We start from the raw sequence: 57,671 nt of genomic DNA on the forward strand, positions 1-57,671 counted from the left end.
TGCAATGTGATGCAGAAGATGGGGCCGGCGAATATGGACATTAAATCGAAATTACCACCTATTTGTTCTGGAGTTCAAGAAAACTCAACCAACGAACATGCTATTTTTGTGGAAAGATAATAATGAAAAATTTAATACCTGATAACCAAATTAGTCAAATAATTACTCAGCACCTAATGCAGTTTGGTAAATTACATTTACTCGTTGATCCCAAAATCAATGATGAATTCTTTTTAAAAAATTATTTTGATTTTGAGTCAATTGTTCCTGTTCGCGATAGGCAAGATACCGTATCGACAGATTATGAATGCTTACAGCTTTGCACAATATCTAAACAATCAATAGCCGAAAGTACGCAATCGAAGCCAACATCTGTTTTAGAAGATATTATTCAAAACTTAAATGATAAAAAATCTGCAGCGATTGCGATCTTATTTTCACTATATCCTATTAATTATATTCAAAAACAAATTAGTAATGCCATGTTTATGCGCTATGATGGAAGCTATTATCTTTTTCGTTTTTATGACCCCAAAGTTTTAAATCATTTAGTTAGAATTTTTGATCAACAACAATTAGATAACTTATTCGGTGTAATTGAGTATTGGTATTATTGGCATGATAACTATATCGAACTACATCATAAACCAGAAATAATCTTATCTGATATTAACTATCAAATAAGCTCTCGCCAATGGCAACAACTTAATATTGCACAGACATATAATTATTACGAATACATTACAACAAATCAACAAAATAACACATTAACCACAGAGCAGAAAAAAACATTAAATCAGCTGTTAGAATGGGTGTATATGGCAAGTTACACGCAACCTGATAAACACATACTCAATTATATGGTTAGCTATATCATGGCTCAACCACCATCGTTTTTTCAATCAATAGATAAAGATCTATGTGCTAACCTTATTAATAATAAGGATATTAACAAAATTAAACAATATTTTAATGAATGGCAAGAAGGAATAAAGCATGGCATCGCTTGATAATTTACTAGGGCTATTGAAGACAAATGAACAAAATCCAGGTAAACGTTGTCCTAGTTGTCAAGACAAAGAGGGTAATTTATTTGTGCTACCAACTCGTTTGTCTATAGCTGGTTACCTATCGCGCAATGATATACCACCATTACCCAATTTTGTGCAAAAAAAAGTTAAAGATATACCATTAACACATTCTAAGTATTGTTTACAAATGCTTAGACAAGGTTATTTATACGTTTTAGAACATCGTAACACGGGCAAAAAATGGCGTGTATTTACCTCTAGCCCAGAGGGGTGTTTGATTGAACATAAAAATGTTGAAAACGTAAGTAATATTCCCCCTACTTATACCTGCAATATTGCATTTGATGGAGCCGATGCGTCGTATATTAGTTTTAAAGAAAGCGAAAATATCATTAAGATCTATTTTATATTTGCACCTAATAAAATCAGTGCAAAGCTATTAGCGAAATATGAAGATCAGGATCTCTATTTACTTGACGGCATAACACCCGATGAAATTCGCAATGGAGTTAAATCAATATTACCAGATGAATTTTCGCCCAATATTTTAGAATTTTCGACAGCAGAAAAGCTAGCAACCCAAGAGGAATTTTTAAATAACACGCCTTTTTGGGGTAATCAATCAGCTGAGCGATGTCAAGCATATCAAAAAAAACAGAACGTAGAATTTGTCTACTCCAAGCGTACAAATTTTAATGATGCATCCATAGGTAAGAATTTTTATCGTTATTTGTCGATATACAAAAAGCTGAAAAAACGTCAAGGTGCAGCCATTGTTGTCAACGATGCTATCGGCATCACTCAAAGTTTAAATAATCGGCGCAATCAAGCATTACAACAAAATATGAAACCTTGGATGGAAACTAAAGATAATGAAGGCATTTCTAACGAACACCGCTTACTAATTTCTAGACAGCTTTATGGGCTTAAAGACTCATTCCGTCAAATGCGCATTAAACAAATGATAAACCAGCAAAATCGACATTATGACTACTTGAGAATATATGGATCAGATCCAGAACTATCCGATGAGATGAAAGAAATTTTTCTTAGATATCTTGATGAAGATCAAGAAAGGTATAAGAAAAACATTGATAATATCTATACCCAAGAAGCCTCGGAAGAAGAATTTAAAGAAAAATATTGGAACCGATTATCACAAGAAAAGCTCGATACCTTTCAAAAAAAATTTGATGAAAAAAGTCAATTTGCCGAACAAAAGGCAGAAAATCATAGCCAAGATTATATAAAGTGGTTAAAGTCTGCACACCTGCTGCTAGCGCTAGATTTTTATGACTCTAACGAAAAACTCGATGGCATTCAGTTTACTCTGCAAGTCAGTGCATGTATCTGTGGTGCAAGCGGCTCGCCTTCTGTAAGAAAACAATTTGATAAGTGGTGGAGTGCCTCCAAAATTACCCGTGAAAATTTATGTTGGCGTGCATATAGTTTTAATATTACAAGCATAATCGATACAATTAATGAGTATCTGGATTTGCAAAAAAAAATCATCATCAGCGATGGCCCTATTACAAATACTGACCATCTATCAACAATTGATACCGCCGTTGATTTACTTAGTAAAATCACAGACCATATTAATCAAACGGGTCCCATAATTGATGACTTGGCGACACGTGGCTTGCCTATTGCATTATTATCAATCTCATTTGCTGATTTAGTACGGCATTTTTTAAAGGTAACTTCAACACAGGCTGAACAGCGGGTTCTTAACTTTTTTGGTAATATGATTTTGTCTAGAATTAATAAAGAGGCGCGAAAACTGTATGGTTTACGCATTAATATTTGTGGAAAAAGTTTTACCGCTGACCCAGCAAAAGGCGCTGGACAAATAACCCGTAGAGCGAGGGAGCATTTTCAAAATGCCGATCTGGTTAATACCCGAATTGCCATGAGCGTTTTCGGGTTTAGCGCTTATGACACAATCCGAAAAATTACACAAGGCAAATGGAAAAATTGGCGAGAAGGTGCTGAACTTGTTGCATCAGGGATGACAACCATAGCTGCAATATTCCAAATAGGGACTAGTGTTGTTGAATGTTGTATCGGTAGAGATCCAACATCGATGACCACAATTACAACGCGTAATGCCTTTGGCCGAATATTTTTATGGGGTGCGACCTTATCGGCAATGGCAGGAGGAATGTCCGTATACTTTGATTTTATAGATGGTAAAAAAGCAAGTAAACGAAATAAAATAATAGAAATAGCTCATTATGCTAGAGCAATGGCAACCCTCGCGCTTAGTATATCACAATTTTTAGCGGCATTAGGTTCTTTAGTTCCATGGCTAGAAAGAATTGTGAATGAAAGTATTAAGCGAACTATTTGGGTAGCTATGGCTGAATGGGGGTTAGTTTTAGGACGAATAGCATTGCAACGAGGGGTAGCTATAGTAATTGGCGCGGTAGGATTTGTTGCAACCTTATTTACTATCGTAGTGTGTGTCGTTATTATGATTTTTGACGATAATGCATTACAAAAATGGTTAGATCGTTGTTGCTTTAGTAAAGATCCCAAACGTGATCAATTTGATGACTTAACTGAAGAGTTAACTGAGTTTAATCAAGCAGTTCAGGGGACATTTTAATGTATATTGGTGAATTTATATTGTGGTTAGGTAGTGCAATTAAACCTGAAACCCGTAAAAAATTGAAAAAAGATTATTCTGATAACTCAATGAAGTTAAGCGAAGTCGCCAAAGATTATACTAAAGAGTCGGTCAGTCATAATCCACGCCCGATAGGACCTTATTATGCCTATAACGATCGCTATTTAGAGATACGAGGAGGTATGTTTGAAAATTTTCGGGGGATTATTACTTGGATTAGTTTTGCTATATTTTTTATTCCTTATTCTAGTGGAGATCTAGGATTAAACACTTTACTTGAATTATATCATCACGAATATCATAATTTTGCTTTGAGTATATTTGCAATAATATTTTATTCAACTATATTTTTAGTTTCATTGTATTTATGCATCCGCTACTTCCGTTATGTCTGTCGCTTAGAGTTATTCACGCTTCGCCATATTCGGGTACGGTTTAATCGGGTAACACGGCAAGTGTATGTACAACGCCCTAAATATTGTGGCGGTACTGCAGTGTTTAAATGGGAACATATTATGCCCGCTAATTTTGGCGAGACTGGCTCGGATATGGGCGGTACTAATGTGGTTAACTTGTTTACTTTTCACCCTTATAAAACTGGCTTTCCAGTTGCACAGTCCGTGGGCGTAGGCAAAAACACTTATGATCCTCAAGATTATAAAGACGAGTGGGAATTTATTCGCCGTTATATGGAAGACGGTCCCCAAAACCTGCCAAAACCACGCATAAGCACTCACTTACCCATGCCTTTTCACGGTGTTGAGGGGCATATTCGCCCCATGATCCATCTGGCAAAAAATAATCCCAGTGTGATAATACTTTTAATGTTAATCCCCGTCTTTTTAATCTTATTGCCATTTTATACGGTGGGTTACTTTATTTCGGAATGCCTATGCTGGCAACCTCGTTGGTCAAAAGTGATCAGGCAAGCGGGTAAACCCGGTAAACCTTTACCAAAAGAAACCACCCTATCGGATTACCCACCCGAGGTACAAAAGGCAATTTTAGATAATAGCCAAGAGTGGGGCGTGATTGATGACGAAACGGGCGAACTTATCGACTATGGTCAATTTAAAAGACCCAAGAAAAAAGCCAGCCGAAAAACAAAAACAGCAAAACAAGCTGAAAAGCCCATAAAAGAGAATGCAGAGGATTAATTGGGAAGGTCAAAGCACTGCTGATTCAGTGCTTTGGAAACAAAATTTATTATAAAAATTCATTGCCGACGCAAGTTCGGCAAACAAAACAGTAGAAAAACTAAGATGCAGTCCAAAACCCGGTAACATTCACTTTGTCCTGCTGCAAAACAGCTCGAATAGGCATTTGATTAACATTATGATCTTTTTCGGCTTGTTCTAATACATGCATTTTGCTTTCACCAACTAAATGTAGATAGATATTTTTACTATTTAAAATAGTGGGTAACGTTAAGGTAATACGATCTAGTGGTGCTGTTAATGGTGTCATTCCGACAACTTTTCGACCTGATTTCATATCTAAACCAGCCGCTAAATTAGCTGCACCTGGGAATAGTGAAGCTGTATGTCCATCTTCACCCATACCTAAAACAATTACATCAAATGGCATCGGGATTTTATCTAACATCTTGTCAGTCATTTCTGCGCCATCAAATGGATTATCATAACTGTTTTTTAAACCGACAAAATTAGCCAATTTTGCATTGTTTTGTAATAAATGCGTCATTACTAACTTTTCGTTACTGGCATCATCATTATCATCAACCCATCGATCATCAACTAATGTAATAAAAACTCGGCTCCATTCTATATTTTGTTGACTTAGTGAAACAAATAATGGAATAGGTGTTTTACCTCCCGAAACCGCAATAGAAGCATGTCCTTTTTGTACAATTGCCTGTTTTAATTCATTGACAATATGTGAGGTTAAATCTTCGATCAATAATTGACTATTTTGATATTTATTTAACGTAAACATAGTTATTTTTCCTTTATTCAAATTCGTGCCATGAATGCCCATCTTTAGTGATTAAGGCAACCGATGCGACCGGGCCCCAAGTGCCCGCTTGATACGTTTTTGGCGGTTCATTTTCTGTATCCCATGCACTAATAATTGAATCGACCCATTTCCATGCAGCTTCAACTTCATCACGATGAACAAATAATGCTTGGCGCCCTCGCATAACTTCAAGTAATAAACGCTCATAGGCATCAGCGCTTTGTTGGTGAAAAGTTTCGCTGAAACTTAAATCAAGTTTTGTGGTTTGCAGATTGTGAGTGCTATCTAACCCCGGTACTTTGTTTAGAATTTCAATATCCATCCCTTCATCAGGTTGTAAACGAATCGTCAATTTATTTTGTGGTAATTGTGGATAAAATTCACTAAATAGATTAAGTGGTAATGGTTTAAAATAAACAACAACTTCAGAACATTTGCTCGGTAAACGCTTACCTGTACGTAAATAAAATGGGACGCCCGCCCAACGCCAGTTATCAATATCAACTCGAATGGCAACAAATGTTTCGGTATTGCTTTTTTGATTTGCACCGTCTTCTTCTAGATAGCCCGGTACATTAACACCATTAACAAATCCTGCTGTATATTGTCCACGAACCACTTTTTCGCGAATATTGGTTTTATCAATTGGTCTAAGGGCATTTAATACTGCTATTTTTTCACTACGTAAGCTATCATCGTCAAGATCAGCAGGTGGTGACATGGCAATCATAGTTAAGATTTGTAATAGATGATTTTGTACCATATCACGCATTTGACCAGCTTTATCAAAATATCCCCAGCGGCCTTCAATACCTACTTGTTCTGCTACCGTAATTTCGACATGATCAATAGAATTACGATCCCAAAATGACGCAAACACTGTATTAGCAAAACGTAAGGCTAAGAGATTTAGTACTGATTCTTTACCTAAGTAATGATCAATACGATAGACTTGCGATTCGCTAAAAAATTTAGCCACCGAATCATTGATTTCGCGAGATGATTGCAAATCAGTTCCAAGCGGCTTCTCCATCACAATACGGTTTTGCGATTGATTTAATCCAGCAGCAGCTAAACCTTGACAAATAGTACCGAAAGTACCTGGATGCATCGCAAAATAGAAAATAGCGGGATGACTTGAATTAAGTTTATTTTTCAATCGTTCAAAACCAGCACTATCATTAACATCTAGTTTATGAAAATCCAATCGTTGACTAAATCGTTGCCAAATACTATCATCTAACGGCTCCGGCATAAATGAGGTTAACGCATCTTTTGCTACCTCACAATAAGCAGCATGATCCCAATCAGCACGTCCTACGCCTAAAATTTTGGTTTGTTCAGGTAGTTTTCCATACTTTTCTAATTGATATAAAGACGGTAGTAATTTACGTCTTGTCAAATCCCCTTTAGCACCAAAAATAACTAAATCGCAAGCTGGGATATCAGACATGGTTTTCTCCTAGGATGGTATAATGTAATTATTCTATTATGTTGGATGGTTAGTGTACAGGCTAAATCATAACAATAGGTATTAGCCTTCAATTGGCTCTAAAACAAAAAGGTCACCGCTGTGGTGACCTTTTGCTTGAATTAAGTAATTGGATAGTATTCCAATAAATTTATGCGCGTACAAAATCCATATGAACTAATTTTGGTTTAAATGCATGACGTTGTACTGCTTGTACTTTGACTTTAACTGCTTTGCCGTCAACTTCAACAGTTAACACATCAGAATAAAACTCTGGTTTCTCTTGCATATTAAAGATTTGGTTGTGATCAAGCACAACAGAGATTGCAGGTTCAGTTCCACCATAAATGATGGCTGGGAATTTACCAGCGTGACGCAGGCGGCGGCTCGCACCCTTACCATGCTCTTTTCTAACTTCAGCTTTGAATGTAAACATATTTATTTCTCTTAATGATTTAAAATAAAAGCCAATTACAGGCGACCCAGTAGTTGACTATCAAACTAGCACTTTAAAAAGTGGTGTGGATTATAAAGTGTTATCCTTGTAAACGCAATCAATTAATCATATTACAAATTGAGTAAACATTGATTGCGTATATAGAATAAAATATGAACGCTTAGAGCAACTCTATACGAAAACCATAAGTTGATTTCTTATTGGAAGATGATTTCAATGGTTTTGTAATACAACCGGCTTCAACACAAACCATTGATTTATATTCATCATCACCAAAATCCGCCATTGCTTTAGCTTTATTTATCCATGGATTCCAAGTAACTACATCACTGACATTAGTGTTGGTTAATCGAATTGTTCGGATACCATCAGTTATCGTTAGTTGTTTACTCGCATCAGTATAAATACGATCGACTTCTTGATTAAAAGTCAATTGACCTACTGTCACCGGTTTGTTTTCAACAGCAAGTCGTTCTTGATACGTTTCACCCAAACCTTTGACAACAACATGGTCAATGTTATCAATACCAAAATAAGTATGTAGCGCACTAGTTATATCAAAGTCAGCAAAACAGCTTAAAGTAACTTCACAAGTTTTACCTAAATGAAGATTTAATGACACAGTAAAAGGTTGGCGACAATAAGGTTCTGTCTGTTGATTATTCGTGAGTGACAAAATGAGATCAACACCATTGTCATCCTCTTTACAAGAATCTAATTGCCATTCAACAATACGCGCAAAACCATGAGAAGGATTTCCTAACTGACCAAACCATGGCCAGCAAACGGGTATCCCACCTCGAATAGCCACCCCTTGTTTAAAATTTGTTTTGTCGCTTAGCCAAACAACGGGAGTTTGTTCAGTAGCAGGCTGCCAAAATAACAAATGAGCACCTTGTAATGTAACCGCTGCCTTGCAAGTTTTATGGTTAATAACCACAATAGGGAGTTCACCATAAGTCGATTGCTTAACCGATGAGCTTAGTGATACGCCTGATAAGCTACTATCTAAAATTGCTTTATACATACTCATACTTACTCCTAAATAATAAATTTAATCAACTATTAATATCAAAATTTATCGATGATTGTACGCTTTTTAACTTAATAATGAAAACACTATAGATGCCAAAAGCTTTTTTTAATAAATTGGAGTAAAATAGCGCGCTATAAAAAATAAGATAACACACTAGTTATTTTTGTTAAAAAGTTTCAGGAAAGACTACGTTTATGTATAAAATCCCAATGAGTTTGTATATTCATATGCCATGGTGCGTACAAAAATGTCCTTATTGTGATTTTAATTCACATACCGTAAAAAAAACGCCAGATTATGCAGCTTATATAGAGCATTTGATTAAAGATTTACAGCATGATGCTGTTTTTTGTTCAAACCGTTCAATTCATTCAATTTTTATTGGCGGAGGGACACCAAGCCTGTTTTCTGCTGAATTAATTGATAAATTATTATTAAATATAAATAAGATTATCCCCATAAATAAGAATGCAGAAATCACCATTGAAGCCAATCCTAATTCTGTAGATATAGAAAGATTCAATGGCTATCAGCAAGCAGGTATAAATCGAATATCAATCGGTGTGCAAAGTTTTCAAGCCGATAAGCTGGTTAAATTAGGGCGGATACATGATCCCAAAGAAGCAATCACAGCAGGAAAACTAACCCAAACATTAAATTTAAGAAGTTTTAATTTAGATTTAATGCATGGCTTGCCAAATCAAAGTATTGATGATGCCATATATGACTTAGAACAAGCCATTGCTATCGCACCACCTCATTTGTCTTGGTATCAATTGACTATTGAACCCAATACACTATTTGGATCAAAGCCTCCCGTTTTGCCAGATGATGATAAACTTTGGGAAATTTATCAACGAGGTCATCAATTATTAACAAAACATGGTTACCAGCAATATGAAACCTCGGCTTATGCTAAAGAGGATTTACAATGCCAACATAATTTAAATTATTGGCGATTTGGAGACTATTTAGGCATTGGATGCGGTGCTCATGGTAAATTAACACAACCTGATGGCAAAATTATTCGCACCATAAAAACACGTCATCCAAAGGGTTATTTAGAAGGGCGTTATTTGGATAAGTATTATACGGTGCCAAAAGAAGATCTACCCTTTGAATTTTTTATGAATCGTTTTAGGCTTTTTGAACCCACACCTAAACACGAATTTGAACAACGGACTTATTTACCTTTACAAACAGTAGAGAAACAAATAACAACCGCTATTGAAAGAAATTATTTAATTGAAAACAAACAAAACTGGCAAATAACTGCTCATGGAAAGCTATTTTTGAATTCGTTATTAGAATTATTTTTATAGAAATAATCTATCATATCTATATAAATTTATTGATAACAATATAGTTTTTTACAATTATTTAACGCTATAAATACAAACTATTTAGCTAATTATTGTCCTTTCTTTACATACATGTAGCGAAAAAAAGCGCATACTATGTTCCGACAATGCATTTATTTCATTGTTTTCCTATTCCTTATTTTTCCCAATAACAATAACTTTGTTATTGGGATTTTTTTTGCCTATAACTTGAATAACCTTATTGCGTTAAATTATTACTTGCTAGAAACATGCAAAAGAAATCGCTCAAGTTCAACTAAGGTAGATGTTCCTTCCATAGGCCCTTTTTTAGATACGGCAAGTGCACCACTGGCATTTGCATATTGCAATGCTTTTTTGACCGAATAACCCGCTAACATTAAACTGACAAATGTCGCACCAAAACAGTCACCCGCTCCGGTTGGATCCACCGATTTGACTGCACACCCATCAATATGCAACGTTTTTAACTTACCTTGTTCATCAAGTCCATAATAATTAGCACCTTTAGAGCCACCTTTTACCACAATATGCTTAATCCCTTTGTTAAGTAAAGTGGACATGGTTTGTTGCTCAGTTTTGCCATTATGATCAGCAAAATAACTGACTTCACTTTCACTGGGTAAAAATATATCGGTGTATTCCATAATATAATCAAAAGATTGTTCCATTTCAGGTATATCAAACATCTCTTTGCGTAAGTTAGGATCAAATGAAATTGTACCGCCTTTACTTTTGATAATATCTAATGCTTTACGCATGGCATCAATCACTCGAAATGAATAAAGCGATGATCCCATTACATGTAAATGAGTACAATCTTTTAATAAGTTTTCATTAATATGATTAAACGACAGTAAGCCACATGCACTATTTGGAATATTAAATATGAAATCTCTTTCATTAGAATCTTTATAACTGACAAACGCACTACCAGTATTAGCTTTATGATGAGAGGTAATACCATTGATAATCACACCGTCATTTTTTAGGCGACTTATGCACATCTTGCCAAAGGCATCTTTTCCAACACAACTAAAAAAGACAGCAGGAAAACCTAATTTTGCAACTTGATCTGCAAATATTGCGGGAGCACCACTAACAAAAGGACCGATAAACTCGCCTGTTTGATCGAAACGCTGATTTTGTTCTTTCGCCAAAAACTCAACCAACAGCTCACCTATCGTGCAGATTTTAAAATGCATATTATGTCTCCAATATGTTTTGATAAGTCACACAATATTTATTGGAAATAAGTTGTTCAAAATTGGCATCTAATAATTGTTGATGATATTCAGTCACTGTTGCTCGTGACAGAACTAACATATCAATATCAGCTAATATCCCGATGTTATTACTATCATTATGGGCAATCCTTTGTGGCAAAATGCCAATAGTATGAGCCGCTTTTTTCATTATTTGCTGATACGTTTTTACTTGTTCTAAATTATCAATAATCAATTTGTTATCAGCATTAATTACACTTAATTCAATGATAAAATGCGTTACAGAAAATTGATTCAAGACAAAATTAATCATTTTGTTATCTTGCAAAATATTGCCGTCAAGTAATACGCCACCAACAACAATCACCTCAGCATCGATAAATTCTTTTGCTAGTTGTGCATTACTAATATCATTCATAATAAGTATTAATGATTTTTTGCCATGTAAAAACGGAATCAATTTTCTTATTAAATTACCATGACCTAAAAACAATATATCACCATCATTAATGTAGCTTAAACATATTTTAACCAATTCAAGATCATGACTATCATTAGCATTTTGTATATAATTTTGTGTAATGACATTTACCTGATTTAATCCTCCTTCAGGATTAATATAAATCGCACCACCAAAAGAGCGCTTTAAATATCCTTGTTGCTCTAGGTAAGTTAAATCTTGACGAATAGTCACATTAGATACTTGAAGCAATTCTGATAATTCATCAACTTTAACTTCGCCTTGCTTGCGAACAATTTCTGCAATTTGCAATCGTCGCTTTAATAGGGCTGAAGATGCTCTAGCCAATTTTATTTCCTACGCCATAGGTAAAAATGAAGAGCTGTGATAATAGAATTAATCCTATGCCTGGTCAACATTAAACTAATGTTCAACGTTTGACTTTATCAATCATATTCATACTCATTAACATCTTTTTTATCCTTCAGCATTTTACATATACATGTTAACCATCAAAACGAAAATATATAAGTTATTTATATTTCGTTTCGAAAGTAAAGTTGAATTTTGTGATCTATCTCACGTGATTACCACTAGAACAACTTACGTTTTAAAAGTATATTTACAATAAATAACTTTCAAAAAGAAAGTTATAGACGCAATATCAATTAAAACTAAATTATTAAGGGAAAGTCATATGTCTATTATTTCAAGCCACAATATGTTAAAAAAAGCGCAAACAGAACACTATGCCGTACCTGCCTTTAACATCCATAATTTAGAAACCATGCAGGTTGTTGTCGAAACTGTCGCCGAATTGCAATCCCCTGTCATTTTAGCGGGCACACCTGGGACATATAGTTATGCCGGAACAGAAAATATTATTGCGATTGCTGATAAGTTATCGAAAAAACATAACATCCCTTTAGCAGTTCATTTAGATCATCATGAACAATTTGATGATATAGCTTATAAAATCAACGCAGGCGTTCGGTCGGTCATGATTGATGGTTCACATTGTCCATTTGAAGAAAATATTGCGATTGTTAAGCGAGTAGTGGATTATGCACATCGTTATGATGTCAGTGTAGAAGCTGAATTAGGGCGTCTTGGTGGCGTTGAGGATGATCTCGTTGTTGATACAAAAGATGCTTTATATACCAATCCCAAACAAGCAGTAGAATTTATTGAAAAAACAGGAATTGACTCTCTTGCTATCGCCATTGGTACCGCACATGGTCTTTATAAATCAGAACCAAAACTAGATTTTGAACGCTTATCAGAAATCCGTTCAATGGTTGATATCCCCCTTGTATTACATGGCGCATCTGGCGTGCCAGAAAAGGATGTCCGTGAGTGTATTCGACGTGGCATTTGTAAAGTCAATGTCGCAACCGAATTAAAAATTGCATTTTCAGATGCCCTAAAACAGTATCTTATTGAACATCCTGATGCTAATGATCCTCGCCACTATATGAAACCTGCAAAAGCAGCTATGAAAGATGTTGTCAAAAAAATTATTGCAACATGTGGATGTGCAGGCAAATTATAGAGGCCGAGATGATGATCTATACATTAACACTTAACACGGCAATCGATATGAATATTCATTGTCAGGGGCTTAACCCTAATAGCGTCAATCGCACATTACACACGAAATATAGTCCCAATGGTAAAGCAATCAATGTTTCAATTGTCTTACATAAATTTGCTAAACCAACTTGTGCACTAGGCTTTTTTGGTGGGTTTTCAGGTAAATATATTGCTGATGAACTAACTAAAATGCAGATTGAGACAAAACCCTGTTTTATTGATGATATTACACGTATTAATGTTTTTATTAATGATGGGCAAAATGAATATAAATTGGTAGGTAAAGGTCCATTTGTACCGAACGATAAAAAAATAGAGATGCTCACTATTATTGAATCATTAACCAACAATAGTTATTTAGTTATCAGTGGTAGTTTGCCAAATAATATTGAGCCTGAATATTATGACACTATCTTAAATTTATGTAACAAAAAAAATATTCAAGTTATTCTTGATATTAGCCATCCAAAATTAAGCGAGTTACTTACCTATAAACCACTATTAATTAAACCCAATGATGATGAAGTAAAAGAGATTTTTGGTTTTGAAACAAAAACCACATCACAAATCATCACCACACTAGAAACGCTACATGTGCAAGGTGCACAAAACATTTTATTAACCATGGGGGCTAAGGGACTCTACTTTTCTAATGGAGTGCATATTTGGTATTGCAATGCTATAGCAATCAAATTAATCAGCTCTGCTTGTGCTGGTGATGCTTCACTGGCGGCTTTTCTTAGTGAATGGTTACCTGAGCAACAAAACGTTGAAAAATCAATGAAAAAAGCGGCTGCAACTGGTGCTAACGTGGCCGAATCAGATGGATTAGGGTTATTAGATAAAATCAATATTTATATGGATCAGCTTGAAGTTACCCAACTAAAGTAAGGGGAATTATTATGAAAAAAATATTAGCTGTAACAGGCTGCCCAACGGGCATTGCCCATACCTATATGGCAGAAGAAGCCTTGAAAGCGGCTGCTGAAAAAGCAGGCGTTGCAATTAAAGTAGAAACCAATGGTGCAGGAGGGGTTGATAATGCCATTACCGATATGGATCTTGCAAATGCAATAGGTGTTATTATAGCAGCAGACAAAGATGTCAATCCAAACCGTTTTGATGGATTGCCGGTTATTGAAGTCCCTGTCAAAGAGGGTATTCATAAAGCAGCCGAACTAATTGAACAAATCACTTCAGGTAAGATTCCTATCCGCAAAGGCGATAAAAACGACACCAAAAATTCAGTTTCACCATCTAACCCAATAGATGTAAAAGAATCGATTGGTCGACAGATTTATAAACACCTTATGAGTGGTGTCTCTAACATGTTGCCTTTTGTTGTTGCTGGTGGAGTATTAATTGCACTCTCATTTTTATGGGGGATCTATTCAGCAGATGAAACCAATGCACAATACAATGAATTTGCTGCATTATTGATGAAAATAGGCGGGCAAGCATTTGGTATTATGGTGCCAATCTTTACCGGTTTTGTCGCTTACTCTATTGGAGGAAGACCTGGAATGGTTGCTGGTTTTGTTGGCGGATTGATTGCCAATATTACCGGAGCTGGTTTTTTAGGCGGCATTATTGCTGGTTTTGCTGCGGGTTACTTGATGCTTTATGTCAAAAAGTGGTTAGACTGTTTGCCCCGTTCATTTGAAGGACTAAAGTCTATTTTTATCATGCCATTAATCGGTGTATTTGTGATCGGTGCTGGCATGTATTTACTAGGCGGGCCGATTGCAACAATTAACAATGCCATGAAATCCTTCCTTGAGTCATTGCAATCCGCTAACCCTATTTTACTTGGTATAGTAATTGGCGCTATGTGCTCTTTTGACTTTGGAGGTCCTGTCAATAAAGCAGCCTATGTGACTGGCACCATGCTACTAGGTGAAGGTAATTTTTACTTTATGGCTGGAGTTTCTGCTGCGTGTATTGTGCCACCTTTTGTGATTGCCTTTTCAACGACCATTTTCCGCGACAAAGCATTTACTGAAGAAGAACGTGCAGCTGGAATGGTAAACTATGTCTTAGGTTCGACACATATTACCGAAGGCGCTATTCCTTTTGCCGCAAAAGATCCATTACACGTGATCCCAATCATGATGCTCTCATCGGCCATTGCCTCTGTATTGACTTTTTTAAGCCAAATTCAAGTCCCTGCGCCTCATGGTGGTTTTTTGGTACTGCCATTGGTAAATAAACCTTTTCTCTGGGTGGGTTGCATTTTCGCAGGAGCACTTATTGGTGCCATATTATTAGGTTTAGTTCGTATTCATCAAAATCGACAATTAACAATTAAAAACAAAATATAATTAACTAATTGATACATCGATAGCTTTTCGGTATATCAAAATTAATAAGGACGAAAAATGAGTCATTTAAAACTGACAACTAATGATATTTCAATCATAAGCGGATCTCACTCTAAGCAAGAAGCCATTCAGTCAATATCAGAAGCGATGATCAAAGCTGGTTTAGTTAAAGATGATTATACCCAAGCTATGTTTGACCGCGATACACAAATCTCAACCTTTTTAGGTAATGGCATCGCAATTCCGCATGGTACTACAGACAAACGTGATAGTGTCATCAAAACAGGGCTAAAAATAAATTATTATCCTGAAGGAATTTATTGGGATGAAGATAACAATATTGCTTATGTTATCATTGGTATAGCAGCAAAAAACAATGAACATCTAGATATTTTACGGCAATTAACTCGTGCTGTAATTGCGGAAGATACGCTTGAGCGTATTAAAGCAATTAATACCACTGAAGATTTATTAAAAATATTACAAGGTGGTTAATATCAATCATCCCATGATGAAATTGTATTCTCATTCATGGGATTGATTTTTTATGTTATTTAATACTAGTTGATATCAACTGTTAAGCTTAATCTTTGAATTAACTATAAAATTATTTTTAAAATTTGAAATATTTGAACCTATTATCGATAATGCTCTTATTATTATCTATTTCCAATAATACTAAATTCTTTTCAAAGCTAAGACTAAAGACAATAAATTGTTCATCGACGTCAGAATAATAACGTTTATCATCTTAATTTATATGATGTTTAAACATCTAGCTACGATTAAAGGTATCAGTTAAAAACAAACAGACATCTTAATTTAAAATCAAAACTCAGATTTCTAGTTTTATAATGAATCCCATTTTAGCTTTTGACTATATCGTTTAATAGGTAATTTTTTTGTTAATAGAATTATATCCGTTTTAAAATAACGCGCAGATCTTCGCCCACCATAACAACCGATTCAAATCGAAAATTTGGTGCCATTGACAGATTCTGTAAGTTAGGCAATATGCACATATCTTTTGCATTATGACCAAGTAATTTAGGTGCGTAATAGATAATCAATTCATCAACTAAGTTTTGTTCTATTAGAGCACCAGCTAGCTCAGCACCCGCTTCAACCCACACAGAATTAATATCTTTTTGAGCTAAAATTGTCATTAAATGCACTAAATCAATATTATCGTTTGGTGAGGATTCAACTATTAATTGGCTGTTAGGTTTATTGATAGAAATAGCTTGCTTCCGTACTACCCATATTTCGCCTAATTGCTTAAAAAGATTCTCATCACCGGTTAATTTATTTTGGCCATCAATAATGACACGAATGGGCTGCCGAATTTTTTCGGCGCAATAAACTTGTTTTATATCATCAGGTAACTCAGCATGTCTAACTGTTAAACTCGCATTATCGGTTTGTACCGTCATACGAGTACTTAAAATACAACTTGCCTGTGCCCTAAACTTTTGTACATCTTGCCTTGCCATTCTTGATGTGATCCACTTGCTTTCGCCCGATGCCATTGCCACTTTACCATCAAGAGAAGTGGCAAGTTTAAGTTGTACATATGGCAATCCTGTTCGCATTCGTTTTAAAAAGCCTTGATTGAGAGTTTCAGCCTGCCTATCTAATACCCCAATAACCACCTCAATTCCCGCATCACGCAATCGTTTTATACCATTGCCCGAAACATTTGGATTGGGATCTCGCATGGCAATAACAACACGTTTAATTTGCGATTTGATTAAAGCATCGGCACAAGGCGGCGTTCGACCAAAATGGCTACAGGGTTCTAGTGTTACGTATGCTGTTGCATCTTTAGCATTATTCCCCGCCATTTGTAGTGCATAAACTTCAGCATGTGGATGTCCTGCTTTTTGATGATAGCCTTTGCCAATAATTTGATTGTCTTTTACAATCACGCAACCAACATTAGGATTAGGCGATGTGGTAAAACGACCGAGCTTAGCTAGCTCAATCGCTTGTTGCATATAAAAATGATCGTTCTTGTTTATCATCGTCACCTGCGGATGTTATTTCTGTTGTAACTTGGCAATTTCATTACTAAATTGTTCGATATCATCAAAACTAAAATAGACCGAAGCAAAACGAATATAAGCAATTTTATCCAAATGTTTGAGTTCTTCAATCACATAGTTACCAATTAATTTTGCTGGAACTTCACGTTCACCGGTTGCTCTAATTTTAGATTTTATACGTGTAATGGCATCTTCAATAGCATCAAAACTCACTGGGCGTTTTTCAAGTGCCCTTTGGATGCCATTACGTAATTTATCCTCATTAAATGGTTCACGAACTTTATTGCTTTTAATGACATTAGGCATAATTAATTCTGCAATTTCAAATGTGGTAAAACGTTCATTGCACTCGACACACTGGCGACGGCGGCGAACTTGATATCCTTCACCGACAAGACGTGAATCAATCACCTTTGTATCATCTGCATTACAAAACGGACAGTACATAACAATATCCTTATAATGACATAATTAAGCTTACAATAGCTGAAAATTTTAATTTAAACAAGGTTGATTAGTATCTTCTATCTTTAGATCGGCTAGTATAAGTAAATTTAAGCGTTAAACATAAAGATGATGACAGTAAGGATAAAATTGGCTAGTCAATGAAGTAAACAAATAGGGAGCATTATCATTAAGTAAAAAATGCCGTCACCTATTTTGCGACGGCACAATATTTACCAATCTAAGTTAATTAAAAAATCACGTAATTTGGCAAAATTATCAGGCATATTATGGGAAAGTAATGTCATATCTGCTCGTTCCGCTAGCGCTTTTGGTAGTGGAATTGACTTGCCAAGAATATCTTCAACCACCTCTTTAAATTTAGCTGGATGGGCCGTACCTAAGAATAGACCATATTCGCCCTCTTGCAACTGATCACGCAGTGCGCGGTAAGCAATTGCACCATGGGGCTCTGACAAATAATTTTTTTGATTAAGTTCGCAAACGGTCTGTTTAGCAACTTCATCAGACACAGCTGCATGACCAAGTGATTTAAGTGCCCAACCTTCTCTTTTATAAATTTCCTCAATTCGAGGCCAATTATTAGGTTGGCTAACATCCATTGCATTAGATAGCGTTGCAACTGTTGGGTGGGGTTCCCATTTTCCGGTTTCTAAATATCTTGGTACGGTATCATTCGCATTTGTTGCAGCAATAAACCGTTTAATTGGTAAGCCCATTGTTTTTGCTAGTAAACCAGCAGTCAAATCACCAAAATTACCGCTTGGTACTGAAATCACAAGTTGTTCACGTTGCTTAGGCGTTAGTTGAGCATAAGCTTCAAAGTAATAACAAATTTGTGCTAGTAATCGACTAATATTGATAGAATTAGCAGAATTCAAACCAATGTTAGTTTTTAATTCTTCATCATCAAATGCCTTTTTAACTAATGCTTGGCAAGCGTCAAAGTCGCTTTGAATCGCAATCGTATGAATGTTATCACCAAGTGTACAAAAAAGTTTTTCTTGTAATGGGCTAATTTTTCCCTCAGGATATAAAATTACGACCCGAATATTAGGTAAATGATAAAATGCATGGGCGACAGCAGCTCCAGTATCACCAGATGTAGCGGTTAAAATAGTAATTTTTTTATCTGCAGCAACTTGCACTAATGCTTGCGCCATAAAACGTCCACCAAAATCTTTAAATGCGAGCGTTGGTCCATGATAGAGTTCTAGGGAGCCAATATCTGCTTCTACTGATTTGACAGGTGCAGGAAATTGGAACGCATTTTTAACTAGCCTATGCATATCATCAAAGCTGATCTCATCGCCAATAAAAGCAGATAAGATTTTGGCGCTACGAGTCACAAAATCGAGTTTTAATAGTGATTCAATGTCGTTTGCAGAAAATTTAGGTAGTGTTTCAGGGAAAAATAAACCTTGCCCCCTTCCCAATCCTTGCTGTACTGCTTGTGCAAAGTTAACTTGCTGTGAATGATCTTTTAAATTGTACAATTTCATAATATTTTCCGATTATCTTTATGCTTTCATTGTTGGCTCTTTCTGATATCAGCTTAATCAGTAAGAAATTGGAGTATTTTTTAATTTTTAAAAAATCAAATTAAATAACTTTTGCTCCTCGAGTATCTATTTTACAAATATGAGTAAAACCTTCATCATTTTGTAAATAGCAATGTTGAAGTAGTGATTCGATCTGCTTTGCAGTTTCAAGCTTATCTGCCACAACAAACATAGTTGGACCTGAACCTGAAATTCCCGATGCTAATGCTCCTAGCTGTTTGACTCGTTTTTGTGTTTCATCAAAGTTAGGTAATAACTGTTTACGATAAGGTTCGGCAATATTGTCACATAACATTGATGCTGCCAATTCTGATTGCTTGGTATAACAGGCGTGAATAAATCCACCAACATATCGACCATGTGCAACACAATCTGATTTTTGGTACAAGGCAGGTAAAATGGCACGAGCCTCAGCGGTTGATACTTTTATACCAGGATATGCCATAACCCAGTACCAATCTTCAAAATGAGGTATCGATTCACTAATTATACCCATTTCATTAAGGATAAGTTGCATACCGCCTAAATAGCAGGGCGCAACATTATCATAATGTACACTACCGGAAATCCGCCCTTCAAGCTCGCCCATCATCGAAAGTAATTCAAACTGATTAAAGGGTTTATCAAAAAACGCATTTAAGGCAACAAATGCTCCGACTACTGAACAGGCGCTTGAGCCTAATCCAGATCCAATTGGCATGTTTTTTTCAAGTGTCATACTAACCGGTAACGTTCTACCCATTGCTTGGCAAAAGCGTTGCCAACATTGAAATACAATATTATATTTGGGATCGCGTGGTAGTTTTTTAACAAATTGTCCTTTGCTAGTAAGAGAAAATTCCTTCGCAGATTCAACCGTTATACAATCACCAAGCATCACACCACTAATTGGACTAATTGCTGCACCTAATATATCAAAACCAACACTAATATTGGCCATCGAAGCAGGCGCGTAAACCGTTAATGATTTATGATTCATTTAACCTCCAATTTTGCCTGATGTTGTCCGTAAAATATCAGCAAAAACCCCTGCAGCTGTGACATCATTCCCTGCACCATAACCACGTAAAACTAGCGGAATTGGTTGGTAATAACGGGTATAAAATGCCAATGCATTTTCACCATTTTTTACTTTATATAGCGGATCATCACTATCAATAGTCTCGATTTTAACGCTACAGTGATTATTTTCAATGCTACCAACATAACGTAACGCTTTGCCTTCTTTGGCTGCTTGTTCATATTTTGTTTTAAACTCTGCATCTAATTGCGGCAATTTAGCCATAAATTCATCAATGCTACCTTGTGCATATTCAGCTGGTAGGACGGATTCAACATTGATTTGATCTAGTTCTAATTGTAATCCAGCTTCTCTCGCTAAAATTAATAATTTTCTAGCGACATCCGTGCCCGATAAGTCATCACGAGGATCGGGCTCAGTAAAACCTTTTTCTTTAGCAAGTTTAGTTGCATCTGACAAAGACATTCCTTCATCAAGTTTACCAAATATAAAAGAAAGGGATCCCGACAAAATTCCTGAAAACTTGATTAGCTCATCACCTGCATTTAATAAATTTTGTAGATTTTCAATGACAGGCAACCCCGCCCCTACGTTAGTATCGTATTGAAATTTGCGTTTACTTTTTGCCGCTTCTTGGCGTAACCGTAAATAATAGGCCATTGAACTCGTATTCGCTTTTTTATTTGGCGTAACAACATGAAAACCATTGGCTAAAAAGTCTGCATATTTATCAGATACTTCACTACTAGAAGTGCAGTCCACTAAAATTGGATTGAGTAATCGATTATTTTTTGAAAACTCAATAATACTATCTAATGTGTAGTCATTTTCACTGTGTTTGATTTGATCTCTCCAGTTAGTAAGATCAATACCATCGCGATTAAGCACGCTATGTTTAGAATTAAATAGCCCACAAACATGCAAATCGACTTGTTTGTTTTTTAGCCATTTTTGTTGGCGTCCGATTTGATCAATCAACGCTCCACCTACGCCACCAACACCAACAACAAATACATCTAGCATTTTATCTGTACCAAACAACATTTGATGAGCAACCCGTACGCCCATTACTGCAACATCGTTATCCACAACAACGGAAATTGACCTTTCAGATGAGCCTTGCGCAATAGCGACAATATTAATATTAGCTCTAGCAAGAGCTGTAAAAAAGTTTGCTGATAATCCTCGTAATGTACGCATACCATCACCGACAACAGAGATAATTGCCTGTTTTTCGATTATCTCAATTGGTTCAAGTAACCCATCTTTTAATTCTAAGAAAAATTCATCACTTAATGCTTCTTCCGCTCGATAAAGTTCAGTTTGAGGTACACAAAAGCTAATACTGTATTCGGATGATGATTGAGTAATAAGTACAACTGAAATACCTGCATAAGACATTGCAGAAAAAACTCGGGCTGACATGCCAACCATCCCTTTTAATCCAGGACCGGAGACATTGATCATTGCCATGTTATTTAAATTAGTGATACCTTTTACAGGTGTTGTTGAATCAACCACATTGGCGCCAATAAGTGTTCCTGGTGCATCAGGGTTATTAGTATTTTTAATTAAACACGGGATCTGAAACTGCGCAATAGGTAAAATAGTTCTAGGGTGAAGTACTTTTGCACCAAAATATGAAAGTTCCATCGCCTCTTGATAAGACATCGTTTTAAGTAATTTTGCATCTGGAACAATACGTGGATCACAAGTATAAACACCATCTACATCTGTCCATATTTCACAGCTATTAGCACGTAAACATGCTGCTAATACCGAAGCCGAGTAGTCCGAACCATTACGACCAAGTACTACAAGCTCGCCTTTCTCGTTACCCGCAGTAAACCCTGGCATTAAAATAATATGATCTTGTGGAATGTGCATTTCACTAATTCGGTGTGAAGATTCAGCAATATCCACAGTTGATTCTAAATAGGTACCTTCGGCAACTAACATGGCAACAGGATTAATCACCGTCACTAAATGTTTTTTAGCTTTAAGAAGTTCTTGCATAATGGCAATAGAGAGTTTTTCACCCCGGCAAATAATTGATGCATTAATACTGTCTGGACATTGACCAAGTAAACCAATACCTTCAAGAAATTGCTTAATAGTGTTTAATTCATCAAGTGCAAAGCGCTTCATTTCATCATAAGCAAAATTAGGTTGTGCTTTTGCAATACCATCCAATAATTCAGCAAAGATTTTCTCTGCATCATAGATATTACTTTGTATATCTTGCTTTGCGACTGTTTTTTCCACCATTGCAACTAAATGATTGGTAATTTTAGCAGGTGCAGATAAAACGGTAGCGGTTTGCTCTTGCTTCGCATTATTTTCAATAATCTCTGCAACGCGCAAAAAACGTTCAGCGTTAGCAACAGATGTTCCTCCAAATTTTAAAACTTTCATATCACACCCTACTTATTATCCTAATTAATGCCCATTATTATTTAATATATTGTTGTAGTACTTATCTATAGATATTAAAAATTTTGTAGTGTTATCACGCTATTTCCATCTTTAATTCTTCACTTTTTACTTTGCTTATGTTAACAACTTTACTTTTACACAAAATAAAAACCCGCCTTTAAGGGCGGGTTTTTGAATATTTTTTGGAAAAATCAACCCGCCCTAGATCGCGTAATAGTACCTAAGGTATTAATAATGCCTGTCATACTGGTTAAAATTATCATAATTTTCCTAAAAATATAAAATTAATCTCTAAAAAAAACAGCCTGACATTTTCATGTCAGGCTGTTACTTTAAAAAACTTTTTTGCTGTTTTCATACTCATTAACAACTTTATTCAATGCGTGATATATGCTCTGAGCATCTTGTTTATTTAACGCTTCATCTAAAATATTGAGATACGATAACATCAAGTTTTGATTTTCTTCGGCAAATTGTGGAGATATCTCCTGATCCTCATATAACATAACATAAGTGCGAGCAAACCCAAAAATCAAAAAATAAACCGACGCATTTTGGGGATCTTCTTGAATTAATGCGCTCATTGCCTTTTGTAGTTTTACATAACTATCTGTCCCAGGCAAACTTGTCGCAAATGTTTTCGTTACATCAGAAAATGTCATTGCCTTAAACCTCAATCAAAATCTCAAGATAAAAGAATAGCAACCCATTGGCTGAAGTGCAAGTCTATTTTGTTTGCCAAACATATTTTTTTAATTTTTGTTAAAAATCAGCATGAAAACTTAATAATAAAGTTTACATTATTTGAAATCTTTACAAACAGACAATCCAGCCGACGCTTGTGCAACAGGCATTATCTCAATTGAGTTGACATTGAAATGAGTTGGTGTATTAATTAGCCAAGAGACAGTATTGGCGATATCTTCTGGGGTAATAAATTCAACGCCTTGATAAACCGCAGCTGCTTTCTGCTCATCACCATGAAATCGTACATTCGAAAACTCTGTACCGCCACACAATCCAGGTTCAATATTGGTAACTCTAATATTTTTACCTAATAAATCTGTACGCAAATTAGCACTGAACTGCTTAACAAAGGCCTTAGATGCACCATAAACATTGCCGCCTTTATAAGCATAAGTACCGGCCACTGATCCAAGATTAATGATGTAACCAAAATTGCGCTCAACCATATTAGGCAAAAGCTGATGGGTCAAGTGGATTAATCCAATTATGTTAGTTTGGATCATTGTTTCCCAATCATTATAATCCGCTTGATAAGCAGGCTCTAACCCCAAAGCTAATCCAGCATTGTTAATTAAAATATCGACAGGTTGGAATTCTGTAGGTAGCTGCAACAATATTGACTCTACTGCATCTTTTTTTGTTACATCCAAAGTTAAAAACATAAAGTTTCTTCCCAATTCATCCGCTAGCTTTTGTAATTTTTCTGCACGCCTAGCGACACCGACCACTTTATAGCCATCTGCAATTAGCTTACGACAAATAGCTTGCCCAAATCCAGAAGAGGCACCAGTAACTAAAGCGATATTCATATTAAATCCCCTTATTGACTATATAATAATTTTAGTATATTTCCATAAATTTAATAGGCAAAAATAAGAAAGTAGTAAATAAAAATAGACTAAAACACATACTTTTCTGAAAGTTTTTTACAAATTTATTTATGAAATACTAATAAAAAACCCGCTAATTAAGCGGGTTGGTATTTAACACTTCATTTAGCCGGCTCTGCCGCTGGTTCTTCATCTTTTAATGGAACAATCAAAGTATCAATATGTGTATTATTGATGAGCTGACGAGCCGAAGACATTAATTTACTCCAGAAATCCTGATGATGCCCGCATACGACCAGATCAATTTTATATTCGTGAATAGCTTCAATTAATACTTGGTCAAATTCCCCATTACCCGAAAGGGTATGAGCAATAGGATAGCCAGCATCATTCGCTAATTTATTTAATGCAAGATGAGCATCTTCGGTAATACGATCTTTCATATCACTCATATTAATATCAACTAAACCAGAATAAAGATCTGAATAATTAATACCAACATGAATCAATGATATTTGAGCATTATATGGCCTAGCCATAGAAACGGCTTTTTCGACAAGAACTTCACTTTCAGGTGATAAATCTACTGCGACTAATATATGTTTATAAGCCATGATACTTTACTCCTTCCTATTTTTAACGCTCAAGTAAATTGAAAATCAGTACTCTACTTTTACTACTAAATTAATTTTTGAGCAAGCCAAAAAAGTGATCCAGATAACAAAATCGAAATTGGAAGTGTTAAAATCCATGTTAATGCAATACTTTTAATGGTTTTACTTTGTACTCCACCACCATCAACAATCATCGTCCCTGCGACTGATGAAGAAAGAACTTGAGTTGTGGATACTGGCATGCCAGTGTAACTTGCAATCCCTATTGATAAAGCTGTTGTGATTTGTGCCGATACGCCTTGTGCATAAGTCATGCCCTTTTTACCAATTTTTTCACCGATAGTAATAGCCACACGACGCCAACCAATCATAGTCCCTACAGCTAATGCCGAGGCAACAGCAACAATAATCCAAATAGGGGCATACTCTACCGTCTTAAGTAAATCATTTTTCAAAGATTTAAGATATTGTTTATCTTCCGATGATACATTTGGCTGTTTAGCAACATGAGATACCGTATCAGATAGACATAATAATACACGTCTAGTTTGCGATCGCTGCTCAACAGTCAGTGAGTCGTAATCATTTATTTTGTTAAATAAATGATTAGCAATACCTAATGTGATAAATGACCGTGAATAATCACAATGATATTTATTCAAATCACCTTCTGGAATACTGGTGTCTAACGCAGGTTGTGTACCAATTATCGTATTTAGATCATCATTATGGGTAACAAAGTACTCTTGAATATTGTGAATCGCATTACGAGTATTTGTAATATCATAAGTAGATGCACTCATGTTAACAATAAAGCCAGCTGGCGCAATACCCATTAATACTAACATCAATAAGCCGATACCTTTTTGACCATCATTAGCGCCATGAGAAAAACTCACACCAGCGGCTGAAATTATAAGCATAATACGAATCCAAAAAGGGGGCTTCTTTTTACCATAGAGTTTTTCACGTTGTTCTGGTGTCATGAAAATACGTTCTCGTTTTTTGCTACTTTTTTTACTTTGACCTTTACGAGTCCAATATTTCCGCAATAAAAAAATCATCAAGCCAGCAACCACAAGACCGACAACAGGAGAAACAATTAATGATAAAAAGATATGAATCATCTTAGGAATATTAAGCGCTTCTATTATTGATGTATCCATAATAAATGCGTTAGTAAGTGCCACACCGATAATTGAACCAATTAGGGTATGTGAACTTGATGCAGGAATACCAAGATACCATGTTCCAAGATTCCAAATTATAGCCGCAAATAAAATAGAAAAGACCATAGCAAGCCCATGTGATGAGCTTACATTAAGTAATAAATCTGTAGGTAGTAGATGAACTATGGCATAAGCCACACTAAGACCACCAAGCAAAACACCAAAAAAGTTAAACATACCAGCCATAAAAACAGCAAGTTGTTCTTTTAAGGCTCTTGTATAAATGACTGTTGCAACGGCATTAGCTGTGTCGTGAAATCCATTAATTGCTTCATAAAAGAGAACAAAAAACAGCGCCAAAACCAATAGCATGATGGTCGAAAATTCCAATTCAGCAAATAGATGTAACATAATATATCTTTCTGTTGTTAATAGCGCCCCTATTATCCTTGAGAATAGGGCAATGAGCAAAACAATTTTTAAATTTTTCGTTTTGCATAATGAGCAGCTAAAATAGCGCAAATCATTAATTGAACTTGATGAAAAATCATTAAGGGTAAAATCATTATTCCTAATATCGACATAGGAAAGATAATACTTGCCATAGGAATACCACTGGCTAAGCTTTTTTTGGAACCACAAAACACAATAGTGATTTCATCTTCTTTATTAAAACCCAGTAGTCTTGCACTATAAGTTGTTATTAATAAAACAATAATTAACAACATTATTGAATAAAAGATAATTGCTAGAAGTGATAACAAGCTAATTTGAGACCAAATGCCATTTGCAACAGCATCACTAAAGGCAACATATACAACTAAAAGAATTGAGAGGCGATCGGTTTTAGAAATGACACTTTTATATTTATCCACCCATTTACCAATAAAGCGTCTTGATAAGTGGCCAAGTAAAAATGGAAACATAAGTTTTAACATGATAGAAGTAATTGCATCTAGCATATTCATGGAATTTGAAGCTTGGGTATGCATCAATAAACTAACTAAAACAGGGGAAATAAATACTCCCAATAATGTTGATGCTGAGGCACTACAAATTGCAGCAGCCACATTGCCTTTGGCTATTGAGGTAAACGCGATAGCAGATTGAACAGTTGCCGGTAAAACACATAGATATACAAATCCTAAATAAAGTTCTTGAGATAAAAAAGAGGGTACAAGAAATTTCATCATCAAGCCTAATAGAGGAAAAATCACAAATGTCGTTGCAAAAATTAACAAATGTAATCGCCAATTTTTAATACCTAAAATAATGGATTGCAAGGACAGCTTAGCGCCATGCATAAAAAATAGCAGACCAATGGCAAAAGTAGTAAGGTGTTCAAAAATGATTTTAGCTTGTCCTTCACAGGGAAACAAACTGGCTGTAACCACAACACAAATAAGTACCAACAAAAATGGATCAATTTTAAAACGTTGCAGTATATTCATGGTTTTCGCGTCTTGAATTAAAAAAATCGCCACAAAAGTGGCGATATATTTAGATGTAAAAATTTATTCCAAAAAGCTACGAAGCACATCGGATCGACTTGGATGACGTAACTTACGCAAGGCTTTAGCTTCAATTTGACGAATACGTTCACGTGTGACATCAAATTGTTTACCAACCTCTTCTAGTGTATGATCTGTATTCATATCAATACCAAATCGCATACGTAACACTTTGGCTTCCCTTGGAGTTAATCCTGATAAGATATCACGTGTCGCACTACGTAAGCTTTCAGACGTAGCAGCATCTAACGGTTGCTCAAGAGCGGTATCTTCAATAAAGTCACCTAAATGGGAATCTTCATCATCCCCAACAGGAGTTTCCATTGAAATTGGTTCTTTCGCAATCTTAAGTACCTTACGAATTTTGTCTTCAGGCATTTGCATGCGCTCTGACAACTCTTCAGGCGTTGGTTCGCGACCAATCTCTTGTAACATCTGTCGTGAAATACGGTTCAGTTTATTGATTGTTTCAATCATATGTACCGGAATACGGATTGTTCTGGCTTGGTCGGCAATAGAACGAGTAATAGCTTGTCTTATCCACCAAGTTGCATAGGTTGAGAATTTATAACCACGACGATATTCAAACTTATCAACCGCTTTCATCAAACCAATATTACCTTCTTGGATAAGATCTAAGAATTGTAATCCACGGTTGGTATATTTCTTCGCAATAGAGATAACGAGGCGTAAGTTAGCCTCTACCATTTCTTTCTTAGCACGACGTGCTTTAGCTTCACCAATAGACATGCGTCGATTAATATCTTTGATTTGCTCAATAGAAAGATTAGTTTCGATTTCTATCTGTTGTAGCAGGTTAACTTGAGCTTCGATTTGAGTTTCAAAATCTTTTAAATTGGCCGAAAATGCACCTTTCGCTGTTAAGGCTTTATTATACCAATCCATATTATTTTCGTTGCCAGTAAAATAAGTCATAAATTGTTTTTTCGGCATTTTGCATTGTTCAACACAAATTCGCATAATCACACGTTCATGAGTCCTCACGCGCTCCATCATGCTTCTCATGTTATTAACAAGAATATCAAACTGCTTAGCAACTAGACGGAATTGTTTGAATATTTCTGATAGATTTTCAATTTCTTTTTGTGCTTTTTTATGAGCACGGCCATATGTTTTAATAGCCTCTGAAGTTTTATCATGTTGCTCTTTTAATTCAGCAAATTTAGCTTTTGCCACTTCAGGATCGATAGAAACATCATCGTCAGTTGAAGCATCGCTTTCTTCATCCTCACTATCATCGTCGCTATCATCAATTTCAATTTCAGTTTCACTAACTTCTAAATCTTCAGGTAGTTCTTCAGCGATTTCTTCAGCATTTGGATCAACAAAACCTGTAATCAAATCTGATAAGCGAACTTGTCCACTTTCGATTAAATTGTATTGCTCTAAAAGATAAGTAATGGCTTCTGGATATTCCGATACTGAAGTTTGAACTTGATTAATTCCATCTTCAATACGTTTAGCAATATCGATTTCGCCTTCACGTGTTAACAGTTCAACCGCTCCCATTTCGCGCATATACATACGAACAGGATCGGTTGTTCTACCAATTTCTGACTCAACATTAGATAATACTAATGCTGTTGCTGCTTCCACGGCCTCTTCATCAGGGACATTATCTGAAAGTAATAACTCATCAGAATCTGGGGCTTCTTCAAGAACTTGAATCCCCATATCATTAATCATTTGGATAATATCTTCAATCTGATCTGAGTCAATAATCTCTTCAGGCAAGTGATCGTTGACATCAGCATAGGTCAGGTATCCTAGCTCCTTACCTCGAATGATTAGGAGTTTTAGCTGTGATTGAGAATTTTGCTCCATAAAAGGTATCCACTTTAGTTATTTGGTCATCTATATTATATATGTAGAACCCATAGCTGGAATCTACATGTACCCTATATATTTAGTCTTTTTTTGATAAAACAAGTATTAAAGTCGCCAATTCTTTTTTCTCTGCGGTACTTAAGCCGGAGACTCTCTCTTTTGCGATTAGTTCATCTTGCCTTTGGGCGAGTATATTATCATACAACTCTTTTAAAGTATGTGAAAAAGTTGAATCTATTTCATCATCTTGATAATGACTCTCCCAGGTTGATAAACGATTTAATTGCTTATAAAACGGTCTATCTATACACTCTGTTAATATTTGTGCTGTGGTTATATTGGGATAACGTTGGCATAATTCAAGTAATTCAATAAAAATATCAATACCTGCCATTTTAACTTGGCGAAGTGTATTAATATCAGAAACTTGCTCAGCAAGATTAGGATATTGAAGTAATAAACCAATTAAAACACGCATAGTCGTTACTTTCATTTGTGAAACAGGGAATTTTTCATTTCCCTTTCTATCACTTCTAGAACGATTTTCATGCATTAATTGTTCTAGTTGAGATACATCAAGTAAACCTAAATAATTACCTAGTTTTTGTAATAAATTTAATCTAAAGGCTTTTGCCCTAATTTGATCAAGTAGCGGTAGTGCTAGCGAGCTCAATTTTGCTTTTCCTTCAGCAGTTTTTAAATCAACCTGTTTCAAAAGTTCATCAAATAAAAATTGCGATAAATTTGAGGCTTCATTTAAATATTTTTCAAAACCCTCTTTACCAACTTTACGAACAAAACTATCCGGATCTTCATCTTGTGGTAAAAAAGCAAAGGTAATTTTCTTACCATCTATTAAGCAAGGCAATAACACATTAAGAGCTCGCCAAGCGGCACTTCGCCCAGCATTATCTCCGTCATAACAAAATATTACCGAATCTGTTGCTCTAAATAATAACTTAATATGTTCTTCTGATGTTGCCGTGCCTAAAGCAGCAACTGCATAATCAATGCCATATTGAGCAAGCGAAACCACATCCATATAACCTTCAACCACAATGAGCTGTTGAGGATTACGATTAACTTCTTGTGTTTCATAAAGTCCGTAAAGTTGAAAGCCTTTATGAAAAATTGGGGTTTCCGGTGAATTGATATATTTTGCAGGATCATTAATGATAGTTCGTCCACCAAATGCTATCACGTTTCCTTGCCTATCACGGATAGGAAACATAATTCGTGCCCGAAAGCGGTCATATCGATTACCGCTATCATTGGTTACAAGCATGCCAGCTTGTTCATAAAGCATTGCTTCAGCTTTCGTTTTAACGATGTTTTGTGAAGTTAACCGCCAATCATTAGGGGCAAAACCAATTTTATACCTAGCGATAATTTCAGCATTAAGCCCTCGATTCTCAAGATATTTTTGTGCATCGATAGATGTTGGCAATGCTAATTGCTGCTGGTAGAAATCCGTAACTTTAGCCATCAAGGTATACAAATCACGGCGTACATTTCGAGATTCAATATGTTTGGATTGATCTATTTGATTGTTATCACTATCAATATAAGGAACTCGAATCCCCTGCATACTAGCTAACTCTTCAATAGCCTCAGGGAAAGACAACCGTTCATACTGCATCAAAAAATTAACAACCGAGCCCGATGCACCACATCCAAAACAGTAATAGATCTGTTTTTTCTCATTAAGTGAAAAAGAGGCTGTTTTTTCATCATGGAAAGGACAGCAACCAAAATAGTTATTCCCTTTTTTTTTCATTTTAACGCGTTTACTAATCACATCAAGAATGCTAGTTCGAGCAATGAGATCTAAAATGAAATCGCGAGGGATAAGGCCTTTCATGATAAGTTTTCAACCAATTTAGGTGTTATAGAAAGACAACAAGCCGTATCAAAAATACGGCTTGTTAGAATTCTTTATATTAAAAAATAACAAATTGATTTTAATGTCAATTCAAGTTTTCAGTATAAATAATCTTAAAAACTATTAATATAGACGAGTGCGACGAGCGTTTTCTCTTTCCAATTTTTTAGCATGGCGTTTAACAGCTGCCGCTTTAGCTCGTTTACGAATAGTTGTCGGTTTTTCGTAAAATTCACGGTTACGAACTTCAGCTAAAACTCCTGCTTTTTCACAAGAACGTTTGAAACGACGTAATGCTACATCGAAAGGTTCATTTTCACGTACTTTAATTACTGGCATGTGCCTCTCACCTCAAATTTGTTTAATATCACAAAGGACTAAAATTTAGTGCGCAATTTTACCTCTAATCAATATATGTTGTAAAGTAAAAATTAGTATTATTGTAAGAGCGCAAATTAATTTGCTAAACAACATATAGCATCGGATAATAAATCAAATGTTATTAAGAATAAACAGGAGTTTTTCATGTCATCATTTACTGGTCAATATCCAACTCGCCGCTTACGTCGTAATCGTGCCCATGACTTTAGTCGTCGAATGGTTGCAGAACATAGCTTGACGGTCAATGATCTAATTTATCCAGTTTTCATCGTTGAAGGAAATAATGTTACTGAACCAGTTATCTCAATGCCAAATGTAAACCGAATGAGTATTGATATATTACTAAACGAAGCAGAAAAAGTTGCTAAATTAGGGATCCCTGTTCTTTCATTATTTCCTGCTATTGAACCTGCAAAAAAATCACTACTTGCACAAGAGGCGTATAATGAAAATGGTTTAGTACCGAAAGCTGTTCGCGCATTAAAAAAAGAATTTCCAGAGCTAGGTATACTCACTGATGTCGCACTTGACCCTTATACTATCCATGGGCAGGATGGCATTATTGATGAACAAGGTTATGTGCAAAATGATATCTCTGTTGAAACACTAGTTAAACAAGCTTTAATGCAAGCAGATGCAGGGGTAGATATTATTGCACCAAGCGATATGATGGATGGACGAATCGGTGCAATACGTAATGAACTAGAAAAACACGGCTTTTTTAACACCCAAATTATGGCTTATTCAGCCAAATATGCATCAAGCTTTTACGGTCCTTTCCGCGATGCTGTTGGCTCTGCTAAAAATATTAAAGGGGGCAATAAAAAAACCTACCAACTCGATCCAGCTAACAGTGATGAAGCATTACAAGAAATTTATCAAGATTTAAGCGAAGGTGCGGATATGGTCATGGTTAAACCAGGTATGCCTTATCTTGATATCGTGCAAAGAGTCAAAGAAACCTTTGCTGTGCCAACTTTTGCCTATCAAGTTTCAGGCGAGTATGCGATGTTAACAGCAGCTATTGAAAAAGGTTGGTTAGATGAAAAATCAGCGGTTATGGAGTCTTTGCTTTGCTTTAAACGCGCTGGTGCCGATGGTGTATTAACTTATTTTGCCAAACAAGTTGCTGAATGGTTACATCAACAGAAATAATATTTATTCAAATAGACATTGCTGCTCTTTCCTAATCGGAAGGAGCATTACTCACCTATCTAGCATATCACACTCACCAATTCACATTATCAATCATACTATTTAATGGTAATACATTTTCATTTTTTCTTTGTTCATCGCCAATACAAAAATCAATAAAAATAGGTGAGCATTTATATTTGTTCGATTGTGACACTTTTCTAAAAAAGTAAAAAAGTTCTACAATAGCTATATGTTTAGATAAAAATCTGATAATATTTATAGGGATAAGCGATAAGGAAATAAATAATGATTTATGAGCTCGTACCAAATGAATTACATGATGAATTTAAGGCTTTTCATCATGATCTAGAAAAAATAACATTACAACATGCGGAAGCTTGTCCATTTTGTAAAAATACTAAATTTTACATAATTCGTTCAAAACCAATTAACACATACCGCTGTAAAAATTGTCACAAATATTTTACCATATCAACTAATACTCCTTTCAATCGTTTAATGCCCTATAATTGGTTAGAGATTATTTTTAATAATCGTATAAATAAGATGAGTTATCCCGAGATTGCGAACAAACTCGAAATTTCAATCGCCAAGGTAATACGCCGGGATCGTGCTATTATTAGCTATCTTCAAACCCATTACCCATCATTGTATCAGTGGTATACACATCAAAAACAAGCGAAGTTAATGCCAACTTTAGCGGAACAATATAATACCATTAAAGCAAGAGTAACTACCTTGTTGAATGAGCAAAATCCAACTTGTATACACTGTGGCGCGAATGAAACAACCAAAGTTGGTTCTCGAACTTGTTATCGCTGTAAGCGTTGCCGACATAGCTTTAATCTTTTAAGCAACACCAGTTTAAACCGCATACCAAAGCCTGAATTATGGCTACCATTCATTGATCTACTCGTTTCTGGAGCTAATAATTTACAAATAGGACAAACTCTTAATTTACATCATGATACTGTACGTAAATGGCGATCGGCTTGGTACCATATGATGAAAGATTGGCAATGTGAAGCACTTGCCATTTGGTGTAAAAACAAGTAAATCAAATGTATGAAAAAATAATTTATTTTTTTGTATGTACATAATTTTAGAGGTACATATTAATCGCAATAATTGCGACATAAAAAATATTGAATGAAAACGCTGACCACAATTACCAACTACAGTTATTAATAGTTACCTTTTTCATATTTAACTGAGCCAAAACTTTTACGTTTAATTAAATAATTAAACAGCAGCATATTTAAAGGGAATCAAGTAAAATCATTAATTACAATCGGCAAAGTTTTGCAGCTAATTATGATCTAGGCAAGGTTACATAGAGACATTAATTATGATACAACTAAATATAGCTATGGCATATGGGCGATACCAGCAATATTGTTTGTGACATTTCTTTTGATTTATCAAAATCGTTAATCTAACTAGAACTATTGAATATAATTAGCCATTGCCATATTGATCGTAGTTGCGACAAAGTATAATTGTATCTTCAATTAATCGCCTCGCAATAGTACCATAGTCAGGAATCTTAGGTAATTGTGTATAATGATACCAGTTTGCTTCAATGAGTTCATTTGTATCTACCTCTATTTCACCACTCTCATAATCAGCTAAATAAGCCATCATTAATGAATTAGGAAATGGCCAAGGTTGCGAACCAACATAACGAATATTCTTAATTTTGATTCTTGACTCTTCAAATACTTCCCGCTCAACTGCTGTTTCCATTGTTTCACCAATTTCAGTGAAACCAGCTAAAACAGTATACAAGTTATCTTGATTATGCCTAACATGCTTTGCTAATAAAATTTTATTTTTTTGGCGAATAGCCACTATAATAGATGGCGAAATTTGTGGATAGTATCGCTCTTTGCAATGATCACACATACAACACCATTCTGTATTGCTAATATACATCTCATGCCCACAATAACCACAATATTTATGGGAACGATAAAACTCAGCAAGTTGCACAGCTCGACCTGCTATATTAAATAATGATTGATCGGCTCTATCGAGTAATGAACGAATTGAGCTCATAGCATTTTTCATTTCATCACAAATCAGCCAAGCAATTTGCCCATTCCATTCGCCTATTGGCTGAGCTAGTTTATTTGTAAAACCTAACTCATCTGCACGCCCATTTGGAACTTCGCCTTTAGGTAACCATAATCGACCATTAGCACTTATAAACCAATAACCTTTTTCATTACCTTTTAAATTAAATTGTTGCTGTATATTCATATCCCGACACCAAAAATAAAAACGAAAAAGGAGGATTTTACCCCTCCTTTTTATCAATACTATTTCTTTTTCTTCTCGTGAAGTCCTTTCTTCTCAAGTTCCCAGTAAATAATCTGTTGCTGAGCAATTGTGAATAAATTACTAACGATATAATATAAAACTAAGCCTGATGGGAACCACAAGAAGAATACCGTAAAGATTAATGGCATATAAGTCATTAACTTTTGTTGTAGTGGATCAGTAACTGGTGTTGGTGACATCTTCTGAATTAAGAACATGCTACCTCCCATTAATAAAGGCAAAATATAATAAGGATCTTGCGCAGATAAGTCATAGATCCAAAGTGCAAATGGCGCATGACGTAGTTCAACGGCGTTACCTAACATATAGAACAATGACAAGAAAATCGGCATTTGAATAATTAATGGCAAGCAGCCTCCCAATGGATTCACTTTCTCTTGCTTATAGAGTGCCATTGTTTCCATACTCATTTTTTGTCTATCATCACCATATCGTTCTTTCAACGCTTGTAAACGTGGTTGTAATAGCTTCATTTTAGCCATTGAACGATACTGTGCACGAGTTAATGGGAATAAAATACCTCGAACAATAAATGTGATAACAATAATTGATAAACCCCAGTTACCAACAAAACCTTGGATAGTCTTCAATAAATGAAACAAAGGCTGTGATAAGAACCATAACCAACCATAATCAACAATTAAATCAAGGTGGTTAGCGGTTTCTTTCAATTGACTTTGAATTTCTGGTCCTAACCATAATTTTGCTCCAATGGTATGTGTACTACCTGCCGGAATAATGGCTGACTCACCTTTGAAACCAATTGTTGCTTGAGAGTTATTTGCTGTTGCACGAGAATAAAATAGATTATTTTTATCCTGCGCTGGCACCCATGCTGACGCAAAATAGTGTTGTAACATCGCAATCCAGCCAGTTTTAGTTTCAACCGCTAATGCTTTATCTTTGATATCATCAAAACTATATTTGCTGTAGTTAGTGCTAGAACTAGAGTACGCGGTGCCGCGGAATGCACTTTGACCTAATCCACCACCTCCTTCAGTTGGTATATCATCAGGTAATTTAATGGTTTGTTTTAATTGACCATACATTGCGACATCAACAGGCACGCTACTTTGGTTGTTAATGTCATATTGAACATCAATAGCATAACTACCACGGTGTAATATATAATATTTAGTATAGCTTACACCATTAACTTGATAAGTAAGTGGAACACGCAATTCATCTTGCCCATCAGCTAAAACATATTCAGACTTTTCAGTTTGATAGACTGGGCGTTTTGAGCCTTGAGTCGCATTATCTGGACCATCTTTACCTGTTAAACCACTTTCGGCAATATAAACAAAATCAGGGCGTGATGTTAATAATTGGAAAGGCGTGCCTGAGTGAAGTGTTTGTTCATATTTCAACAGTTGTGCAGCTTGCACATCACCGCCATAAGTATTAATCGTGAGTGACAAAACATCTGATTTTACAGTAATTGTGCTACCTAGCACAAAGCCATCAGTTGAATCATCACTTATTTGTTGTGTTAATTGGTTTGCGACAGGGGGTTTAGGTGCATGATCTTCCTCCCACGCTTTCCAAATAAAAAAAGATACAAAAAGTAAAGCAATGACTAAAATATTACGTTGAGATCCCATTAGTATTTTTCTCTATTGGTTTTAGTTTTTTGGAGGAACAAAATCTTCGCCTCCTTCATGTAAAGGGTGACATTTTAATACACGTTTGGCTGTTAGCCAACCTCCTTTTATTAATCCAAAGCGCCTTAATGCAATTATTGCATATTGTGAACATGTCGGCGTAAAGCGACATTTAGGACCAAAGAAAGGACTAATAAAACGCTGATATACGCGAATAAAAAACACAAAAACATTAACTATCATATATTTAAAAGCATAAGCATGCTGTTTGATAATTAATTTAAATTTATTTAAACCTCGTACTGGGCTATGATTCGTTGGCATAGTTTATTTAATGTTTCAACGATCTGTTGATTATCTAAGCCTATAACTGGCTGTTTAGCCATCAGGATAAAATCAATATTAGGAAGTTGATGTTGGCGATGCCGAAAGTACTCTTTAGCCAGTCGTTTGATACGATTACGCTCATGAGCTCGTTTCACTTGTTTTTTAGCTATAGCAAACCCTAACCGCATGTGATTGCTGTTATTTTTACGTGCAACTAAAGTTAAAAAAGGTGAACCAGCCCGAGTGGACTCTTGGAAGACATGATTGAAATCAAGGGGAGTTAACAATCGTAACTCCCGTGGAAAAGTGAACTTAATCACTCAACTTTAAATCAGCTAGCAACAGTTAAACGAACACGGCCTTTAGCACGACGGCGAGCAAGAACTTGACGACCGTTTTTAGTTGCCATACGAGCACGGAAACCGTGAGTTCTATTGCGTTTTAATACTGATGGTTGAAATGTGCGTTTCATGACGATTTATATCCAAATCTAATTTATCAACAGGTTGTAGAGTTTAAACTCCACAGCATTAATTAAAGAGGTCGGAATTATAGTGCCTATTTTATTTTCCGTCAATGAGATTTTCATAGAATGTTTTTTCGCAATTTACCTCCCATATTAAGTAAATTAATCATTCACTGATAGTACACGCTTACTTTTTTCACCGCCCACTTCGCGCGCTAATTTAGGCACTAAATAACCTGATATTTGCTCAGCAAGTTGTTTCATTATTATTTTAGCAGATTCATCATCAACCAAAAAATGAGCAGCACCTTGCACTTTATCTAACAAATGGATGTAATAAGGCAAAATTCCAATATCAAAAAGTTTATTACTTAACTGCGCTAAAACATCGGCATTATCATTAATGTTTTTCAACAATACACTTTGATTTAACACTGTCACACTATTTTGTTTTAAAAGCTCAATTGCGGCAGCGACATCATTATCAATCTCATTTGCGTGATTAATGTGAGTAACGACTATTATTTGCAACCTACTTTCAATAAATAGCCGACAAAGTTTAGGTGTCACTCGCGAAGGGATAACAACAGCTAAACGCGTATGGATTCGTAATCTCTTAATATGTGGGATTTTTTCTAATGCATTAATCAAAAAAGCCATTTCATGATCTTTTGCCATTAACGGATCACCTCCTGATAAAATAATTTCATCAAGTTCAGGATGATTCGCAATATATTCAAGTGCAATAACAAGATTTTTTTTATTACCTTGATTATCATGGTAAGGAAAATGCCGCCTAAAACAGTAGCGGCAGTTAATTGCACACGCCGTTTTTGTGATCAACAATGCGCGATTGCGATACTTATGCAATAACCCTGGAATGGCATTATCTTGCTCTTGTAATGGGTCATGACTGTAGCCATCAACTTTTAATAATTCCTTATCATGACAAAGTACCTGTAGCAAAAGTGGGTCATTACTATCCCCCTTTTTCATTCGGTTAATAAAAGCCCTAGGAACACGAAGCGGAAACTGTTTTTTAGCCTGTAGCATTGGGGGTGAGATGGTGTCAGGATCTAGACCTAAATAAGAATATAAAACGTTGATATCTGTCACAACATTGGCAAGATCAACAATCCATTCATCTTTATTATTTGGTAGTTCAATTTTTTGCTGTATAATATGGCTCATTTTTTGTTATTCAGAATTTTAGTTGGAGCTTTTATGGCATCTTATAGTACTAATGAGTTTAAAGCTGGTCTTAAAATAATGCAAGATGGTGAACCATGTGTCATTGTTGAAAATGAATTTTATAAACCGGGTAAAGGTCAATCCATCAATCGTGTAAAAATAAAAAAACTACTTTCAGGTAAAACTGTTGATAAAACATTCAAATCAGGCGAATCTGTCGAAGCTGCTGACGTTGTCGATATGAATTTAACTTACCTATACACCGATGGTGAGTTCTGGCACTTTATGAATAATGACACATTTGAACAACTTTCGGCTGACGCTAAAGCGGTTGGCGACAATGCAAAATGGTTGGTTGATCAAGCTGAATGTATTTTAACATTATGGAACGGTCAACCGATTGCAGTCACACCACCAAACTTTGTTGAACTTGAAGTTATCGAAACCGATCCAGGTTTAAAAGGTGACACAGCAGGAACTGGCGGCAAACCAGCGACTTTATCAACTGGTGCGGTAGTCCGTGTACCTTTATTTGTACAAATTGGCGAAGTGCTTAAAGTTGATACTCGCTCAGGCGAATATGTATCACGTGTTAAATAAAATAGCGTATTTTTAAGTTAGCTTTTATCACAAAAAAAGAGAGGTTGACTTAACCTCTCTTGCCTACAAAATACATTTAAAATTTAATATTGCTATTTCGTCATAAATCCAATCGCTATAGTCTCCTAAGATCTGCCCTGAATTAATCATTACCAACATTTATAAATTAATAATTATAATGTTTTGTTGCTAGCAATTTGCAAAAGCGCAATCTACTAAGCATCATCGGCCCACGTCCCTACTTAACTATGGGACTTGCTTGTTTTGGTGACTTATTCTTAATTAACTCCATAAGCCTGCCTGCTGCTTAAAGATTAAAGACTACGCTGAAGATTATGTTGTGCTATGGAAAAATCTGTAGTAAGTTCTTCTGGAGTAAATGCTAACGTTGTTAGAGGTCACAGTGACAGAACAGTCTTCTTTCGTATCTCTAACACAATAGATAGTCCAGTCATGGACGTCCGCACTGGGGATGAAGAATATGAAGTTAACTGTACTTTATATAGTTAGATATTTTAAATCGACTTTTAGAAAATAGATTGTAGCTGAAAAATGCAGTATGCAATAACTCTCACTTTGGTTCGATTTTTACACACAACTATGATTTTTTCTTAAAAAGCATCATCTCTTAAACATTCCCGTTTGGTGTTCTAACCTGACTATATTGTCAGCACATCCTCACACGAAATAAGACAAACAAAATAACCTTTAGGTGAGTAGCGAAAGGGTTTTATTGTTTTTATGAGATTTTGTATTTTTGTAAAACAAAAATAATCATTAAAATCAATACCATAAATAACACTCATAAAATCACCATCCATAATACCAAAAGGTTAATACGGCTGCCTTTTTCCATCGTTGGAATATGCTACAACTAAGAAAAGTAAAAATCTTATTTTGCACCTATGTAGTTTAACTGACGCCATGATTCATAAACCACAACAGCTACAGAGTTAGATAAATTCATACTACGGCTAGAGGCCAACATGGGAATACGAATTTTTTTATCTTGAGGTAATACATCAAGTATTTTGCTAGGTAAACCTCGAGTTTCTGGTCCAAACATTAGAAAGTCATTTTTTTTGTAATTGACTTCACTATGTGGCTTTTGCCCTTTCGTAGTTAAGGCATATACTTGTGTTAATAAGTCAATTTGATTGGTATCTAAAAAATGGTTGAGATTTTTATACCGTTTTACATCAACAAATTCTTGATAATCAAGCCCCGCTCTTCTTAATTTTTTGTCATCCCAGAAAAAGCCCATTGGTTCTATAATATGTAAGTTAAAGCCAGTATTAGCACAAAGACGAATAATATTGCCAGTATTAGCTGGAATTTCTGGCTCAAATAAAACAATGTTTAATGCAGCATTTGACACAACTTTTCTCTTTCATTATTTATATTGATGAATTGGCAATACTATCACAATTCTAAGCCCTCCTAGATAACTTTTTTCAGCTTTAACCGTACCGTGATCACGTTTGATAGCATTAGCTACAATAGCAAGTCCTAATCCCGTTCCACCTGATTGGCGATCTCGAGCGTCACCAATACGATAAAATGGCCTAAAAATTTGTTCGAGTTCACTTTCAGCAACACCGATACCATCATCATCTATTGTTATTATTACTTTTTGCTGCTGTGTAATAAAATTGACAACGATCTGATTATTCGAATAACGAAATGCATTACGTATAACATTTTCAAGTGCACTGCATAAAGCGATGGGATAGCATAAAATGAAATGGTTGGTTGGAAGATTGGTTACAATAAACTTTTTGCCTATTTGTTCTGCTTCAAAAGTTGCATTATCAAACACCTGTTTAAATAAAAGATTAATTTTATTAAACTCACGGATTTCTTTATTGTCATATTGCATCCTTGCCAATGACAACAAATTACCAATCATAGAATCTAGCTTTAATGCTTCATCATTGATACGTATAACTTCACTACTTTCACCTTGTTTTCGACGTAATAAAGAAGTAGCAAGTTGCAAACGTGTCAAAGGAGTACGTAATTCATGAGAAATATCTGAAAACAGACGCTGCTGTACCTGTTGCATCCGTTTAAGCTCCCGCAGCATATGGTTAAAACTAGCACCTGTGGCTTTATATTCAGACGATCCTATTTTTTCAAGCTCTGGCCACTCTTGTAAATTACCTTTTGCAACCTGATCTGCCGCTTGTTTTAATCCTCGTGCTGGTTTTGCAATACTCCAAGATAGCCAAAGTAAAAAAGGAGAACTTGCCAGCATGGTCAAAGTTAATAATAAAAAAGGATGATCGAATATAAAGTTAACAAATTGAGATTGAATATCTGTTGCTTGTTGTAAGATATACAATTTATATTCTGTACTGGCATAATGAACTAAAAAAGGTCCTATAATTTCTTGAGAACCATAAATCTTCTTTGCCGGATCATCAACATGATGCGATTTTTCACTAAAGTTTTTTACTAAGTCAATATTTTTAGTTTCAGCAGTAATAATTTGCTCATTAGGTGTAACAATAAATAAAGATTGCCCTGGTTTTTGATAGCTATCCATTACAACAATAAAACGCATCCACCACCTAAAACTATCTTTAGGTACATTAACAAGCTCATTTTCAATCTGTTGAGCAAGCATATTACCGGCTTCTTTATCTTTGTTTGCTAAATAAGTCAAATTTCGAGAATCAAGACTTGGTAAAACCATAATTAGCATTAGGAAAAAAACTATAGTCAGCAAAAATATAGTGAAAATTCTTATGGTTAGCCTATCAAAAAACCACATATTATCTGATCTTCATTTCAATGTTATCCTCTCCTTGTAATAAATCGTCATTTTGATCAACTACAAATAGATAACCTTTAGAACGTAATGTTTTAATCCAAGGTAAACCATCACTCCTAGGCGGGAGCTTTTTTCGTAAATTAGATACATGAACATCAATTGAGCGAGCAAGTGGAATAAACTCTTTACCTAAAACAGACTCGCTTAAAATATCGCGTGTAATTATTTTACCTCCATGTTCGAGTAGTTTAAGCAACACTTGAAACTCCGTACCGGTTAATTCAATGTACTTGTTATCAAAAAAAACAGACTGCTGTTTTCGATTGACACTCAGCTTATCAATAGTATATTGATCCTGTTTATCAGTAGCATCATTTTCTGAGGTATCCCAACGAGTTCTACGTAAAAGTGCATTAATTCGAGCAATAAGCTCTCTATCATTAAATGGTTTTAGAATGTAGTCATCAGCGCCCAGTTCAAGCCCAATAACTTTGTCAGAATCAGTATCTTTAGCAGTTAAAAAAATAACAGGTACCGTAAATTTAACTCTAAGCTGAGATAATACACTAAGGCCATTCATTTCAGGCATCATAATATCAAGTAAAATAAGATCTATGGTACTGTCAAACTTCTTTAAAGCCTGAATACCATTATTCGCTATTTCAACTTGATAGCCTTCTAATTCGAGTAGTTCTCGTAATAATAATGTAATCTCTGGATCATCATCAACTATAAGTAATTTGCTGCTCATTAATTTCCTTTTCATATAATTCATTCTTGATATTTATTTCTATATTCATAAATTCATTATATACACAAAAAACGTTGATAACACAGCCAATTATTGTCAATTTTTATACATTAAATATCTTTACGTTATTAAATCCTTGATCAATTAAATAAAGTGCTTGTAACTTGCTCATTACGCCTCGTTGACAATATAGCAAATACTGCTTGGATTGATCTAACGTTCCAAATTGGGTTGCTAGTTTATAAAATGGAATAAGCTTGATTTCAATACCGCTCAATACAAGTGGATTATCCTCTTGCTCTTCTGGAGAACGAATATCAATAACCACATAATCTGCACTAAGTGTTGTGACTGTTTCAACTTGAGTTATCTTTGTGTCAGCTTGTTTAGCAATCTCACGAATATCAATGTTTTCGGCTTCGGCAACAGCTTTATCTAAAATTGTAAAATCGAAATTTAATTCTTCCGCCTCAATTTTTTCTTTTACGGCTTTAACCGTTGGTTTTTTAGATATCACTCCACAAAATTCGGGCATTGTTTTAGCTATATCTTCCGTTCCAATTTGACGTGCAAGATTGATAATCGTTTCTTTGTCATGCGTGATAAGAGGACGTAAAATTAAGGTATCACTAGCATTATCAATTAAACGTAAGTTAGTCAATGTTTGACTCGATACTTGACCTAATGCTTCGCCAGTAACAAGCGCTTCTACTTTATAGCGTTGCGCAATTTTTGATGCAGCTCGAATCATCATCCGTTTTAGAATAACTCCCATTTGCCCATCGTCAATCTTTTCAAGAATCTCACCAACAACATCTGAAAAATCAATAGCAATAAAACGAACTTTATGTGAACTTCCAAAACGCTCCCATAAATAGTGGGCCATCTGTTTAACACCAATCTCGTGAGTTTTTCCACCAAGATTAAAGAAACAATAATGCACACGGCTTCCACGTCGCATTAGCATATAACTTGATACTCCTGAGTCAAAGCCACCTGATATAAGTGAAAGAACATCTTCTTGCGTACCTGTAGGAAAGCCGCCGATGCCGGCATGTCGACCTTTTACCAGTAGTAACTTGTCTTTGTCAATTTCAAGATTAACTGTAATTTCTGGATGGGTTAATTTAACCTTAGCTGAAGAGACATTTTGATTAAGCCCACCACCAACATAACGTTCAACCTCTATTGAAGTAAATTCATGTTTACCACGACGTTTAACCCGTACACAAAATGTTTTGTTTTCAATTAATGGAGCATAGTATTCCAATGCTTTTTCAAAAATATCATGCATATCAACAAAAGTGATTTCATCAACGGCTAGAATATGATGAATACCAGGTATCCGAGTTAATAACTCAAGTATCTGAGTTTCACTATTTTCAATTTTTGGACGAACTTCAATAAAGTCCCAATGACGAATAACCGCTACATCTTCAATATGATGCTTTAAAATATTACGAATATTACTGGTTAATATTTTAATAAAACGCAATCGGACAGAATCACTTTTAATGGTAATTTCGGGAAAGAGCTTAACAATAAATTTCATAAATACAATGTGCCATAGTAAAAATGGCGACATTATACTGTTTTTTTAGATAGAAACGTACCACTGATTACAACTGCACCCTTTATACCTTTACATTTAAAAAACTTTACAAAAAAGAGTTTCTAATTAGATTATAAAATATACTACACTGTAGCTTTATATTTTGTGTCAATGACAACAATTTAAAATAATAAAATAATAAAATAAAACAAAAAATTAGTGTAATAACTTAAGCATTATGATTTATAGGATTTATAGGAATAACATATTATGATAAAACAAAAAAACAGCAAAAAAGCTTATAAACTATCCCCAAATATAGTTCAAAAAAATTTTCCATTACTCTGTTTTTATATTATTTTTCCTCTTTCATTCCCCACTACAGCTACACTATCAGCAATAACAGCAAAAGAAATTAAAGGAAATGCACCGATTTTTATCCAAAATTCTACTGAAAATAATTTAGGCTTTAAAATTAGAGATACAGTTTATAATGCTGAATCAAACAATCTTCCTAAATCATTCGATAAAAATCTTACACTTAATGACTTTATAGTCGAAACAGCAACAATTGATAATCTTCATTTTTCACCTGATAATTACTCAGATAAGGATGGAGACCCCCGTAAAATTTCCGATAATGGGACTTTTTCTATTGGGGAAACCAGCTTTAAATGGTTGGATAATGCAGGACAAGAAATCACAAAATCTCAGTACGGAAAAGCCATAGGTTGTGGCAGTGGATTTCACATGCCACTTACGTTAGAAATTACCCTTTCAGATGTACAAGTCCATTCTGAATATGGCGTTCCGAAAGATAGCAAATTATATACTTTAGCCAAAACTTATGAAATTAATACTGATTCAGAGATCTGTTTTGCTAAGCCAAATCAAATGATAGTCAACAATAATCAAACTTGGGGAAGCCCTTATCGTTTTGAAAAAAATGGTAAAACAGATTGTCTGCTTGTAGGTTATACTGATATTGAAAGTTCTTTAATTGATACTAACCGAGGGTATAAAGGTTGGAATACATCTGGCACTGAAGATCGAGATCGTATCTGTGGTGGTGGTTATGATCGTAATGTTTTTGACCCTATCAATGGATTTTATGCATCTGCCAATCCAAAGTTCCCAACAACAGGATTTTCAGGCGCTCAGTTTCAATTAATTATGACTGGAGCCCAAACAGATTGGGACTATTCTGTGAATGCAACACCTGCAGGTAGTGTGACAGTAGATGATAATGGCATGGTTTATCTCAATAATAAACCTAATGGTACAGTAACGGTATCAGCAAAATTTAAACCGGATAACAGCATAATACATAGTTACACATTCAATCCAACCAAAACGTGGGTTGTTCCAAAAGATGGAGCGTACACATATGAACAAGCAACACAAGTATGTCGTGGAGAAGCGAACATACCAACTCGAGCAGAAATGTCAAACTCACCTAATGCTCTAGCTTCATGGACCAAAATGCCGCTAACTTGGGACTTGTTTACACGAACAATCAACCAAGGGGTATTAAGTGAATGGGGAATGACAACTTTCCCAAATTACCCTAAGTCCAATTGGTTCAAAGGAGAACAGTGGTTTTTTTCATCTGATAAGTTTCCACTAACACATCAATACCCTGGACGTTCTAACCGATATGCTATTGATGCTTGGATAGGGCAAATTCAAGTATGGGGAAAAGATCATAAGTTACACGCTGTATGTAAAGAATAATTACTTTATTTAAACTAAAAGAAATTAATATAGTCAATAATCATGGCGCTTGTTTTAGTTTAAAAATTAACAATCTTTGATTGATTAAAAAATATTTTTCAAAACAGACCAACAATTTATGAAATTTTACTTGCTTGTTGGTCTGTCTTTCGCTAATATTCCGCATCAATAGATTCTGTTATATAACATATAAAGTTGACAGGTTGAAATGTACGAATTTTTAATTATAAGCTATCTAATTATTGCGATTGTAATAGTTGCATTAGTTTTAATACAACGAGGTAAAGGTGCTGATATGGGCTCATCTTTTGGTGCCGGCGCATCAGCGACTTTATTTGGCTCTTCAGGTAGTGGGAATTTTTTAACCCGTGCTACTACTTTATTAGGTATTTTGTTTTTTGTAATAAGCATTTTACTATCAAATTTGGGTGGTAACCGACATACGAGTTTCTCTAATGAATTCGAAAACATTGAAGATACCGTACCAGCAACAAAACAGCTAAACGAAGGTAATGCAGAAACTTCAACAGCTCCAGTTGTTCAACCTGTACAGCAAAATCCAACATCGGATATTCCTGAATAAAAACGGCGCCGTGGTGGTGAAATTGGTAGACACGCTATCTTGAGGGGGTAGTGCTCTAAGAGCGTGCGGGTTCAAGTCCCGCCCACGGCACCAAATCAATAATCAGTAACATTCTTTTAAACCCAACAAAGCACACCAAACCCAGTAATAACAAGCCTTAAAGTCTATTTTATTGCCCATTAAGTATCAGTAAGGTACATTTACAACCAAAGTTTTTAATTATATGGTTAGGTATACAAATACAATGTATATACCTAAAATTATTACGGTTCAAAATACTCTACTATTAACACATTTTTAGCTTAAAGCGGTATTCACAAAAATACGAGTAGATTTTATTGGTTAGATATAAGAATGTTCTGTAATTTAAATCAAATTTAGTTAAAAGATGATAATAAACTTGCAGTTAGTATTAGTTAGTATAGAATTTTCGTAAAGATAATTTCAACATGTAAATAGTCAGGAAATAGAATGTACACTTTAAAAAAATATTTAGCTGGTTTATTTGTGTTTTTTAGCGCATCTTGTTTTTCACTAGAGCATCTTGTCACTTTTGTTTGTACTGGTAATACAGGAAGAAGCCCAATGGCAGAAGCTATCGCTAGTGATTACATAAAAAAACACAATTTTAATATTATCGTTCAATCCAGAGGTGTCAATGTCGATCCCAAAGAAGTTGCACCCGAAGATGGAACTATTACTGTCTTAAAGTTAAGAGGCATTGATATTTCATCACACAAAGCAACACAATTAACGAAAGAAGATATCGATAAATCAGAATATTTGCTGACCATGACGCAAAAACATAAGGATACGATTTTAAGTGAATATCCTGACGCTAAAGGTAAAGTATTTACATTAGCTGAATTTTCAACAGGCAAAAAGGAAGATCTTTCTGACCCATATAAAAAACCACTGGAAGCCTATACTAAAGTGGAAAGCCAATTAGATGAATTTTTGCCATTAGCCTTAAATAAAATAGCCAAAAAGTAATATACTATTGAAGTATTAATTGTATAACGGTATATATGCGTAATTTGATAAACCGCCTCAATTGGCGGTTTTTATATAGATTTGGATATGGTTTATCATACATCAAGCGCTTACTGAAAATACTGAACAAAAAAACGATCACACCTTTAGTTATCCAAACACAATTAATACTTATAAACTGAATCTGCAATTATATTTTTATACTGAAACGTATAGTTACCTGAAACTTTTTCACAAAAACTGTAAAGTTTTGCCGACAATGTCGGCAAAGCACGAATTAAGCAAAGCCTTTCAAACCAACTACATGCACATGTTCTTGGTTATTAATAACTTTACGTACTAGTTTATAGGTTGTTCCTTTTTCAGGACTGATGTTTTCTGGAGCAGCAATGATTAATTGCATTTCTAGCCGTTCACAAAGTTCAAATAGTGTTGCAATTGATTTGGCGTCTAGTCGAGCTGCTTCATCTAAGAATAGTAGACGACACGGTAAAATATCTTTATTACGAAGTCGCTTGGATTCTTCTTCCCAACTTTGAATCACCATAAGTAAAATTGACATACCTGTACCAATTGCCTCACCCGTCGATAATGCACCGCTTTCAGCACGTAACCATCCATCGGCACCACGATTTACTTCAACATCCATTTCAAGATAATTTCGATAATCTAACAGTTCTTCACCAATATTTTGCGCAGTTCGTTGTCCCATATCAATATGTGGATTTAAACGTTGATAGAGTTTAGCCAAGGCTTCTGAGAAAGTAATACGATTATTACTAAATAGATCTTGATGTTCATTTTGCTCATCGGCAAGTGCGGCTAAAAGAGTTGAATGAGCTTCGCGAACATTGACATTTAAACGCACGCCATTAACTTGACCAAATGCCACTGCTTGTAATCCTTGGTTAAGCATACGAATACGATTTTGTTCGCGCTGTATGGTTTTACGAATAATATTAGATACACTCTTCGAGCTAATTGCCAACTGCTGTTCACGTGAGGTAAGTTCTTCTGTTAAGCGTGACAATTCAATTTCCATCTGTTCAATCGCTTCAATTGGATCATCAGTTTTAACAATATCTTGGCGAATTCGCTCGCGTAAATGTGCGTAAACTGCAATATAAAATTGAATTTTACGTTCAGGCCGTTTTGGATCTTCTGATAATCTTAGCACATCGCGTAGATGTTCATTGTCATTAACTGCCAAACGTAATGAACCTAATGCTTTATCTGACATTGAGCGCAATTCATCAGCACTTAAATAGGCAAGTTCGCGACGATGTAAACGCCGTTCAACACTATTTTCTTTAACAAGCCTTAAGACTAAACACCAACCCGCTTTGGCTTGTACTACCTGTTCGCGGAGTTGTTTATAATCGCGCAGTGTTTGAGTTAAGCGTTTTTGCATCTGAGTCATTTCGCTTTCGCACATAATCAGTTGCTTTTCAAGCGATGTACAATGTTGGCGATTACTATTTAATTTTTGATGAATTTCATCACGACGCACTCGTGCTCGTTCTTCTGTGATCGCATCTGCTTTTACGCCAATTTGTTCAATCTCTTTTTGTAGCTCATGCAACATATCGCGCTTAGTTTCAAATGCACTTTTAAGCGAAGCAAGCGTTTGGTTATATTGATTGTATTTGTCTTGATACTGTTGCATCTGGCTACGAGCATCGGTTCTTTGCGCTTCAACTACTTCTAATCGAGACCGTAATTTTTCATTTAAATCACTATTTTCACTCAACATACCCGCCGAATCTTCATAACTAAAGTGAGCTCGGCGTTGCATCACTTCAGTTAACGCAAAGACTTGTTGGCGAATCGTTTGTTGCTGAGCTTTAACCGTGTTGTAATGTTCACGAAGCGATTCATTTTGTTCAGGATCACTTTGTAATACAGCCACAATCGGTTCAAGTTCTGAAACGGTATTACAATTACGGTTAACATATTGCACAGATTCTTGCGCTTCAGCTAATTGTTCACGTAATTCATCAACCCGATCCGCTAAATCTTCATCTGCAAGCAAGTGCATCTGAGCAACAAGCTTATTAACGGTAGCTAATTGCTCTTTGCAATTAATAACTTGTTGTTGGTTCTGCTGATCAAGGCTTTCTTGAGATGATAATTGACGTTCAATTTCGGTGCGTCTTGTCGCTAATTTTTGTGCTTCCGCTTCAGGATCGATATCAAAAGCAACAGCAAGATATTGACCTATAAATTGTCCCACATTTTGCTCAATGCGTTGTAACTTTTGTAGATCAAATGAAATTGTTGCATAACGTTCATGTAATTCATCACGTTCGGCTGATAGTTTTTCAAGGTGAACTTCACGCGCCGCACGACCAAATAGTGGCACACTTGGAAAACTTGAGAATCGCCATTGACGCTCACCTGTTTTGACCAGTACAGATTTATTCATCTCCTCACAGTCAAAAACGCTATCATCAAATGATGAAGGATCACCTTCGATAAAGTAGATATCTTCTGGATAATCTTCATCACTTGTAGTAAGGCTTTCTAATTGCTGTTTAACTAATGATAAATCGGGTACAACAATGGCTTGCCTTGCTGGACCATAGAGCGCTGAAAAGTAAGGCGCATCATCAATGGTTACATCTTCATAAATTTCAGAGAGTAATACACCGTTGAAGCGTTCAGACAACACAGATAAACGACCATCATCAACACCACTAGGTTGATTAAGTTGCTCAATTTGAACATCTAATTGATTGCGTCTAAAGCTAATTTGATCTCGTTCAGCAACTAATAATCGCTCTTTCTCAAGCAGCTTTTGCATATGTTGGGTAACATCTTGGCTGTTATTAAACCTTTCACTGGTTTGTTCTTGCAAAGCTATTAAAGCATCTTGTGCTTTTAACCATAATGGTGCTTTTTGGCGATAGTCAGCAATTTTCGATTGAATTTGTTCAAGCTCTTGTCTAAATTCGATACGTTTTTCGCTAGACTCGTTAGCCCGTTCAGCATTCTCGTCTAACTGTACCTCTAGTTCTGCTTTTAAATCATCGAGTTCATCGTAGTTAACTGGGCGATTAATACGCTTACAAAATTGAATTAATAACGATTCAGCTTCTTTTTGTTCAAAAAATCGTTGTTCGAGTTCATCAAGTTGTAGCTGTAGATGCTCGGCGTGTTCGGCTTGGTAACATTGTGATGGCCACTGCCTTAATGCTTCTTTAGCAGCTACAAAAGAATCACTACGAGTTACATCACCAACCAATTTAACCACCAATTGATAAGCTCGATCAAATTGATTAATTGCGGCATCAGATACACTTAATTTTTGTTCAAGTTCAAGAACTTGTTCGGTTATCTCTTTTTGCTTTTCATCAAACGCGGCAAAGTGATCTTCGATATTGCTAATACCTAGTTTTGGTAGCTGACATAATGACTGCGCATTTTTTAATGCCTGTAAAGCCTGTTGGTATTGAATTGCTCGTGTTTGTTGAACATCCAGTGCTTGCTGATAATCCGCTAACTGTGTTTTGATTTCATCGACTTCTTGCTCTGTTTCGTTGACCTGATCACGGTAAACTTGGTACTGTTCATTCGCTTCAAGTACCACTTCGTTTTGTTCTTCAAGCTTTAAGCTTAAATCATCTAAATCAGCTTGATAACGGTCAATTTTTTCTTGTTGGCGTAGCGCTGTTTGCGCTAAGTTGAAGTGATCATTAGCGGCCTGTAAGTCGGTTTCTAAATCGCTTTGCGCTTCTTGATATTCTTTAAGTTCTTTCGCCATTTCAACTTGGCGGTATTGATTGCTAATAAGCAGATCTTGCGTTTTAAACATATCGCGACGCAAGCCAAGCACAGATTCTATATGAACTCGGCGCTCGTTAGCATGGCGCATATAATCAGCCGCGACATAATTGGTTGATTCGGTAATTAGATGTTTGAATAAATCACGATCGGATTGTGTAACTCGAATCGCTTCTAATGTCATTCTATTTTCACGAAGTGCCGCTTCCATATCTTGAAAAGCTTTACGCACACCACCATTTTCAGGTAATAAATAATCACGCAGTGAACGTGTAATGGCGCTTGAAATACCACCATAAAGTGAGGCCTCGATCAGACGATAATATTTACTTCTATCTGATGGAGAGCGTAAACGTTTTGGTAAAATACCAAAATCAAACATAACCGAATGATAATCAGTAATAGAATTAAATTGTTTGAAAATAATTCCTTCCATCGATTCGACTTTATCTTTTAGTTCTGGTAACGATAAAATGCGAGCCTGTTTGTCATTGAGTCGTTCTGTTACCAATTCTGTTGGACTTATACCAATAGGTAAACCTTGCAGTAGAAATGGTTTGATATCGACTTTTTTATCCCGACCGGCAACTTGTTGTAAGCGGACACCACAAATAATGCGTTGGTTACGAGAATTAATCACATCCAGCATTGAATAACAAACACCCGGTTTTAACTTACCATGCAAACCTTTATCACGTGAACCCGATGTCGCCCCTGCTTCAGTTGTATTTCTAAAGTGTAATAAGGTTAAGTCGGGAATTAATGCGGTTACAAAAGCCGCCATCGTGGTTGATTTACCAGCCCCATTACCACCCGATAGCGTTGTGACTAATTGGTCTAGCTCAAAAGTTCGCGCAAAAAAACCATTCCAGTTAATTAGCGTTAATGAGTGAAATTTACCGTGTCCAATCATGTTTATTCTGTCTCCTCATTAACGTCTTCTTGTTCTTCGCTGTTATCATTAAAAGTCAGCGATGATTCAATTTTAATTGCTTCACCATCTCTGATTAAGCGCAACTGCGCTTCTTGCGCATCATCGCTACTACGCACATCTGCCCCAAAGCGAAAGATAGCTTCATTGATACGAAAGCGATTGCTATCATTACCAATGATAAAGAAAATCATGCCTAAACGACGCAAGCGATTTAAAGCTGTTTTGACTTTATCAAATAGCTTTTGACGATCTAAGTCAGAACCTGTTGAACGTTGGTTGACTAATTTAAGTAATTTATTTTCATCAGCTAACGAAACCAGCTCATCAAATAGCTCTTGTAAGGTAAAAATGCCCTCATGAGCCAATCGTTCCGGACTTAAATATAAATAACAAAGTACTTTGCCAACAAGCATATCAAGTTCAGATAATACCGACCGTGGAATCAATGTTGTTGAACGAGGACGAAGATAAAAAAATCCTTCAGGGGCACGGATTAGCTCAACATTATAACGTTGATAAAATTGTTCAAGCTCAAGTTGGAAATCCATCAGAAAAGCATGATGATCAAGCTCATCAATACCAATATGGCGACCTGAACGTAGTAAGCTATCGAGTTCAGGAAAGATCGGATTAGCAATTGCTTGAGCCAACTTAGCTGGCATATATTTTTCGATGGTCACTTGAGAACTAGTGGCTATGCGTCCCATAACTTCATCAAGATGATGTGCGGTTTGTTGTGTTTGAAAATCATTAGTATCTATTGATGACATGTGCTTGCACCTTAGCTCCATAATCGTTAATAGGTTTCCATTCAGCAGGGATTCCGGATAGATCATCTTCAGCAATACCAAGACGAATAGCCTGATCAATGAATAACCTTGCAATATCAAAATGCTGCTCACGTGGGAATTGAGCTAAATAGTTATAAATGGTAATCCCCATATCAAGTGGTTTATTTTCTTGTTTAAAAACCAGTAAATTTTTCTCGATATGTGCAATAATATGTTCTTGAATCTCTTCAATCATTTCAAATTCAAGTTCAGATGGTAACTCGCCTGTTACTTCTGCATCATATAAAGCCAATTCTTCATCACGCATATCAAGTAAACGATCGGCATTTGCAAAAGTGAGCGCCCAAGGCAAATCAAAATATCCTTGAATAGATTTACGTAAACGCTGCGAAAAAACGCGGTTTTTATCTAAATCAATTGCAGTACGAATAAATTTATGAACGTGGCGATCATAACCTATCCATAGATCTATCGCCTTTTGCCCCCAACTAATAATCCGGTCAAGTTTACCCTGTAAATCCATAATTAAATTGTTAATCTTATCAAGATTAGGATTATCCAATATTGCATCTTGAATCAGAAGAAGGCTAGCTTGTAGCTTATCCCCTGCTGCGGCTAATGTATCTTGTAATTCTCGCAATGTTGTCGATGTTTCGGTGAGTAAACCTTCACAACTGCTAATTGCCACTTGCCAATCTTGGCTTAATAAAGCTGAAATATTTTGTTTCACATCAGCCTGCTGCTCATCCATGACACGTTGCGTGATATCAATGCTGTCAAAAATCTCAGCAACTGAATATTTTAAAGGTGCAAAAACGTTTCGATGCCAATGCAGCTCATCACCACCTTCAAGCGCAGCATCGGCTGCACGTTTTAGCTCTTGTGCAACAATAGAAAGCTGAAGAGATAAACGTAAGGTAGAAAACTCTCGCTGACGAATATAATAATCAGTAATACCTATTCCCAATGGTGTCAAACGATAGATAGAAAACCCATCGGTCATTTCACTGGTAAATCGAGTAATAAAACGTTGGCGCACGAGATCATTTATCGCATTGTTAGCTCTAACTGTTATCGTCTCTTCACTCTGTTGAAAAATTTGCGATACATGGCGAAAGGCATCAATTAATTCAGCTTCCGTCATTTCACCATCAAACCGTTCACTATTTAATACTGCTATTGCTAATAAAAAAGCGAGCCGTTCAACAGGCAATGAAATCGAAAAATCATTTTTTTTTGCCCAAGCAACCAATTCTGGCACTGATTGGGAAAAATCAATCATAAATAATCCTTAATTCAAGGAGAACGAAATCGAAATATACCGAAGAGGTTTTATCTCTGTGTAGTATAAATAAAAATGCTATCAATTATATAACAATATAGCGTAAATTTGTAATGGAATTCATCGTAAGACTTAAAACTATATTATTTAAATTATCGCTATTTAGATATAGCCTTATAATAATATTAATTAATAAATATCACTAAAATAATTTAAAATCTTATTTCTTGAATAAAAAATAGATTCCCTACTCGCACAGAAACCTATTTATGCTAAAATCAATATACATTCTATAAACTAACATAAGGACGTAACGACATGCATATCGGTATACCTAAAGAACGGTTAGCCAATGAAGCTAGAGTTGCAGCAACTCCCCTGACTGTTGGACAACTGTTAAAACTAGGCTTTACAGTTTCCGTAGAACAAGCCGCTGGACATGCTGCTCATTTTGAAGACCAAGCTTTTATTGATGCTGGAGCCACAATTCAAAACACACAAGACATTTGGCAAAATGATCTTATTTTGAAATTTCATGCACCAACCGACGATGAAATTGCTTTAATGAAAGAGGGATCAACCCTTATCAGTTATATTTATCCAGCTCAGCATAAAGAATTATTAGAAAAATTAGCAGCTAAAAATATTACTGTAATGGCTATGGATTGTGTACCACGTATTTCACGCGCACAATCTTTAGACGCGTTAAGTTCAATGTCTAATATTGCTGGTTACCGTTCAGTTATCGAAGCTGCAAATCAATTTGGTCGATTCTTTACAGGTCAAGTTACTGCTGCAGGTAAAGTCCCGCCAGCTAAAGTATTAGTTATTGGCGCAGGTGTTGCTGGTCTTGCAGCAATTGGTGCAGCAGTGAGTTTAGGTGCAATTGTTCGGGCTTTCGATACCCGTCCTGAAGTTGCCGAACAAATTAACAGCATGGGAGCCGACTTTTTAGAGTTAGATTTTGAAGAAGAAGCTGGTTCTGGCGATGGTTACGCTAAACAGATGTCAGCTGCTTTTATTGAAGCTGAAATGGCCCTGTTTGCTGAGCAAGCAAAAGATGTTGATATTATTATCACAACAGCATTAATTCCAGGCAAGCCTGCACCAAAACTTATTTCTAAAGAGATGGTTGAATCAATGAAACCGGGTAGCGTTATTGTTGATTTGGCTGCATTAACTGGTGGTAACTGTGAATTGACTAAACCAGGTGAAGTTTTCGAAACAGATAACAATGTAAAGATTGTCGGTTATACTGATTTAGCTAATCGTATGCCAGCTCAAGCATCACAACTTTATGGAACAAACATTGTTAACTTATTAAAACTACTTGCAAAAGAAAAAGACGGTAATATTGATATCAACTTTGAAGATGTCGTCATTCGTGGTGTAACGGTGGTTAAAGATAAAGAAATAACTTGGCCTGCACCGCCAATTCAAGTATCTGCTCAACCTCAGAAAAAAACAGTTGAACCAATTGCAAAAGCAGAACCCAAACCAATGGATCCCCGTAAAAAATATGGTATTTTAGCATTGGTTCTCATTGCTTTCTTCTGGCTTGCTAACTCTGTTCCTGAAAGCTTTTTAGGTCATTTTACCGTATTTGCATTATCTTGTGTTGTTGGCTATTACGTAGTATGGAATGTTACACACTCTTTACATACGCCACTGATGTCCGTAACTAATGCGATTTCAGGGATTATATTAGTCGGTGCAATATTACAAGTCGGTGATGATAATGGCTTAACTACGGCAATTGCCTTTGTTGCTATTTTGATTGCTAGTATCAATATTTTTGGTGGATTCTTTGTTACTCAAAGAATGCTGAAAATGTTCCAACGTGGTAAGTAAAAAGGAGAACATAAATTATGTTAAGTAATGGAATTATTCAAGCTGCTTATGTCATTGCTGCGTTACTTTTTATCTTCAGCTTACGCGGTCTGTCTAATCAAGAAACTGCTAAATCAGGTAATATTTACGGTATGATTGGTATGGCAATTGCACTTATCGCAGCAGTTGCTAGTATTAAAGGTGGATTACACTGGATCGTTATAGCAATGATTATTGGTGCAACTATTGGCTTATATCTTGCTAAAAAAGTTGAAATGACGCAAATGCCAGAACTTGTTGCGCTACTTCATAGCTTTGTGGGAATGGCAGCGGTGCTAGTTGGCTTAAATAGCTTTTTAGATCCTCACATTCAAAATTTTCACGGCGGTGAACTAACTGTACATCTAGTAGAGATTTTTGTTGGCGTCTTTATTGGTGCAGTAACCTTCTCTGGATCTGTAGTCGCGTTTGGTAAGTTAAATGGACGCATTAGCTCAAAACCATTATCCATTCCAAATAAACATTATTGGAATCTAGCTGCAATTGTTGTCTCGATCATTTTAATGTTTACTTTTGTTGAAGTAAAAAATGGTGCCGGTGCAACAATTAGCTTGTTGATCATGGCTATTATTGCTTTTGTATTTGGCTTCCATCTTGTTGCTTCAATTGGTGGTGCTGACATGCCAGTGGTTATTTCAATGCTAAACTCTTATTCTGGTTGGGCAGCTGCTGCTGCAGGCTTTATGCTAGGGAATGATCTTCTTATTGTCACTGGTGCACTAGTAGGTTCGTCTGGCGCAATTCTTTCATATATTATGTGTAAAGCAATGAACCGTTCATTTATCAGCGTTATTGCTGGCGGGTTTGGTAGTGATGGCAGCTCAACCAGTTCATCTGATGAAGAACAAGGTGAGTACC

Annotated in this window: 48 protein-coding genes and 1 tRNA gene (1 of these 49 running past the window's edge); 17 read left to right on the plus strand and 32 right to left on the minus strand. The window is 35.6% G+C overall.

The genetic code is table 11. The features are described from left to right. Positions 1-122: 122 nt before the first annotated feature. From BQ5209_RS01470 to BQ5209_RS01480, 3 genes are read left to right on the plus strand one after another with little or no spacing between them, the layout of a single operon-like run. Positions 123-1,010 (plus strand): DUF4123 domain-containing protein, encoded by an 888-nt coding sequence (locus BQ5209_RS01470; protein WP_085246810.1) that lies wholly within the window; start codon positions 123-125, stop codon positions 1,008-1,010. Then, the gene (locus BQ5209_RS01475) at positions 997-3,642 is read left to right on the plus strand and encodes a T6SS effector BTH_I2691 family protein (protein WP_085246811.1); all 2,646 of its coding nucleotides are present in this window, start codon (positions 997-999) and stop codon (positions 3,640-3,642) included. Before BQ5209_RS01470 ends, BQ5209_RS01475 begins: the two co-directional genes overlap by 14 nt. Beyond that, on the plus strand, positions 3,642-4,820 hold the full coding sequence (locus tag BQ5209_RS01480) for a DUF6708 domain-containing protein (RefSeq protein ID WP_085246812.1): 1,179 nt from the start codon (positions 3,642-3,644) through the stop codon (positions 4,818-4,820). Before BQ5209_RS01475 ends, BQ5209_RS01480 begins: the two co-directional genes overlap by 1 nt. 100 nt (positions 4,821-4,920) lie before the next feature. Here the strand turns inward: BQ5209_RS01480 and pgl are convergent, their stop codons facing one another. The 4 genes from pgl to BQ5209_RS01500 all read right to left on the minus strand — a co-directional run bounded on the left by pgl (position 4,921) and on the right by BQ5209_RS01500 (position 8,601). Further along, complete coding sequence (pgl, locus tag BQ5209_RS01485) at positions 4,921-5,619, minus strand: 6-phosphogluconolactonase (protein WP_085246813.1); 699 nt, start codon at positions 5,617-5,619, stop codon at positions 4,921-4,923. A 13-nt stretch (positions 5,620-5,632) separates the two neighbouring features. After that, positions 5,633-7,093 (minus strand): glucose-6-phosphate dehydrogenase, encoded by a 1,461-nt coding sequence (gene zwf, locus BQ5209_RS01490; RefSeq protein WP_085246814.1) that lies wholly within the window; start codon positions 7,091-7,093, stop codon positions 5,633-5,635. A gap of 169 nt (positions 7,094-7,262) precedes the next feature. Next, positions 7,263-7,547 (minus strand): 50S ribosomal protein L25, encoded by a 285-nt coding sequence (rplY, locus tag BQ5209_RS01495; protein ID WP_085246815.1) that lies wholly within the window; start codon positions 7,545-7,547, stop codon positions 7,263-7,265. A 181-nt stretch (positions 7,548-7,728) separates the two neighbouring features. Then, positions 7,729-8,601: a D-hexose-6-phosphate mutarotase gene (locus BQ5209_RS01500; RefSeq protein WP_085246816.1), complete on the minus strand. Its 873-nt coding sequence runs from the start codon at positions 8,599-8,601 to the stop codon at positions 7,729-7,731. 197 nt (positions 8,602-8,798) lie between these two features. Between BQ5209_RS01500 and hemW the strand changes: the two genes are divergently transcribed. Then, positions 8,799-9,926, plus strand: coding sequence for a radical SAM family heme chaperone HemW (hemW, locus tag BQ5209_RS01505; protein ID WP_085246817.1), 1,128 nt, complete (start codon positions 8,799-8,801; stop codon positions 9,924-9,926). A 254-nt stretch (positions 9,927-10,180) separates the two neighbouring features. Here the strand turns inward: hemW and BQ5209_RS01510 are convergent, their stop codons facing one another. Together BQ5209_RS01510 and BQ5209_RS01515 are read right to left on the minus strand one after the other, a co-directional pair. Further along, positions 10,181-11,149 carry a sugar kinase gene (locus BQ5209_RS01510; RefSeq protein ID WP_085246818.1) on the minus strand — a complete coding sequence of 323 codons (969 nt, stop codon included), beginning with the start codon at positions 11,147-11,149 and terminating at the stop codon, positions 10,181-10,183. 1 nt (position 11,150) lies between these two features. Further along, positions 11,151-11,978, minus strand: coding sequence for a DeoR/GlpR family DNA-binding transcription regulator (locus BQ5209_RS01515; RefSeq protein WP_085246819.1), 828 nt, complete (start codon positions 11,976-11,978; stop codon positions 11,151-11,153). 349 nt (positions 11,979-12,327) lie between these two features. Here BQ5209_RS01515 and BQ5209_RS01520 point away from each other — a divergent pair, with 349 nt between their 5' ends. From BQ5209_RS01520 to BQ5209_RS01535, 4 genes are read left to right on the plus strand one after another with little or no spacing between them, the layout of a single operon-like run. After that, positions 12,328-13,182 (plus strand): tagatose bisphosphate family class II aldolase, encoded by an 855-nt coding sequence (locus BQ5209_RS01520; RefSeq protein WP_085246820.1) that lies wholly within the window; start codon positions 12,328-12,330, stop codon positions 13,180-13,182. An 11-nt stretch (positions 13,183-13,193) separates the two neighbouring features. Next, positions 13,194-14,114 carry a 1-phosphofructokinase family hexose kinase gene (locus BQ5209_RS01525; RefSeq protein WP_085246934.1) on the plus strand — a complete coding sequence of 307 codons (921 nt, stop codon included), beginning with the start codon at positions 13,194-13,196 and terminating at the stop codon, positions 14,112-14,114. 11 nt (positions 14,115-14,125) lie between these two features. Next, the gene (locus BQ5209_RS01530) at positions 14,126-15,544 is read left to right on the plus strand and encodes a PTS fructose transporter subunit IIC (protein WP_085246821.1); all 1,419 of its coding nucleotides are present in this window, start codon (positions 14,126-14,128) and stop codon (positions 15,542-15,544) included. Between the two features lie 57 nt (positions 15,545-15,601). Further along, entirely contained in the window at positions 15,602-16,039 is a 438-nt protein-coding gene (locus BQ5209_RS01535; RefSeq protein ID WP_085246822.1) for a PTS mannitol transporter subunit IIA, read from the plus strand. A 419-nt stretch (positions 16,040-16,458) separates the two neighbouring features. Here BQ5209_RS01535 and ribD read toward each other — a convergent pair whose 3' ends face one another. The 13 genes from ribD to rpsU all read right to left on the minus strand — a co-directional run bounded on the left by ribD (position 16,459) and on the right by rpsU (position 32,013). Next, on the minus strand, positions 16,459-17,568 hold the full coding sequence (gene ribD / locus BQ5209_RS01540; protein WP_085246823.1) for a bifunctional diaminohydroxyphosphoribosylaminopyrimidine deaminase/5-amino-6-(5-phosphoribosylamino)uracil reductase RibD: 1,110 nt from the start codon (positions 17,566-17,568) through the stop codon (positions 16,459-16,461). Positions 17,569-17,583: 15 nt separating this feature from the next. Further along, complete coding sequence (nrdR, locus tag BQ5209_RS01545) at positions 17,584-18,036, minus strand: transcriptional regulator NrdR (protein ID WP_085246824.1); 453 nt, start codon at positions 18,034-18,036, stop codon at positions 17,584-17,586. A gap of 230 nt (positions 18,037-18,266) precedes the next feature. Then, entirely contained in the window at positions 18,267-19,556 is a 1,290-nt protein-coding gene (thrC, locus tag BQ5209_RS01550; RefSeq protein ID WP_085246825.1) for a threonine synthase, read from the minus strand. Positions 19,557-19,656: 100 nt separating this feature from the next. Further along, entirely contained in the window at positions 19,657-20,595 is a 939-nt protein-coding gene (gene thrB, locus BQ5209_RS01555) for a homoserine kinase (RefSeq protein ID WP_085246826.1), read from the minus strand. Continuing rightward, the gene (thrA, locus tag BQ5209_RS01560; RefSeq protein ID WP_085246827.1) at positions 20,596-23,052 is read right to left on the minus strand and encodes a bifunctional aspartate kinase/homoserine dehydrogenase I; all 2,457 of its coding nucleotides are present in this window, start codon (positions 23,050-23,052) and stop codon (positions 20,596-20,598) included. It lies immediately after the preceding gene. Between the two features lie 353 nt (positions 23,053-23,405). Continuing rightward, a complete protein-coding gene (locus BQ5209_RS01565) occupies positions 23,406-23,735 on the minus strand; it encodes a hypothetical protein (protein WP_085246828.1) in 330 nt (109 codons plus the stop codon). Positions 23,736-23,873: 138 nt separating this feature from the next. Further along, positions 23,874-24,629 (minus strand): SDR family oxidoreductase, encoded by a 756-nt coding sequence (locus BQ5209_RS01570; RefSeq protein ID WP_085246829.1) that lies wholly within the window; start codon positions 24,627-24,629, stop codon positions 23,874-23,876. 182 nt (positions 24,630-24,811) lie between these two features. Beyond that, a complete protein-coding gene (uspA, locus tag BQ5209_RS01575; RefSeq protein ID WP_085246830.1) occupies positions 24,812-25,264 on the minus strand; it encodes a universal stress protein UspA in 453 nt (150 codons plus the stop codon). 65 nt (positions 25,265-25,329) lie between these two features. Then, entirely contained in the window at positions 25,330-26,844 is a 1,515-nt protein-coding gene (gene pitA, locus BQ5209_RS01580; protein ID WP_085246831.1) for an inorganic phosphate transporter PitA, read from the minus strand. Between the two features lie 68 nt (positions 26,845-26,912). Next, positions 26,913-27,884, minus strand: coding sequence for a bile acid:sodium symporter family protein (locus BQ5209_RS01585; protein ID WP_085246935.1), 972 nt, complete (start codon positions 27,882-27,884; stop codon positions 26,913-26,915). 63 nt (positions 27,885-27,947) lie between these two features. Continuing rightward, positions 27,948-29,789, minus strand: coding sequence for an RNA polymerase sigma factor RpoD (rpoD, locus tag BQ5209_RS01590; protein ID WP_085246832.1), 1,842 nt, complete (start codon positions 29,787-29,789; stop codon positions 27,948-27,950). An 82-nt stretch (positions 29,790-29,871) separates the two neighbouring features. After that, on the minus strand, positions 29,872-31,653 hold the full coding sequence (dnaG, locus tag BQ5209_RS01595; RefSeq protein WP_085246833.1) for a DNA primase: 1,782 nt from the start codon (positions 31,651-31,653) through the stop codon (positions 29,872-29,874). Between the two features lie 144 nt (positions 31,654-31,797). Next, positions 31,798-32,013 (minus strand): 30S ribosomal protein S21, encoded by a 216-nt coding sequence (gene rpsU / locus BQ5209_RS01600; protein ID WP_034882800.1) that lies wholly within the window; start codon positions 32,011-32,013, stop codon positions 31,798-31,800. 186 nt (positions 32,014-32,199) lie between these two features. Here rpsU and hemB point away from each other — a divergent pair, with 186 nt between their 5' ends. Next, the gene (gene hemB, locus BQ5209_RS01605) at positions 32,200-33,210 is read left to right on the plus strand and encodes a porphobilinogen synthase (RefSeq protein ID WP_085246834.1); all 1,011 of its coding nucleotides are present in this window, start codon (positions 32,200-32,202) and stop codon (positions 33,208-33,210) included. Positions 33,211-33,498: 288 nt separating this feature from the next. Beyond that, positions 33,499-34,269, plus strand: a complete 771-nt coding sequence (locus BQ5209_RS01610; RefSeq protein WP_085246835.1) for a hypothetical protein — start codon at positions 33,499-33,501, stop codon at positions 34,267-34,269. 402 nt (positions 34,270-34,671) lie between these two features. Here the strand turns inward: BQ5209_RS01610 and nudC are convergent, their stop codons facing one another. The 6 genes from nudC to epmB form a co-directional block, all read right to left on the minus strand. Continuing rightward, positions 34,672-35,475, minus strand: coding sequence for an NAD(+) diphosphatase (gene nudC / locus BQ5209_RS01615; protein WP_085246836.1), 804 nt, complete (start codon positions 35,473-35,475; stop codon positions 34,672-34,674). 59 nt (positions 35,476-35,534) lie between these two features. Next, the gene (gene yidC, locus BQ5209_RS01620) at positions 35,535-37,160 is read right to left on the minus strand and encodes a membrane protein insertase YidC (RefSeq protein WP_085246837.1); all 1,626 of its coding nucleotides are present in this window, start codon (positions 37,158-37,160) and stop codon (positions 35,535-35,537) included. Positions 37,161-37,181: 21 nt separating this feature from the next. Then, the gene (gene yidD, locus BQ5209_RS01625) at positions 37,182-37,403 is read right to left on the minus strand and encodes a membrane protein insertion efficiency factor YidD (RefSeq protein WP_085246936.1); all 222 of its coding nucleotides are present in this window, start codon (positions 37,401-37,403) and stop codon (positions 37,182-37,184) included. 47 nt (positions 37,404-37,450) lie between these two features. Further along, complete coding sequence (gene rnpA, locus BQ5209_RS01630) at positions 37,451-37,807, minus strand: ribonuclease P protein component (protein ID WP_085246838.1); 357 nt, start codon at positions 37,805-37,807, stop codon at positions 37,451-37,453. Positions 37,808-37,818: 11 nt separating this feature from the next. Continuing rightward, the gene (rpmH, locus tag BQ5209_RS01635; protein ID WP_025314679.1) at positions 37,819-37,959 is read right to left on the minus strand and encodes a 50S ribosomal protein L34; all 141 of its coding nucleotides are present in this window, start codon (positions 37,957-37,959) and stop codon (positions 37,819-37,821) included. Positions 37,960-38,115: 156 nt separating this feature from the next. Beyond that, positions 38,116-39,144, minus strand: coding sequence for an EF-P beta-lysylation protein EpmB (gene epmB, locus BQ5209_RS01640; RefSeq protein ID WP_085246839.1), 1,029 nt, complete (start codon positions 39,142-39,144; stop codon positions 38,116-38,118). 33 nt (positions 39,145-39,177) lie between these two features. On the opposite strand from epmB, the gene efp reads away from it, so the two are divergent. After that, positions 39,178-39,744, plus strand: a complete 567-nt coding sequence (gene efp, locus BQ5209_RS01645) for an elongation factor P (protein ID WP_085246840.1) — start codon at positions 39,178-39,180, stop codon at positions 39,742-39,744. Positions 39,745-40,636: 892 nt separating this feature from the next. Here the strand turns inward: efp and trmL are convergent. The 4 genes from trmL to thiI form a co-directional block, all read right to left on the minus strand. Continuing rightward, positions 40,637-41,122 carry a tRNA (uridine(34)/cytosine(34)/5-carboxymethylaminomethyluridine(34)-2'-O)-methyltransferase TrmL gene (trmL, locus tag BQ5209_RS01650; RefSeq protein WP_085246841.1) on the minus strand — a complete coding sequence of 162 codons (486 nt, stop codon included), beginning with the start codon at positions 41,120-41,122 and terminating at the stop codon, positions 40,637-40,639. A gap of 15 nt (positions 41,123-41,137) precedes the next feature. Beyond that, the gene (cpxA, locus tag BQ5209_RS01655) at positions 41,138-42,520 is read right to left on the minus strand and encodes an envelope stress sensor histidine kinase CpxA (RefSeq protein ID WP_085246842.1); all 1,383 of its coding nucleotides are present in this window, start codon (positions 42,518-42,520) and stop codon (positions 41,138-41,140) included. Position 42,521: 1 nt separating this feature from the next. Then, positions 42,522-43,271, minus strand: coding sequence for a response regulator (locus tag BQ5209_RS01660; protein WP_143421824.1), 750 nt, complete (start codon positions 43,269-43,271; stop codon positions 42,522-42,524). A gap of 103 nt (positions 43,272-43,374) precedes the next feature. Beyond that, the gene (gene thiI / locus BQ5209_RS01665) at positions 43,375-44,823 is read right to left on the minus strand and encodes a tRNA uracil 4-sulfurtransferase ThiI (RefSeq protein WP_085246937.1); all 1,449 of its coding nucleotides are present in this window, start codon (positions 44,821-44,823) and stop codon (positions 43,375-43,377) included. A gap of 270 nt (positions 44,824-45,093) precedes the next feature. On the opposite strand from thiI, the gene BQ5209_RS01670 reads away from it, so the two are divergent. The 4 genes from BQ5209_RS01670 to BQ5209_RS01685 all read left to right on the plus strand — a co-directional run bounded on the left by BQ5209_RS01670 (position 45,094) and on the right by BQ5209_RS01685 (position 48,133). Further along, a complete protein-coding gene (locus tag BQ5209_RS01670) occupies positions 45,094-46,557 on the plus strand; it encodes a hypothetical protein (RefSeq protein ID WP_085246844.1) in 1,464 nt (487 codons plus the stop codon). Positions 46,558-46,765: 208 nt separating this feature from the next. Beyond that, entirely contained in the window at positions 46,766-47,140 is a 375-nt protein-coding gene (gene secG / locus BQ5209_RS01675; RefSeq protein WP_085246845.1) for a preprotein translocase subunit SecG, read from the plus strand. 7 nt (positions 47,141-47,147) lie between these two features. Continuing rightward, positions 47,148-47,233 (plus strand) — tRNA-Leu (locus BQ5209_RS01680). 378 nt (positions 47,234-47,611) lie between these two features. Continuing rightward, complete coding sequence (locus BQ5209_RS01685; protein WP_085246846.1) at positions 47,612-48,133, plus strand: low molecular weight protein arginine phosphatase; 522 nt, start codon at positions 47,612-47,614, stop codon at positions 48,131-48,133. A 277-nt stretch (positions 48,134-48,410) separates the two neighbouring features. Here BQ5209_RS01685 and mukB read toward each other — a convergent pair whose 3' ends face one another. Genes mukB through mukF form a run of 3 tightly spaced genes read right to left on the minus strand, consistent with a single transcriptional unit; the run spans position 48,411 to position 54,923 of the window. Further along, positions 48,411-52,829: a chromosome partition protein MukB gene (gene mukB, locus BQ5209_RS01690; protein WP_085246847.1), complete on the minus strand. Its 4,419-nt coding sequence runs from the start codon at positions 52,827-52,829 to the stop codon at positions 48,411-48,413. 2 nt (positions 52,830-52,831) lie between these two features. Then, positions 52,832-53,557 (minus strand): chromosome partition protein MukE, encoded by a 726-nt coding sequence (gene mukE / locus BQ5209_RS01695; RefSeq protein WP_085246938.1) that lies wholly within the window; start codon positions 53,555-53,557, stop codon positions 52,832-52,834. A gap of 43 nt (positions 53,558-53,600) precedes the next feature. Then, entirely contained in the window at positions 53,601-54,923 is a 1,323-nt protein-coding gene (gene mukF / locus BQ5209_RS01700) for a chromosome partition protein MukF (protein ID WP_085246848.1), read from the minus strand. Between the two features lie 318 nt (positions 54,924-55,241). Here mukF and pntA point away from each other — a divergent pair, with 318 nt between their 5' ends. Continuing rightward, positions 55,242-56,774, plus strand: a complete 1,533-nt coding sequence (gene pntA, locus BQ5209_RS01705; protein WP_085246849.1) for a Re/Si-specific NAD(P)(+) transhydrogenase subunit alpha — start codon at positions 55,242-55,244, stop codon at positions 56,772-56,774. 17 nt (positions 56,775-56,791) lie between these two features. Further along, positions 56,792-57,671 carry the 5' portion of a Re/Si-specific NAD(P)(+) transhydrogenase subunit beta gene (gene pntB / locus BQ5209_RS01710; protein WP_085246850.1) on the plus strand. 515 nt of this gene lie beyond the right edge of the window, so the window shows 880 of its 1,395 coding nt (coding positions 1-880); the start codon lies at positions 56,792-56,794; its stop codon lies beyond the right edge, outside the window.

The organism is Gilliamella mensalis, from assembly GCF_900103085.1.
Taxonomy (GTDB): domain Bacteria; phylum Pseudomonadota; class Gammaproteobacteria; order Enterobacterales; family Orbaceae; genus Gilliamella; species Gilliamella mensalis.

Coding starts and splice junctions, on each gene's coding strand:
- mukF (WP_085246848.1), bottom strand. CDS start 54,923: ATGATTGATTTTTCCCAATCAGTGCCAGAATTGGTTGCTTGGGCAAAA.
- rpmH (WP_025314679.1), bottom strand. CDS start 37,959: ATGAAACGCACATTTCAACCATCAGTATTAAAACGCAATAGAACTCAC.
- BQ5209_RS01480 (WP_085246812.1), top strand. CDS start 3,642: ATGTATATTGGTGAATTTATATTGTGGTTAGGTAGTGCAATTAAACCT.
- rpoD (WP_085246832.1), bottom strand. CDS start 29,789: ATGGAGCAAAATTCTCAATCACAGCTAAAACTCCTAATCATTCGAGGT.
- mukB (WP_085246847.1), bottom strand. CDS start 52,829: ATGATTGGACACGGTAAATTTCACTCATTAACGCTAATTAACTGGAAT.
- BQ5209_RS01610 (WP_085246835.1), top strand. CDS start 33,499: ATGATTTATGAGCTCGTACCAAATGAATTACATGATGAATTTAAGGCT.
- nudC (WP_085246836.1), bottom strand. CDS start 35,475: ATGAATATACAGCAACAATTTAATTTAAAAGGTAATGAAAAAGGTTAT.
- nrdR (WP_085246824.1), bottom strand. CDS start 18,036: ATGTACTGTCCGTTTTGTAATGCAGATGATACAAAGGTGATTGATTCA.
- BQ5209_RS01510 (WP_085246818.1), bottom strand. CDS start 11,149: ATGCATTTTAAAATCTGCACGATAGGTGAGCTGTTGGTTGAGTTTTTG.
- zwf (WP_085246814.1), bottom strand. CDS start 7,093: ATGTCTGATATCCCAGCTTGCGATTTAGTTATTTTTGGTGCTAAAGGG.
- dnaG (WP_085246833.1), bottom strand. CDS start 31,653: ATGAAAGGCCTTATCCCTCGCGATTTCATTTTAGATCTCATTGCTCGA.
- secG (WP_085246845.1), top strand. CDS start 46,766: ATGTACGAATTTTTAATTATAAGCTATCTAATTATTGCGATTGTAATA.
- thrA (WP_085246827.1), bottom strand. CDS start 23,052: ATGAAAGTTTTAAAATTTGGAGGAACATCTGTTGCTAACGCTGAACGT.
- efp (WP_085246840.1), top strand. CDS start 39,178: ATGGCATCTTATAGTACTAATGAGTTTAAAGCTGGTCTTAAAATAATG.
- BQ5209_RS01585 (WP_085246935.1), bottom strand. CDS start 27,884: ATGAATATACTGCAACGTTTTAAAATTGATCCATTTTTGTTGGTACTT.
- BQ5209_RS01530 (WP_085246821.1), top strand. CDS start 14,126: ATGAAAAAAATATTAGCTGTAACAGGCTGCCCAACGGGCATTGCCCAT.
- thiI (WP_085246937.1), bottom strand. CDS start 44,823: ATGAAATTTATTGTTAAGCTCTTTCCCGAAATTACCATTAAAAGTGAT.
- rplY (WP_085246815.1), bottom strand. CDS start 7,547: ATGTTTACATTCAAAGCTGAAGTTAGAAAAGAGCATGGTAAGGGTGCG.
- hemW (WP_085246817.1), top strand. CDS start 8,799: ATGTATAAAATCCCAATGAGTTTGTATATTCATATGCCATGGTGCGTA.
- hemB (WP_085246834.1), top strand. CDS start 32,200: ATGTCATCATTTACTGGTCAATATCCAACTCGCCGCTTACGTCGTAAT.
- cpxA (WP_085246842.1), bottom strand. CDS start 42,520: ATGTGGTTTTTTGATAGGCTAACCATAAGAATTTTCACTATATTTTTG.
- BQ5209_RS01475 (WP_085246811.1), top strand. CDS start 997: ATGGCATCGCTTGATAATTTACTAGGGCTATTGAAGACAAATGAACAA.
- yidC (WP_085246837.1), bottom strand. CDS start 37,160: ATGGGATCTCAACGTAATATTTTAGTCATTGCTTTACTTTTTGTATCT.
- BQ5209_RS01535 (WP_085246822.1), top strand. CDS start 15,602: ATGAGTCATTTAAAACTGACAACTAATGATATTTCAATCATAAGCGGA.
- yidD (WP_085246936.1), bottom strand. CDS start 37,403: ATGATAGTTAATGTTTTTGTGTTTTTTATTCGCGTATATCAGCGTTTT.
- rpsU (WP_034882800.1), bottom strand. CDS start 32,013: ATGCCAGTAATTAAAGTACGTGAAAATGAACCTTTCGATGTAGCATTA.
- BQ5209_RS01565 (WP_085246828.1), bottom strand. CDS start 23,735: ATGACATTTTCTGATGTAACGAAAACATTTGCGACAAGTTTGCCTGGG.
- BQ5209_RS01660 (WP_143421824.1), bottom strand. CDS start 43,271: ATGAGCAGCAAATTACTTATAGTTGATGATGATCCAGAGATTACATTA.
- pgl (WP_085246813.1), bottom strand. CDS start 5,619: ATGTTTACGTTAAATAAATATCAAAATAGTCAATTATTGATCGAAGAT.
- pitA (WP_085246831.1), bottom strand. CDS start 26,844: ATGTTACATCTATTTGCTGAATTGGAATTTTCGACCATCATGCTATTG.
- ribD (WP_085246823.1), bottom strand. CDS start 17,568: ATGATAAACAAGAACGATCATTTTTATATGCAACAAGCGATTGAGCTA.
- mukE (WP_085246938.1), bottom strand. CDS start 53,557: ATGGGACGCATAGCCACTAGTTCTCAAGTGACCATCGAAAAATATATG.
- BQ5209_RS01685 (WP_085246846.1), top strand. CDS start 47,612: ATGTACACTTTAAAAAAATATTTAGCTGGTTTATTTGTGTTTTTTAGC.
- pntA (WP_085246849.1), top strand. CDS start 55,242: ATGCATATCGGTATACCTAAAGAACGGTTAGCCAATGAAGCTAGAGTT.
- BQ5209_RS01670 (WP_085246844.1), top strand. CDS start 45,094: ATGATAAAACAAAAAAACAGCAAAAAAGCTTATAAACTATCCCCAAAT.
- BQ5209_RS01470 (WP_085246810.1), top strand. CDS start 123: ATGAAAAATTTAATACCTGATAACCAAATTAGTCAAATAATTACTCAG.
- epmB (WP_085246839.1), bottom strand. CDS start 39,144: ATGAGCCATATTATACAGCAAAAAATTGAACTACCAAATAATAAAGAT.
- uspA (WP_085246830.1), bottom strand. CDS start 25,264: ATGGCTTATAAACATATATTAGTCGCAGTAGATTTATCACCTGAAAGT.
- BQ5209_RS01525 (WP_085246934.1), top strand. CDS start 13,194: ATGATCTATACATTAACACTTAACACGGCAATCGATATGAATATTCAT.
- BQ5209_RS01520 (WP_085246820.1), top strand. CDS start 12,328: ATGTCTATTATTTCAAGCCACAATATGTTAAAAAAAGCGCAAACAGAA.
- BQ5209_RS01570 (WP_085246829.1), bottom strand. CDS start 24,629: ATGAATATCGCTTTAGTTACTGGTGCCTCTTCTGGATTTGGGCAAGCT.
- thrB (WP_085246826.1), bottom strand. CDS start 20,595: ATGAATCATAAATCATTAACGGTTTACGCGCCTGCTTCGATGGCCAAT.
- thrC (WP_085246825.1), bottom strand. CDS start 19,556: ATGAAATTGTACAATTTAAAAGATCATTCACAGCAAGTTAACTTTGCA.
- BQ5209_RS01500 (WP_085246816.1), bottom strand. CDS start 8,601: ATGAGTATGTATAAAGCAATTTTAGATAGTAGCTTATCAGGCGTATCA.